This is a genomic window from Tardiphaga sp. 215_C5_N2_1 (genome assembly GCF_052076055.1).
Classification (GTDB): Bacteria; Pseudomonadota; Alphaproteobacteria; order Rhizobiales; family Xanthobacteraceae; genus Tardiphaga; species Tardiphaga robiniae.
The window spans coordinates 3859157-3916827 of record NZ_CP197240.1 but is presented as its reverse complement, the minus strand read 5'-3'; the positions used below and the strand labels follow the sequence as shown (position 1 = coordinate 3916827).

Annotated in this window: 47 protein-coding genes (2 of these 47 running past the window's edge); 20 read left to right on the top strand and 27 right to left on the bottom strand. The window is 61.9% G+C overall.

Annotated elements, in window-relative coordinates; all coding sequences use genetic code 11:
- From AB7828_RS18635 to AB7828_RS18615, 5 genes are all read left to right on the top strand, one after another.
- Positions 1-1595, top strand: partial view of a TadG family pilus assembly protein gene (locus tag AB7828_RS18635; RefSeq protein WP_309942433.1) — the 3' portion only. 64 nt of this gene lie to the left of the window's left edge; the window shows 1595 of its 1659 coding nt (coding positions 65-1659); its start codon lies beyond the left edge, outside the window; it ends in the stop codon at positions 1593-1595.
- 52 nt (positions 1596-1647) lie between these two features.
- Positions 1648-2031, top strand: a complete 384-nt coding sequence (locus AB7828_RS18630; RefSeq protein ID WP_441230850.1) for a ribbon-helix-helix domain-containing protein — start codon at positions 1648-1650, stop codon at positions 2029-2031.
- A gap of 114 nt (positions 2032-2145) precedes the next feature.
- Complete coding sequence (locus AB7828_RS18625; protein WP_439059976.1) at positions 2146-3813, top strand: methyl-accepting chemotaxis protein; 1668 nt, start codon at positions 2146-2148, stop codon at positions 3811-3813.
- Positions 3814-3868: 55 nt separating this feature from the next.
- Complete coding sequence (locus AB7828_RS18620) at positions 3869-4498, top strand: NUDIX hydrolase (protein ID WP_441230849.1); 630 nt, start codon at positions 3869-3871, stop codon at positions 4496-4498.
- A 242-nt stretch (positions 4499-4740) separates the two neighbouring features.
- Complete coding sequence (locus AB7828_RS18615; RefSeq protein ID WP_441232267.1) at positions 4741-5871, top strand: hypothetical protein; 1131 nt, start codon at positions 4741-4743, stop codon at positions 5869-5871.
- A 56-nt stretch (positions 5872-5927) separates the two neighbouring features.
- Here the strand turns inward: AB7828_RS18615 and AB7828_RS18610 are convergent, their stop codons facing one another.
- From AB7828_RS18610 to AB7828_RS18590, 5 genes are all read right to left on the bottom strand, one after another.
- The gene (locus tag AB7828_RS18610) at positions 5928-6719 is read right to left on the bottom strand and encodes a DUF4167 domain-containing protein (RefSeq protein WP_441230848.1); all 792 of its coding nucleotides are present in this window, start codon (positions 6717-6719) and stop codon (positions 5928-5930) included.
- Positions 6720-7197: 478 nt separating this feature from the next.
- Positions 7198-8073, bottom strand: coding sequence for a peptide chain release factor N(5)-glutamine methyltransferase (prmC, locus tag AB7828_RS18605; protein ID WP_441232266.1), 876 nt, complete (start codon positions 8071-8073; stop codon positions 7198-7200).
- An 11-nt stretch (positions 8074-8084) separates the two neighbouring features.
- Positions 8085-9170, bottom strand: coding sequence for a peptide chain release factor 1 (gene prfA / locus AB7828_RS18600; RefSeq protein ID WP_441230847.1), 1086 nt, complete (start codon positions 9168-9170; stop codon positions 8085-8087).
- Between the two features lie 57 nt (positions 9171-9227).
- Entirely contained in the window at positions 9228-11495 is a 2268-nt protein-coding gene (gene ptsP, locus AB7828_RS18595) for a phosphoenolpyruvate--protein phosphotransferase (RefSeq protein WP_120287361.1), read from the bottom strand.
- 266 nt (positions 11496-11761) lie between these two features.
- On the bottom strand, positions 11762-13015 hold the full coding sequence (locus AB7828_RS18590) for an aspartate kinase (RefSeq protein ID WP_089267720.1): 1254 nt from the start codon (positions 13013-13015) through the stop codon (positions 11762-11764).
- 155 nt (positions 13016-13170) lie between these two features.
- Here AB7828_RS18590 and AB7828_RS18585 point away from each other — a divergent pair, with 155 nt between their 5' ends.
- Both AB7828_RS18585 and ubiG read left to right on the top strand, forming a co-directional pair.
- Positions 13171-13638, top strand: a complete 468-nt coding sequence (locus tag AB7828_RS18585; protein WP_175368067.1) for a PH domain-containing protein — start codon at positions 13171-13173, stop codon at positions 13636-13638.
- 15 nt (positions 13639-13653) lie between these two features.
- The gene (gene ubiG, locus AB7828_RS18580; RefSeq protein ID WP_120287358.1) at positions 13654-14412 is read left to right on the top strand and encodes a bifunctional 2-polyprenyl-6-hydroxyphenol methylase/3-demethylubiquinol 3-O-methyltransferase UbiG; all 759 of its coding nucleotides are present in this window, start codon (positions 13654-13656) and stop codon (positions 14410-14412) included.
- Between the two features lie 37 nt (positions 14413-14449).
- Here the strand turns inward: ubiG and AB7828_RS18575 are convergent, their stop codons facing one another.
- The gene (locus AB7828_RS18575; protein ID WP_441230846.1) at positions 14450-15283 is read right to left on the bottom strand and encodes an MBL fold metallo-hydrolase; all 834 of its coding nucleotides are present in this window, start codon (positions 15281-15283) and stop codon (positions 14450-14452) included.
- A gap of 309 nt (positions 15284-15592) precedes the next feature.
- Between AB7828_RS18575 and AB7828_RS18570 the strand changes: the two genes are divergently transcribed.
- From AB7828_RS18570 to AB7828_RS18545, 6 genes are all read left to right on the top strand, one after another.
- Positions 15593-16426, top strand: a complete 834-nt coding sequence (locus AB7828_RS18570; protein WP_309942453.1) for a LytTR family transcriptional regulator DNA-binding domain-containing protein — start codon at positions 15593-15595, stop codon at positions 16424-16426.
- 278 nt (positions 16427-16704) lie between these two features.
- On the top strand, positions 16705-22854 hold the full coding sequence (locus AB7828_RS18565) for an autotransporter-associated beta strand repeat-containing protein (RefSeq protein ID WP_441230845.1): 6150 nt from the start codon (positions 16705-16707) through the stop codon (positions 22852-22854).
- Positions 22855-22965: 111 nt separating this feature from the next.
- The gene (locus tag AB7828_RS18560; RefSeq protein ID WP_441230844.1) at positions 22966-23865 is read left to right on the top strand and encodes an EamA family transporter; all 900 of its coding nucleotides are present in this window, start codon (positions 22966-22968) and stop codon (positions 23863-23865) included.
- 92 nt (positions 23866-23957) lie between these two features.
- A complete protein-coding gene (locus AB7828_RS18555) occupies positions 23958-24719 on the top strand; it encodes a thermonuclease family protein (RefSeq protein ID WP_441230843.1) in 762 nt (253 codons plus the stop codon).
- A gap of 133 nt (positions 24720-24852) precedes the next feature.
- Positions 24853-25800, top strand: a complete 948-nt coding sequence (locus AB7828_RS18550; protein WP_441230842.1) for an AAA family ATPase — start codon at positions 24853-24855, stop codon at positions 25798-25800.
- Between the two features lie 2 nt (positions 25801-25802).
- Positions 25803-27167, top strand: a complete 1365-nt coding sequence (locus AB7828_RS18545) for a VWA domain-containing protein (protein ID WP_441230841.1) — start codon at positions 25803-25805, stop codon at positions 27165-27167.
- A 9-nt stretch (positions 27168-27176) separates the two neighbouring features.
- Here the strand turns inward: AB7828_RS18545 and AB7828_RS18540 are convergent, their stop codons facing one another.
- Together AB7828_RS18540 and AB7828_RS18535 are read right to left on the bottom strand one after the other, a co-directional pair.
- Positions 27177-28919, bottom strand: a complete 1743-nt coding sequence (locus AB7828_RS18540; protein WP_441230840.1) for a cytochrome c biogenesis protein DipZ — start codon at positions 28917-28919, stop codon at positions 27177-27179.
- 95 nt (positions 28920-29014) lie between these two features.
- Positions 29015-29437 (bottom strand): organic hydroperoxide resistance protein, encoded by a 423-nt coding sequence (locus tag AB7828_RS18535; RefSeq protein ID WP_309942469.1) that lies wholly within the window; start codon positions 29435-29437, stop codon positions 29015-29017.
- Positions 29438-29586: 149 nt separating this feature from the next.
- Here AB7828_RS18535 and AB7828_RS18530 point away from each other — a divergent pair, with 149 nt between their 5' ends.
- From AB7828_RS18530 to AB7828_RS18520, 3 genes are all read left to right on the top strand, one after another.
- Positions 29587-30072 carry a MarR family winged helix-turn-helix transcriptional regulator gene (locus AB7828_RS18530; RefSeq protein ID WP_441230839.1) on the top strand — a complete coding sequence of 162 codons (486 nt, stop codon included), beginning with the start codon at positions 29587-29589 and terminating at the stop codon, positions 30070-30072.
- A gap of 93 nt (positions 30073-30165) precedes the next feature.
- Entirely contained in the window at positions 30166-31377 is a 1212-nt protein-coding gene (locus AB7828_RS18525; RefSeq protein WP_441230838.1) for an amidohydrolase family protein, read from the top strand.
- 68 nt (positions 31378-31445) lie between these two features.
- Positions 31446-33035 (top strand): gamma-glutamyltransferase family protein, encoded by a 1590-nt coding sequence (locus AB7828_RS18520; protein ID WP_441230837.1) that lies wholly within the window; start codon positions 31446-31448, stop codon positions 33033-33035.
- Here the strand turns inward: AB7828_RS18520 and AB7828_RS18515 are convergent, their stop codons facing one another.
- The 10 genes from AB7828_RS18515 to AB7828_RS18470 form a co-directional block, all read right to left on the bottom strand.
- The gene (locus AB7828_RS18515; protein ID WP_441230836.1) at positions 33036-34628 is read right to left on the bottom strand and encodes a class I adenylate-forming enzyme family protein; all 1593 of its coding nucleotides are present in this window, start codon (positions 34626-34628) and stop codon (positions 33036-33038) included.
- Positions 34629-34773: 145 nt separating this feature from the next.
- On the bottom strand, positions 34774-35706 hold the full coding sequence (gene dmeF / locus AB7828_RS18510; RefSeq protein WP_441230835.1) for a CDF family Co(II)/Ni(II) efflux transporter DmeF: 933 nt from the start codon (positions 35704-35706) through the stop codon (positions 34774-34776).
- Positions 35707-35717: 11 nt separating this feature from the next.
- Positions 35718-35993, bottom strand: a complete 276-nt coding sequence (locus AB7828_RS18505; protein ID WP_184512171.1) for a metal/formaldehyde-sensitive transcriptional repressor — start codon at positions 35991-35993, stop codon at positions 35718-35720.
- Between the two features lie 97 nt (positions 35994-36090).
- A complete protein-coding gene (locus tag AB7828_RS18500) occupies positions 36091-37626 on the bottom strand; it encodes a SpoVR family protein (protein WP_441230834.1) in 1536 nt (511 codons plus the stop codon).
- Complete coding sequence (locus AB7828_RS18495) at positions 37623-38894, bottom strand: YeaH/YhbH family protein (RefSeq protein ID WP_170849644.1); 1272 nt, start codon at positions 38892-38894, stop codon at positions 37623-37625. The genes AB7828_RS18500 and AB7828_RS18495 overlap by 4 nt, the downstream gene beginning before the upstream one ends.
- A 24-nt stretch (positions 38895-38918) precedes the next feature.
- Positions 38919-40862: a PrkA family serine protein kinase gene (locus tag AB7828_RS18490; protein WP_089267701.1), complete on the bottom strand. Its 1944-nt coding sequence runs from the start codon at positions 40860-40862 to the stop codon at positions 38919-38921.
- Positions 40863-41214: 352 nt separating this feature from the next.
- A complete protein-coding gene (locus AB7828_RS18485; RefSeq protein ID WP_116660084.1) occupies positions 41215-41673 on the bottom strand; it encodes a DUF1178 family protein in 459 nt (152 codons plus the stop codon).
- Positions 41670-42569 carry a carbon-nitrogen hydrolase family protein gene (locus tag AB7828_RS18480; protein WP_175368049.1) on the bottom strand — a complete coding sequence of 300 codons (900 nt, stop codon included), beginning with the start codon at positions 42567-42569 and terminating at the stop codon, positions 41670-41672. The genes AB7828_RS18485 and AB7828_RS18480 overlap by 4 nt, the downstream gene beginning before the upstream one ends.
- Positions 42566-42841: a glutaredoxin 3 gene (gene grxC / locus AB7828_RS18475; protein ID WP_068729362.1), complete on the bottom strand. Its 276-nt coding sequence runs from the start codon at positions 42839-42841 to the stop codon at positions 42566-42568. Before grxC ends, AB7828_RS18480 begins: the two co-directional genes overlap by 4 nt.
- A gap of 30 nt (positions 42842-42871) precedes the next feature.
- Positions 42872-43681: a ComF family protein gene (locus AB7828_RS18470; protein ID WP_441230833.1), complete on the bottom strand. Its 810-nt coding sequence runs from the start codon at positions 43679-43681 to the stop codon at positions 42872-42874.
- Positions 43682-43758: 77 nt separating this feature from the next.
- Here AB7828_RS18470 and AB7828_RS18465 point away from each other — a divergent pair, with 77 nt between their 5' ends.
- Complete coding sequence (locus AB7828_RS18465) at positions 43759-44607, top strand: methyltransferase domain-containing protein (protein WP_441230832.1); 849 nt, start codon at positions 43759-43761, stop codon at positions 44605-44607.
- Here the strand turns inward: AB7828_RS18465 and AB7828_RS18460 are convergent.
- The 4 genes from AB7828_RS18460 to AB7828_RS18445 form a co-directional block, all read right to left on the bottom strand.
- Positions 44604-45002, bottom strand: coding sequence for a (deoxy)nucleoside triphosphate pyrophosphohydrolase (locus tag AB7828_RS18460; RefSeq protein ID WP_441230831.1), 399 nt, complete (start codon positions 45000-45002; stop codon positions 44604-44606). The two genes, AB7828_RS18465 and AB7828_RS18460, sit on opposite strands and share 4 nt — an antisense overlap.
- On the bottom strand, positions 44999-45541 hold the full coding sequence (locus AB7828_RS18455) for a hypothetical protein (RefSeq protein ID WP_439065164.1): 543 nt from the start codon (positions 45539-45541) through the stop codon (positions 44999-45001). Before AB7828_RS18455 ends, AB7828_RS18460 begins: the two co-directional genes overlap by 4 nt.
- Before the next feature lie 44 nt (positions 45542-45585).
- Positions 45586-46833 (bottom strand): bifunctional glutamate N-acetyltransferase/amino-acid acetyltransferase ArgJ, encoded by a 1248-nt coding sequence (gene argJ, locus AB7828_RS18450; RefSeq protein WP_441230830.1) that lies wholly within the window; start codon positions 46831-46833, stop codon positions 45586-45588.
- A gap of 148 nt (positions 46834-46981) precedes the next feature.
- Positions 46982-47284: a hypothetical protein gene (locus tag AB7828_RS18445; protein ID WP_184512165.1), complete on the bottom strand. Its 303-nt coding sequence runs from the start codon at positions 47282-47284 to the stop codon at positions 46982-46984.
- A 200-nt stretch (positions 47285-47484) separates the two neighbouring features.
- Here AB7828_RS18445 and AB7828_RS18440 point away from each other — a divergent pair, with 200 nt between their 5' ends.
- Entirely contained in the window at positions 47485-47961 is a 477-nt protein-coding gene (locus tag AB7828_RS18440; RefSeq protein WP_089267692.1) for a hypothetical protein, read from the top strand.
- Between the two features lie 1152 nt (positions 47962-49113).
- On the opposite strand, the gene AB7828_RS18435 is transcribed toward AB7828_RS18440, so the two are convergent.
- From AB7828_RS18435 to AB7828_RS18415, 5 genes are all read right to left on the bottom strand, one after another.
- Positions 49114-50115, bottom strand: coding sequence for a Bug family tripartite tricarboxylate transporter substrate binding protein (locus tag AB7828_RS18435; RefSeq protein ID WP_441230829.1), 1002 nt, complete (start codon positions 50113-50115; stop codon positions 49114-49116).
- A gap of 280 nt (positions 50116-50395) precedes the next feature.
- Positions 50396-51646: an MFS transporter gene (locus AB7828_RS18430; RefSeq protein WP_441230828.1), complete on the bottom strand. Its 1251-nt coding sequence runs from the start codon at positions 51644-51646 to the stop codon at positions 50396-50398.
- A 197-nt stretch (positions 51647-51843) separates the two neighbouring features.
- Positions 51844-52815 (bottom strand): TAXI family TRAP transporter solute-binding subunit, encoded by a 972-nt coding sequence (locus tag AB7828_RS18425; RefSeq protein WP_068729346.1) that lies wholly within the window; start codon positions 52813-52815, stop codon positions 51844-51846.
- Positions 52816-52854: 39 nt separating this feature from the next.
- Positions 52855-53826, bottom strand: coding sequence for a TAXI family TRAP transporter solute-binding subunit (locus tag AB7828_RS18420; protein WP_441230827.1), 972 nt, complete (start codon positions 53824-53826; stop codon positions 52855-52857).
- An 87-nt stretch (positions 53827-53913) separates the two neighbouring features.
- Positions 53914-55929 carry a TRAP transporter permease gene (locus tag AB7828_RS18415; RefSeq protein ID WP_093757458.1) on the bottom strand — a complete coding sequence of 672 codons (2016 nt, stop codon included), beginning with the start codon at positions 55927-55929 and terminating at the stop codon, positions 53914-53916.
- Between the two features lie 206 nt (positions 55930-56135).
- Between AB7828_RS18415 and AB7828_RS18410 the strand changes: the two genes are divergently transcribed.
- Positions 56136-57077: a TAXI family TRAP transporter solute-binding subunit gene (locus AB7828_RS18410; protein WP_441230826.1), complete on the top strand. Its 942-nt coding sequence runs from the start codon at positions 56136-56138 to the stop codon at positions 57075-57077.
- Between the two features lie 29 nt (positions 57078-57106).
- On the top strand, positions 57107-57671 hold the 5' portion of the coding sequence (locus AB7828_RS18405) for a tetratricopeptide repeat protein (protein ID WP_441230825.1). 437 nt of this gene lie beyond the right edge of the window; only the first 565 of its 1002 coding nucleotides appear in the window; the start codon lies at positions 57107-57109; its stop codon lies off the right edge, out of view.

The window sequence follows — 57671 nt, the reverse complement described above, 5'->3', positions numbered from 1 at the left end:
GCGGCATGATCCTGGCCGTTTGTTGTGCTGCACTGGGTGTCGATATTGGGACCATTGCCGCCGATCGTCGCAAGACGCAAGCTGCCACGGATCTCGCCGCGATCGTTGCGGCCAGCAACTTAAGCAATGCGACAAACGCAGCAAAGGCGGCGGTCACCAGCAATAACTATCCAGCCAGCGCTCTGGTCGGTGTAGAACTCGGAACTTACACAGCCAATTCCGCCGTCGCTACGCAAAGCCGCTTTGTCACGCCAGCGACTGGAACAGCCAATGCGGCGCGGGTCAGTCTTCAGACGGCGACGCCCCTCTACTTCAGCCATTTCTTTACCGGCAGCAACAATTTCACCATCAAGACAACGGCGACCGCAACAACGACGGCTATCGCGTCATTCTCGATCGGTTCGCGATTGGCATCGTTAAATGGCGGCTTGTTGAATAGTGTTCTCGGATCAATGCTGGGCACGACCCTGTCGCTGTCAGTCATGGACTACAATGCGCTTCTTGGCGCGCGCATCGATGCTTTCACCTTCCTCTCGGCGCTGGCGACGCGCGTCGGTCTGACCGGTGTGACTTATGACACGCTGTTGAATTCGAACGTCAAGATCGGCGACGTTCTTGCCGCAGCGCTGAGCGCGCAGCAGGCTACCAATGGCAGCGGCACCGCGACCACCGCACTCTCGACGATATCGCAGGCTTCGGCATCCGTGACGACCAAGATTGCGCCTGGCAAGCTGATCGATGCGGGCCCCTACGCGAACCTGATTGTGGGCGTCAAGCCGAAAAACGGTGTGAGCATCTCGCTTTACGATTTGCTACAGGCAACAGCTGGAATCGCTAACGGCACCAACCAGATCGCCACATCCGTCAATTTAGGTCTGCCTGGCATTGCCAGCGCGTCACTGACGGCGACCATTGGCGCACGGCCACAGGGATCCGGCTGGATTGCCGTGGGCACGCAGGGCGTCAGTGTTCATACAGCTCAGACACGTGTGCTGCTATCCATCCAGTTGATCGGAAGTGGTTCGGCGTCATTGGTCAATCTACCGGTTTATGTAGAGGTCGCGTCGGGCACAGCGACGCTGAACAAGGTCAGTTGCGGCTATCCCAACGTCAATACATCGAGCGTCACGCTTGGCGTTACGCCGGGCATTGTCGATGCATGGATAGGTAACGTCACTGTAGCCGACCTCAACAATGTTGCGACCAAGCCGAATCCAGGGCCGGCACCGCTTGTGAATCTCCTGGGTATTCCAATTGTGACGGCAAAGGCCCATGCGGGCATGGGCAACACCACGCCGGTCAGCGTCAATTTCAGCTATTCGGATATCACGTCGCAGACGAAGAAGACCGTAAACACGACAAACTTCACGTCGTCCCTGACGGGCAGTCTGCTTGGCGACCTCAACATCAGTGTTCTTGGACTGGGTTTGGCGATCCCGGGTCTTGGTGGACTCGTCACCAGCATCATCAGCGGGGCAACCAGTTCAATCGATCAATTGCTGGCGGCAACGTTGGCAAGTCTCGGCGTCGGAATTGGACAGGCCGATGTGTGGGTATCCGGCATTCGCTGTGACGGCGCAGTGTTAGTGAACTGAATCAGTAACGCGTGAACTTCAATGCCAGCTTTAACAGAAGAGGACTGATAAAATGGGATACGAAGCCGCAATGAACCGCCCCAACGTTAATCGCAAGCGCTCGGTTGTCGTCTCGAAAAAACGCACTAGCGTCAGCTTGGAAGACAGCTTCTGGGCCAGCCTGCAAGCGATCGTTCGCATGGAGAATACCACTATCGAGCACTATATCGAGAAGATTGAGCGCAAGCGCGAAACACCAAATCTATCATCCAACCTGCGTATCGCTGTGCTCGAGTATTTTCAGCAGATTGCTGCACGCAGCTTGACAGCCGGTGCGGCCGATCAACCGGCGGCGAGCAGCAATGCCAAGCTCCATGACAACCACAACCAGCTGGCTGAAAAGGTAGCGGCCTATTGGGGGCGTGAGGGATCACAGAATCAGCAGCTGGTCGACTAGGTCAGCTGCTCGAACCTTCCAGTTTATTTGATTTGAGAAAACGACGCGCAGTGCCGCGCGACGTCGTTCGTCGACTATTTTACGACAACGGCCGTTTTGGCCACGGAGCGACAGATGTTTAACCGACAGAGCAAGACCGATTTGCAGAATGCGTTGGCGCAAGCGACCGCCATCAGTCGCTCCCAGGCCATCATAGAATTCAATCTCGATGGCACGATCATCAAAGCGAATGAGAATTTTCTCAAGGCGCTCGGCTACACGCTCGATGAGATCAAGGGCAAGCACCACAGTATATTTGTGGAGCCTGCCGTACACGAGAGTGTCGCCTATCGGGAGTTCTGGGGTAACCTTAACAGGGGTGAATTTCAGGCAGGGCAGTTCAAGCGGGTCGCCAAAGGCGGCAGGGAGATCTGGATCGAGGCCTCCTATAACCCGATCATGGACAAGAGTGGTAAGCCGTTCAAAGTCATCAAATTCGCTACAGATATCACGGCGCAGAAACTCGAAAGCCTCGAAGCCTCCGGAAAAGTGATCGCGATCAGCCGTGCGCAGGCGGTCATCGAATTCAATCTTGACGGAACTATCATTACCGCAAACGAGAATTTTCTGAACACGCTTGGTTACGCGCTGTCCGAAATACAGGGGCGGCATCACAGCATGTTCGTGGAAGCCGGTGAACGCGATGGCGCAGCCTACCGGGACTTCTGGGCGCGGCTCGGCCGGGGTGAATATCAGGCGGCCGAATACAAGCGCGTCGGCAAGGGTGGCAAGGAAATCTGGATTCTCGCGACCTATAATCCGATTCTCAATGATGCCGGCAAGCCGTTCAAGGTTGTGAAATTCGCGACCGACGTGACCCAACAAAAGTTGCTGGCCGCTGATAGCAACGGCCAGATGGCGGCTATTCGCAAGTCGCAGGCGGTCATCGAGTTTCGCATGGATGGCACCATCCTGACGGCAAACCAGAATTTCCTTGATACGGTCGGTTACACGATCGACGAAATCCGGGACCGGCATCACAGCATGTTTGTCGATCCGATAGAGCGATCTGGCGCGGCCTATGTGGAATTCTGGGCGAGCCTTAATCGCGGGACCTATCAGGCCGCGGAATACAGACGCATCGGAAAGGGGGGGCGGGAGATCTGGATCCAGGCATCCTACAATCCGATTTTCGATCTCAACGGCAGGCCGTTCAAAGTGGTCAAATACGCTGCCGATATTACGGCGCAGGCCATGGCACGCTTGAAAGCGGAGCGCGCTCGTTCCTTGATCGAGTCGGTCGCTGCCGGCAGCGAAGAGATGAATGCATCGATCCGCGAAATCTCCGAGACGATGGTGAAGTCCCGGCAGACGGCAGAGTCCGCGGTGCAACAGGTGGAGACGGCGGACATCCAGGCGCAGCGGCTCACCTCGGCTGCACATGCCATGGGAGGCATCGTTGGGCTCATCGGCGACATCACCGGCCAGATCAATCTGCTCGCCCTCAATGCGACCATCGAATCGGCTCGCGCCGGTGAGGCGGGGCGGGGCTTTGCGGTGGTGGCGGCGGAGGTCAAGAATTTGGCCAACCAGGCCAAGCAGGCGACCGACAAGATAAGCAGCGAGATCGAGGCCCTGAACGGTATCTCCGGTGACGTGGTTGGCGCGCTGGTTTCTATCAAGCAGGCAATCGAACATGTTAACGAGTTCGTGACTTCGACGGCAGCGGCCGTCGAAGAGCAGAGCACTGTGACCAGTGATATGTCGGACAACATGCAGCGCGCGGCATCTGAACTGGCCTGATGCGCTGAATTTATCGGCTTTGTTGGATCATCCGTGACTGTGCTATCAATCGCGGATGATCCTGCCGTTCAATGCCGCCACCCGAACAATGATCGAGAATCGCCTGGCCGCATTCACGCGGATCGGCGAGGGCCAGTACGCTTCGGGGCTGAAGCGTGCGGCGGTGGCCCTGGTGATGGTTGAAGCGGCGACCGAATTGGAGACCTCGCTGTTGCTGACGTTACGCGCGTCCGGTCTGCGCGCTCACAGTAATCAATGGGCACCTCCTGGCGGTCGCTGCGATCCCGGCGAGACACCCGTGCAGGCGGCAATCCGCGAGTTGCATGAAGAGCTCGGTCTGCAGCTCACGCGGGACGATGTCATCGGTGTCCTCGATGATTACCCGACCCGCTCCGGCTATCTGATCACGCCTGTCGTCATGTGGGCGCAAGACAGCGTTCAATTGATGCCGAACCCCGATGAGGTCGCCTCGGTTCACCGCATTGCGCTGTCGCAGCTCGCGCGGCCGCAGGCGTTCGGTTTCGTTGCCATTCCCGAGAGCGACCGGCGCCTGATCCGCTACAGCCATTTCGGCCACTTTATTCACGCGCCAACCGCCGCGCTGATCTATCAGTTCAGCGAAGTTCTTGCGGGTCGCATCACCCGTGTGGCCGAGCTGGAGCAGCCGGTCTTCGCCTGGAAGTGATTCTGCTTCCCGGCGCGACGTGTCAGCGCAGGCAGCGTCCGGCCTTGGAAAGACATTGTTCACCAAACTCATCCAACGTCATTTTAAGCGGGGTATGTTTGACCCGCCTGGGACGGGCGCGGGGCGGCGTCCCGCCTCATTCCTCTGCATGGCCGGCTATGCCGGCTGACATCTCGACAGGTCCCATGTCTCATTTGATTCGCACCTTTACTGCCACTGTCCCGCTCGCGGTATTTTTGTTCATGCCGGTCGGTTATGCGCTGGATTCCGCCCAATTACCGGCAGGCGTTGCCAATGCGATGGCGCAGGGCGCCTCGCCGCAGGCCGTCGCAGAATACCGACGCAAGCTTGCGGAATATCAGGAAGCGCGCGCGGCCTTTGATCAGGAGGCCGGTGCCTATTGGGATGCAATCTCTGAGAAGCGAAAAATCCGCAATGCCAAGCGCCGCGACCGCCAGCAGATCACGCTGAATGACTACGTGCTGGAACAGGCGCCGCTTTATGAAGGACCAAAACGTCCGGTGAATCCGGAGCCCGAGGATCCGCGCGTCCGCAAGGATCTTCCGGTGGTGGCGGATTTCCTCGCGGCGGCGAGGGAGCAATTTCAGTTCGTGCCGCAGCGGCCTGCCAATGAGATGGAGTTCAAGCGCGCTTATGCTCGTGCCGCCCTGCAGGCCGGGCTGACACGCGACATTGCGGTACGCGTCTATTCCTTCGAGACCGGTGGCAATGGCGGCCATGACATGCAGTCGGGCCTGAACCCGTCACGTCCGGGGTCTCGCGCGATCTCCACTGCTATCGGCTACAATCAGCTGCTCACAGCCAATACGACGACGCTCGTTGCCGAACAGGGGCCTCAGATTTTGAAAGTTCTGACCGAGAAGGCATCGGTGCTCTCGGGCCCGCAGCGTAAGGCGATGGATCACAAGATTGCGGTCTTCAAGCGCATGCAGGCGACTGTGCGCACTGTTCCGCAAAACTGGAGCGCTCTTGAGAAGCTTGGCACGACCCCGCAGGGCTGGGCCATGCACGCGCTGGTGCTGGACATGGATATCGGCCCGCAATTGCAGGTCCACAAACTACTGACGTCAGTGAATTTTGCCCGCGCCCGCGGGTTTGATCGCCCGCTCAGCGCGGCCGAACTGGAGATGATGAACCTCACTGGCGATGGCAACGGTTTCGATATGGTGACCATGCCGCAGGCGATGCGCGAACAGGTGCCGACGGCGAATTTCTTCCAGCGCGGCGGCTATGAGCGCAATCCGGTGGCGATCCGCCACAATACCGTGGCCAAGCTACTCGCAGTTACCAATGCGCGGATGGACAGCAACAGCAATCTGCCAGGCGCAAAAGAATTGGCCGCAGCTTTTTGAGCCACGGCCAATCTAAGCCTCGTGATGTGCGCTCTCTCGCCGGAGAGCGGCTGGGCTTATGAGTTGCCCGGATTGAAATCGTCGCTTGGTGCTTCTGCCGGCGCGCCAGCTGCAGCAACGTCGGGGCGAGGACCGTGCGGACGGCGGCGACGACGCGGCGGGAAGCGCTCTCCACCAGCATTCTGTTCGAAGCCGCCTGGAGCAGCACCCGGCTGAGGCTGCGCACCACCCGTGATGAAAGAAGGCAGACGATCGACACCATCGCCGACCGGCATCATCGGCTGCGGTTGCGGCTGATATTGCGGCTGGCCCTGCGGCTGATTCTGCTGACGGTGTTCGCGATTATTGTTCTCGCGGGGCTGATAGGGCTGTTCGCCGCGCTGCTGATAGGGCTGACCACCCTCACGCTGCGGAGGCTGCTCGCGCTGCGCAAAGGGCTGCTGTTGTACCGGCACGAAACCGGGCTCGGCACCGAAGTTCGAGTAGCTCTCGCTCTCGTCATCGTTGTCCTCAGGCGGCATCTCGTTTTCGGTGCGCGGTTGCGGCTGATTCTGCCGGAACTGCTCCTGCGCGGCGGCGATCAGGCGGAAATAGTGCTCGGCGTGCTGATAGTAGTTCTCGGCAGCAACGGGATCGCCGGAGCTGCGCGCATCGCGGGCGAGCTGGACGTATTTCTCTGCGACGTGGGAGGCGGTACCGCGGATCTTGATGTCGGGGCCATTCGATTCGAAGACCCGGGTCATCGGGTTCTGGCCGCGCCGATTGTTATTGTTGTTATTATTATTGTTGTTGCGGTTGTTGTTGTTGTTCCGCATCCGCTTGTTGTTGTTGTTCTGACCGTTTCGCATGTGTCGCCTTCAGTTATCGATCCAGAGTGTCACAGAGCTATGTTTCAAAGAGATGATTGCCGCAGCACATTGCGGGATGCGGACGCGTGAAGCGCCCGAATCGTCGTGCAGACCTTTGCTGCATCGATCTTGCCGTCATTCGCGTTCAACAAAGACGCGTTCCCCAACCGCCCGCTGACCATGCCAGCCGGACCAAATCACCCACCTGCCGAAACAAGGTCAGGCTTCTGTGCGTGAAGTTTAAAGCGCAATATCAGGCTTTCGTTCGCTTTGCGGTCGCGAGCAGCGCAGCTCTCTCAGCCATCGCGCTCAACCAAACCTGCCTGTTGGAACCTTTCACCCGGACGGGCTCTCTAGCGAGAATTCTGGCTTCCTGCCGTAAATCTACGGGGCGAGCCAACCCTGAACCGATGTTGTGACAGGAAGGTAGTCGCTCCCCGGGGATATTCCAAGTGGTTTTTTCTGTCGCAAGAAGGCTTTATCGGGGCTTTTTTTGTCCCGATACCGCCCTGCGAATGCCGCCCAGATCGGCTTTGGCCGGCCCCGGCAGGGTTAACCCGGACACCGTCATCAGACCGGCGACATCGTCGCTTTGGTCGTGGCCCACCTCGACCACCAGGAGGCCGCCGGGCACCAGCAACCGGGCGGCTTCGGGGGCGATGGTTCGATAGGCATTTAGTCCGTCTTTTCCACCATCCAAGGCGCGGAGCGGGTCGTGGTCGCGCACCTCGATGTCGAGGTCGGCAATGTCGGCCGAGGGAATATAGGGCGGATTGGAGACGATCAGGTCGAAGCCGCCGGCCAGGGCTGAGGCATAGTCGCAGACAGCGAAATGGGCGCGCTCGATCAAGCCGAGTTGCGCAGCGTTGGAGCGAGCCGTTCGCAGGGCGTCGAGATTGATGTCGGTCGCAATGCCGGTGGCGTTGGTTAACTCCGAAAGCAGCGCCAGCAGGATTGCGCCGGAGCCTGTGCCGAGATCGGCGATCACAAGCGGACGGTCGCGCGGACCAGCCGCATCGAGAAGTTCGAGCGCCGCCTCGACGAGGGTTTCCGTATCGGGACGGGGCACCAGCGTGTCGGGCGATAGCTGCAGCGGCAGGCCCCAGAATTCTTTCGTGCCTAGGACACGGGCCACGGGTTCGCCATCGATGCGGCGCTGTGCGAAGCGGGCAAGTTGGGCCGCTTCATTGGACGTCAAGATGCGATTCGCAGCCGAGATCAACCCGGTCAGATCGAGTCCGAGCGCGTCGCCTGTCAGCAAGCGCGCGTCGAGTTCAGCGGAATCGATGCTGTGGGTGCGGAGCAGATTGGTCAATGAGCGTCGTGCGTCCTCGACGCTCTGTCCGGCGAACATGTCGCCGGCGCTCACGCCGCGTCGCCCTGGGCAGCGAGTTGTGCAGCCTGATGCTCTGTCGTCAGCGCATCGACCAGTTCGCCCAACGCTTCGCCGGCAATCACCTGCGGCAGCTTGTAGAGCGTGAGATTGATGCGGTGGTCGGTGACGCGGCCCTGCGGGAAATTATAGGTGCGGATGCGCTCCGAGCGGTCACCGGAGCCGACCTTCTCCTTGCGCTCGGCCGAGCGGGCGGAATCGATACGCTGCTGCTCGGCGTCATAGATGCGCGAGCGCAGGATGTTCATCGCCGAAGCGCGGTTCTTATGTTGCGAGCGGCTGTCCTGCATCATCACCACGATGCCGGTCGGGATATGCGTGATGCGGATCGCTGATTCGGTCTTGTTGACGTGCTGGCCGCCGGCGCCCTGGGCGCGCATCGTGTCGATGCGCAGGTCGTCCTGCTTGATGTCGATATCCACTTCTTCGACTTCGGGCATGACAGCGACCGTTGCCGCCGACGTGTGAATGCGCCCCTGAGTTTCCGTATCGGGCACGCGCTGCACGCGGTGCACACCGGATTCGAATTTCAACTTGGCGAAAGCACCGCGGCCCTTCACCTCGGCGATGATTTCCTTGTAGCCACCCATGGTGCCCTCGGACGCCGAAATCACCTCGACCTTCCAGCCGGCCAGTGCCGCAAAACGCTCATACATCCGGTACAGGTCGCCGGCGAAGAGTGAAGCCTCGTCGCCGCCGGTGCCAGCACGGATTTCCAGCACCACGTTGCGCTCGTCCATCGCATCCTTCGGCAACAGCGCCACGCGGATTTCCTGCGCCAGCGCCTCGATGCGTTCTTCCAGCGCCGGGCGCTCGGCCTGCGCCATCTCGCGCATCTCCGCATCGGTCGAAGTGTCGGCGATCATCGCATCGATATCTTTGATCTCTGCAAGCGCACCGCGATAGGTCTTCACCGCGTCGATCAGCGGATTGAGCTCGGACAGCTCGCGCGTCATCTTCACATAATTCTCGGCGCTGACCTGACCCATCAGTTGTGCCTCGAGCGAGGCATGATGGGCGAGGAGAACGTCGAGTTTGGCTTCAGGCAGCATGGACATGGGGACGTCTCGGAGATCGCAGAAAGGGAAAGGTGCGTCGTGCGGGCAAGAGCCTCGCTACAACGACAGTCCCTCGGCCTCAGCGAATTCGGTGAGCTTCTGCCGAATCGAAACGCTGCCCGAGGGAGCGTCGAGCAGTTGTGTCATCAGCGCCTCGGCCTTTTTTGCATCGAGGTCGAGAATCATTGCCTTCACGGGACCGTGTGCGGTAGCCGACAGCGACAGCGAGCGATAGCCCATGCCAATCAGCGCCAGCGCGCCGATCGGCTGCGAGGCCATCTCGCCGCACAGCGAGACGTGACGTTTGGCGGCGTCGCCCTTTTGCACGATCTCACGCAGTACGCGCAGGATCGGCGCCGACAGCGTATCGAAGCGTTCCGACACCTTGGCATTGCCGCGGTCGACAGCGAACAGGAACTGGAACAGGTCGTTGGAGCCGACCGAGACGAAGTCGACCTTCTTCAGGAGTTCGTCGAGCTGATAGACTAGCGCAGGCACCTCGATCATGGTGCCAACATCGATCCGCTCTGGCAGCGCATGGCCATGCTGGCGCAGATAGGTCAGTTCACGCTCGATGATCGCCTTGGCTTGATCGAATTCGGCTACTTCAGAAATCATCGGGAACATGATGCGCAGCGCCCGCCCGCCGCCGGCGCGCAGCAATGCGCGGATCTGGCCGCGCAGCAGGCCCGGCCGATCGAGGCCAAGACGGATCGCGCGCCAGCCCAGCGCCGGGTTCTCCTCGACAATGGTCTCCATGTAAGGGAGCGCCTTGTCGCCGCCGATGTCGAGGGTGCGGAACGTCACCGGCTTGGAGCCAGCAGCATCGAGCACCGCACGATACAGCGCCAGCTGATCGCTGGAGCGGGGCAGGCTTTCGCCGACCATGAATTGCAGTTCGGTACGGAACAGGCCGATGCCCGCCGAGCCGGTATCGTCGATATGCGGCAGGTCAATGATCAGACCGGCATTGATCAGCAGGTCAACCTTCTGGCCGTCCTTGGTTACGCAGGGAAGGTCGCGCAGCGCTGAATACTGCGCCTGTCTCCGCGCGCGGAAACGCACGCGTTCGGCATAAGCGGATTCGATCTCGGCGGAGGGCCGAATATAAATCGAGCCCGAGGTGCCATCGACGATGACGGCGTCGCCTGGATCAGCAATGCCCGGCGCATTTGCGACTTCGCCGATCGCGGGAATGCCGAGCGCGCGCGCCACGATCGAGACATGCGAATTAGCCGTACCTTCCTCCAGCACCAGGCCACGCAGCTTCTTGCGATCGTAGTCGAGGAGGGCGGCTGGGCCCATCGCGCGTGCGATCAGGATCGCATTGTCCGGCATCTGTTCGCGCGACGGCGCGTGATCCTGGCCGACCAGCTGCCGCATCAGGCGGTGGCCGAGATCTTCAAGATCGTGCAGGCGGTCGCGCAGATAGGGATCGGTGGAACGCAGCATGCGCGCACGGGTATCCGACTGCACGCGTTCGACGGCGGCTTCCGCAGTGAGGCCGGTGGCGACCGCTTCGTGCAGCTTGTGCGACCAGCCGTGGTCATTGGCGAACATGCGATAGGCTTCAAGCACATCGCGGTGCTCGCCGCCGTCGGCGACGTCGCCGCGTTCCAGCATGCGGTCGAGGTCCGAGCGCAGCTTGGTCAGCGCGGTGTCCAGCCGTTTGATTTCCTTCGGCAGGTCTTCGGCGATGTAATTGGTGATGACGACGCGCGGCTCGTGCAGCACTACATGTCCGAGCGCGATACCATCGGAAAGGATGGCGCCGGTCTTGTGCAGGGAATGCCGCGCAGCGGGCTCGGCGCCCGGCTGCGCCAGCGCCGAAAGCTCGCCGGAGGCGATCATCTCGGCCAGCACCATCGCCGTTGTCTGCAGTGCCTCGACTTCTTCCTCGACGTAAGTGCGCTTGGCGCGGTTCTGCACCACCAGCACGCCGAGCGTATTGCCGGCGCGCAGGATCGGCACGCCGAGGAACGAGTGATAGATTTCTTCGCCGGTCTCCGGGCGGAACGAGAACGCCGGATGGCTCTGCGCGTCGTTGAGATTGAGCGGTGTGGCTTCGGAGGCGACCAGGCCGACCAGGCCCTCATGGGAGCTCAGCACGGTCTGGTGGACGGCGTCGCGGTTGAGGCCTTCGGTGGCGTAGAGCTCGAGTGTATTGTCGACGCGCAGCACGTATGTCGAGCAGACTTCCGCCACCATATTGGCGGCGATCAGCACCACGATCTTGTCGAGGCGTTCCTGAGCGCTGACCTGCTCCGCCATCACTTCGCGGAGCCGTCTCAGCAAGACTCGGGGGCCACCCGACGCGCTCCGCATGTGCCGACACCCTCCCCACGAGGCCGACACCTGACAAAAGCCGTGCGCCGACGCTAAGCCTCAGAAAACAATAGAATTTGCACCGCCGCGCAACAAGAGGCGCAGTGACAGAACCGTATCAGATTGTCCGAAACGGCGCCCTCAGCCGCAACGGCTGCCCATGCAGGCCGTATAGCGAATTGAGGCTTGTTTTGCCAAGCAAAACACCTGCCAGACAAGAAACACACCGTTCACATCAAAATAACGGATGTTTCAGGAAAAATTTTCTACGCTTTGTCGAGACCATACAGCGTGTGCAGGGTGCGAACCGCCAGTTCCGTATAGGCTGTATCGATCAGGACCGAGAACTTGATCTCGGACGTGGTGATTGCCCGAATATTGATCTGGCGCTCGGAAAGGGCGGCAAAGGCTTGTGCGGCGACGCCGGCATGGCTGCGCATGCCCGATCCAATCACTGAGACCTTGGCGACGTCGGTCGCGCTGTCGATGCGGGCATAGCCGATCTTGGCCTTGGCCGCGGTGATGGTCTCTTTGGCGCGGGCATAGTCGGTGGCCGGGACGGTGAAGGTCAGGTCCGTGGTCTTACCGTCTTCGGAGACGTTCTGGACGATCATGTCCACATTGATGTTGGCTTCGGCCAGCGGCACGAAGATCGAGGCGGCGACGCCCGGCTTGTCCTCGATCTGGCGGACGGAAATCTGGGCCTCGTCCTTGGAAAAGGCGATTCCGGTAACGACGTGGCTTTCCATGATTTCCTCCTCGCTGCAGATCAGCGTGCCCGGCGGGGTGCCGTGCGGGTCGATGTCTTCGGGTTTGTCGAAACTTGAGCGCACGAAAATCGGCATATTGTGGGTCATGCCGAGTTCCACGGAGCGGACCTGCAGGACCTTGGCGCCCTGCGACGCCAGTTCCAGCATTTCCTCAAACGCCACCTTGTTCATGCGTTGTGCCTTCGGTACGACCCGCGGATCGGTGGTGTAGACGCCGTCCACGTCGGTATAGATGTCGCAGCGGTCGGCCTTGACGGCGGCGGCAATTGCCACTGCCGAGGTATCGGACCCACCGCGGCCGAGCGTGGTGACGCGGCCGGTCTCGGCATGGATGCCCTGGAATCCGGCGATGACGGCCACTTCCTTGCGCTCCTTGAAGCGCTTGATGAGCTTGTCACCGTCGATCTCGTCGATTCGGGCCGAGGCATGGGCGTCCGACGTCTTGATCGGGATTTGCCAGCCCTGCCAGGAGCGCGCCTGGATGCCGATGGTCTGCAGCGCGATCGCCAGCAGGCCGGCGGTCACGAGCTCACCGGACGCGACGATGGCGTCGTATTCCCGGGCGTCATGCATCGGTGACACTTCGGTGCACCAGGCGACCAGTTCATTGGTTTTGCCCGACATCGCCGACACCACGACCGCGACCTCATGACCGGCATCGACCTCGCGTTTGACGTGCTGCGCGACGTTGCGGATGCGGTCGATGTTGGCGACGGACGTACCGCCGAATTTCATTACGAGCCGGCCCATGACGAGTGGTGCATTCCCTGACGACAGTGGGTAAAGATACCGCGCACTACGCACGCGGGCGAAAACGCGCGTATACATAGCGGCGAGGGTGGGGGCAAGCAACCCGGGTTCCTGTTCCCTTAGAACGCACCGAGACAGGGCATTTTGGACGGTTTATGGGGCGCTATATCGACGATATCCTGCAGCCGGGCGAGAAGGTGCTGTATTCCAGCAACTTGCACTGGGTGGTCTATGCCCCGGCCATCGCAGCCTGGATTGTCTCCGCGGCTTTGCTGGTCCTGACGCGTTACGCGATCAACGAAACCCTTGTTCTGCTCTGCCTGGCATCTTCGGCCGTAGTGGCCTTCGCGGCGCTGTACTGGTCGATGAAGGGCTGGTTCCAGCGCTGGACGACCGAGACGGATGTCACCACGCTGCGGGTCGTGCACAAGGAAGGCTTCATCACGCGCAAGACTTTCGAGATCAGTATCGACAAGGTCGCGAGCGTCAGCGTCAATCAGAGCATTCTGGGACGCATCTTGAATTATGGTGACATCGCCATCGAGAACATGGGTGATGATGAAGAAGTCATCAAGATGATCGCGTCGCCACTCGCATTTCGCAGCCACATCACAGCGCGATAGGACAACGGCTTCACAATGGCCATGCAAGCAAACTACTCGGACGCTTCCGCATCCTCTGTCGATGCCAGCGAAGTCGCGAAATTCTCGAAGCTGTCGGAGGAATGGTGGGATCCGCGCGGCAAGATGGCGCCGCTGCACAAGATCAACCCGCTGCGCCTGACTTATATTCGCGACGCCGCCTGCCGCAAGTTCGATCGCAATGTTCGCAGTCTCAATTGCCTGAGTGGCTTGCGCATGCTCGATATCGGATGCGGGGCTGGTCTGCTGTGTGAGCCATTCACGCGGCTCGGCGCACAGGTGATCGGCATCGATCCCTCTGCCACCAATATCGCCGCGGCCAAGTTGCACGCCGACAAAGGGCATCTGTCGATCGATTATCGTTGCACCACCGTCGAGGAGATGGACGTGCGTGAGCGCTTCGACATCGTGCTGGCGATGGAAGTGATCGAGCATGTCGTCGATGTTGGTGCTTTCCTCGATCGCTGCGCGTCGATGCTAAAGCCCGGTGGCCTGATGGTGGTCTCGACGCTAAATCGAAACTGGAAGAGCTTTGCGCTCGGCATCGTCGCCGCCGAATACGTGCTGCGCTGGCTGCCCCGTGGCACCCATCAGTGGGACAAGTTCGTCACCCCGGACGAACTCGCGCATCACCTGTCGCGCAACAAGCTGGAAATCACCGAACAGTCAGGCGTGGTCTACAACCCACTCGGTGACCGCTGGACGCTGTCGTCCGATATGGACGTGAACTATATGGTGGTCGCGGAAGAGGTGTAGCGTTTCAGCTTCTGCCTGCTTCAGCCTCGCCGGCGCGTCAAACCCCGTTGAGAATAATCACCGTCGGTGCCTTGGGCAGCGCATTGAGTGATATTGTCAGCGTTTGGGCGCTGCGCTGGTCGATTTCGAAATCCTTTCCGATCTTTGTCATGAAGTCGCTGAGCGGTGTCATGAAGCGATGCATGGGCAGCACCACCGAGGCGCGCAGCCGCTTGGTGATCTCGGATACGCCGTCGAGGGACATTGTGTAGCTGCCATCGATCGGCACCATCACGATGTCGAGCCGGCCGATCGCGGCGAAGTGGCTCTCGTCGAGCTTGTGATGCAGATGGCCGAGATGGCCGATGCACAGGCCGGCAACCTCGAAGATGAAGATCGAATTGCCGTCCTTCACCATCTCGCCGCCCGCGTCATCGCCATAGTAACGGCGGATGTCCGTCGTGACGTTGCGGATCAGCACGTCGCCGATGCGCTCATGGATCTGCGCCGGCTGCCCACTCTCGCCCCACCCATGCAATACCGTCTTGATGCGCGGGTCGGGATACAGCGTGTAATGGGTGCTGTGGGCCCGGTTCATCGTCACCACGTCCGGGATGCGATCGAGCTTATAGATGCCGTTATAGTCGGTGGCGATGGTCACGCCGCCGGGTGTGTCGATGTAATAGGTGGAGTGCCCGGCATAGGTGATGGAGACTTCATCGGCCTTCGCAGCAGTCCGACGCAAACTGACCGGAACCGCGAGTGGTGGCCGTGTGGCCATTGCCAGACACTCACTGCCGCGCGGGGCATTTTGCGCGAGTGCTGGGGTAACAACCCAACTCATTGCCCAACAAGTCAGGGTGCCGAGGACGACAGGCAGAAATCGCAGCATGATCCGGCAGTCTCCGAATGCGCTTTGCTTCAATGTATCGCCAAAAGCGGACGCTGCAATGCCGGTTGTGGCGCCGGAGACTGCCCAAGATCGCGGCGCATCGCACGATGTGGATGCCCGGGTGCCGCGATGGAATAGTCGCCACGCTGCAGGGATTGACACGTTGTCTAAGGTAATATGGTTGGGTAGATCTTGTGATCACTACCGTGAGCATTGCAGTTGTCATCCAATTCAGCCCAGCCCTGGGAATTCGTCAGCCGCGATGATCGTGTTGCGGCGTCGCAATCGGGCTGGGTGTTTGACACTGCGATGCTGCTGCTGACGCGGCCACTTGATGCGGCGATTGCCGAGATACTCCAAGTCATAGGCGTGGAGGCCGAAGCAGATCGCGCATGGATGTTCGAATACGATGCCGACCATCTGCGCTTTCGCAACACCCATGAGTGGAGTCGCGGCGGAGTCGGATCCTTTGTGCAGGATCTGCAGCATGTGCCGGTCACCATGATCGGCTGGCTGCATCAACGGCTGGTTCTGGGGCAGGCTGTGATGGTCAATGACATCGAGGCACTGCCGCGCAGTGCCGGTGCGTTGCGCGCTGAGTTTATTCGGCAGAACAACAAGAGTGTACTCAGTGTGCCGGTGTTTCATGACGGCAGGCTCGCCGCCTGTATCGGTTTCGATGCGGTCGCAGCGTCGCGCCGGTGGTCGGATGAAATCGCTGATCTGTTTCGTTGTGCCGACCTCATCGCGGCGGCACGCTATGGCCGGTCGCCGGTCACCTCTGGTGGGGAAGATTCGCAGGCTGCGTATCCCGCACTGATCTACCTACGTCGCGCGCATGGCATTCTCGGCACGCCATTGACCGAAATCGTCGGCCTGCGCTCGTCGAAAGACTATACCGAGGTGTGGCTGGTGGATGGCGCGATGGTCCTTGATCCAAGGCCGCTGACACAGTGGCTGGGCCTGATCCCGCCGGGCTGGTTCGTTCGTATTCATCGCACGGCCGTCGTCAATCATCAGTTCGTGCGCGAGGTCGTGCGCCGGTCGAGCGGGGCATGGCAATTGCGCTTGCATGATTATGAAGACCATTGGCCGGTGTCGCGCGCCGGCCGAGCTGAGCTACGTGCGCACCTTGGCGTTTGAACGACACCAAGCGAGACGAATGCGAGCACGTTAGCGACTCACATTCCACGTGCCGATTGCTATCAATCGCATGCTGATCACGACTTAACAAACCGTTAGCGACGTCAGTGTGTTGAGTATTTTTCGCGTTGTGTGTTGCTACGTTTCAACACGCGAAAAACCTGCAGGGCGTTCGTCGAACCTATAGGTCGATTCGTCGATCTTTGATTGCGACTCGTCATGCGATCGCGTGTCTCATGGAACTTCGCTCGCGTGGATCTGCGAGCTGGAGTTGGATCGTGAAGCTCCCGGTATTTTCAGTCGTCAGCGCAGCGTGCCGCAGCGGCTCGAGTACGAGCAGCGGCACCGGCGCGCGCCGTGCTAACACATTGATGTCGTCGACAGCGATGACGCTGTCGTTGCTGTCGCTTGCGGGTCCGGTGCTGATGGTCGCGGCGATTGCCTCGTCGCAAGCGGTTCATGCGCAGGCTTCGGGCGTCGGCGGAAATGGCGGAGCGCATGCATCTAGCAATCCGAAAGCGGGCGGAATAGGCGGTGTGATCGACCCCGCCAATGGAGGCGGCGGCGGCGGTGGCGGCGGCAGGAATGCCAAGAACGAGTCGCTGAAGAACGCTTATATCGGCAATGGCGGTAAGGGGGGCAGTGGTGCACATGCCAGTGGAGGAGGAGACGGCGGCCAGGGTGGAAACCTGGGCTTCAACGGTTCGCAACTCCCGGGCGGCCAAATCCAGGGAGGCGCGGGATCGCCCGGGAAGCGTCCCCAGCGGCTCAAGGGTGGAGATGGCAGCAACTGGTTTCATGGAATGGGCCATGACGGCGGCAGTGGCGGCGGTGGCGGCGGTGGCGGCACCGGCGGGATATTCAGCGGGTCGTTCGTTCCCGGCAACCAGTTCATTGCGGGCGGCGCAGGTGGCAGTGGCGCCGCCGCCGCCGATGGTGGCGATGGTGTTGTGGCGTATTACGGAACCTTCATGGCCCCCGGCTACGGCGGCGGTGGCGGAGGAGGAGGAGGTGGTGGTGGCGGCGGAATAGGCCTCTACGCATCCGGACAAACCCTGGAAACGCTCGCGCCCGTTATCAGAGGTGGTTCGGGCGGTTGGGGTGGTGCCGGCGGCAATGGAGGCACGGGCGCGCCGGATAGTATCGGTAACTATTGCCCGGGCGGACAGCCGCCCTGCATCACCACCGCGACCGATGGCGGCGTCGGCGGCGATGGCGGCAGTGGGGGCAATGGTGGCAATGGCGGTGCCGGCATTGTCGTCGAGAAGGCGCGCATGATCGTCATTGGAAGTGGCGCCTCGGTGTTCGGCGGGACCGGCGGGAACGGCGGGGCGGGTGGATCGGGCGGCCAAGGCGTTTCCGGCGGCAATGGTGGCAATGGCGGCAACGGCGGTGCCGGCGGCACCGGCGTCGTGGTGGTGAGCCCCGGCATTGTGCGCGTCGAGAATGGCGGACTGGTGCAGGGCGGCGATGCTGGAGCGGGCGGGACAGCCGGCCCGGGCGGCGGCGGCTGGGAGCTCGGCAATGGAAGCAACGGTCACGCCGGTGCGAATGGAGTGGCGGGAGTCGCCATCCTTGGGCAGAGCGCCGGCATAACAGTCGTTGCGGCCGGGGCGATCGAAGGCGGCCGAAACGTCGACGGATCGCGCGCTGCGGCGATTCTGTTCTCCGGCGGCGGCAACAGGCTGGAGTTATGGTCCGGCGCGAACATTACAGGCGATGTCGTCGTCGGCTCGGATGCGAGCAATCCCAATATCTTTGCGTTGGGTGGCAATCAGGACGCGACGTTCGATCTCTCCGGATTGGGCACGAAGTATCGGGGCTTTTCGGTGCTGGAAAAAAATGGCGACGCCGTCTGGACGCTTTCGGGGATATCGGCATCCTTCGCCGGCGATTTGCGCGCCAATGCCGGCAGCCTGGCCTTTGCTGGTGGCGCCAGACTGACGACGGTCAATGGCTATGTCGGCTATGACAGCGGCACCGATGCCAATGTCACCGTCTCTGGCCCAGGCGCATCGTGGCTCAATGCCAATCTGTTCGTCGGCTATCGCGGCACCGGCTCGTTGCTGATTGCTGATGGCATGCATGTGACTGCAGCCACCGCTTCAATTGGCAACGATGCGTCTTATGTCGCGCATGGCACGGTGAAGGTCGATGGCATCGGGTCGACGCTCGATGCCCAGACCCTGAAGATCGGCGCAGCGTCCGTTGGCGCGTTGACGGTGAGCAATGGGGGGGCTGCGAAGGCGCGTACGATTCGGGTAGGCGCCTCTGGTGTGAGTGGTGCGTTGAATATCGGATCCGAGCCCGGGGCAGCGCCTCTGGCGCCTGGTGTTGTGACAGGCCCGGTTGAGCTCGCACAAAGCGGCGCGCTCAATTTCAACCATACGAGCGCCGACTATCTCTTCAACAACCTCATCACCGGCAATGGTGCGATCAATGTGCTGTCAGGCACCACGATCCTGTCTGGTCGCAGTGCTGCTTTCACGGGCACCACGGAAATCCTGAGCGCAACGCTTGGCGTGACCGGACAACTGGGTGGCACGGTCAATGTCGATGCGGGCGGACGTCTCACCGGCAACGGCATCGTCGGTGCCACCACGGTGCTCAATGGCGGCACGCTGGCGCCGGGTGGCACGGGTCGTCTGACGGTGAACGGCAACCTGTCGATGCTCGCCGGCAGCGCCTTTGATTTCAATCTCGGCCATTTTTCGAACGGCGCAGCCTCGACGACGTCAGCGAGCGTCTTTGCAAATGGCGATGTTTCGCTCCACGACGTGACGTTCAATATCAGTGGTACGGGCGAGCCTGCGGTCGGTTACTATCGTATGATCAACTACACCGGCGGTTCGTCAATCTCCGGACTGACCATCGGCACGATGCCCCCGATCTCGGGGCTGTTTCCCGTCACCTATTCGATCGACAGCTCGCGGCTCCATGTGGTCGATCTCATTGCTTCGCCCAATGGCACCGACATCCTCCAACGTTGGGATGATGCGTCGAGCGGTACTGCGGGTGGCAGCGGAACCTGGAATGCGCTTAATAGCAACTGGTTTGATTTGGGCGGTGTTGCCAATACCCAGTGGGGATCCATTTATGGCGTCTTCAACGGCCCGGGCGGCACGGTCACGATCGATGGATCGCAGAAATTCTATGGACTGCAATTCGTCGGCGGTCTCTACAACCTTGTTCAAGGCACTGGCGAACTGCGGCCAACCGCGTTGTCCGGCTCGGACGGCATTGGTGAGCTGCGTGTTCTGTCGGGCGAGACGGCGACGATTTCGGCTCCGATTGTAGGCGCCGGTGGTGTGAACAAGGCGGGTGGCGGCACGCTCGTGCTCGCCGGTACCAGCACCTATGCTGGCGGCACGACCATCAGTGGCGGTACGCTGCAGATTTCGTCGAATGCAAATCTCGGCGCTGCAGCCGGCGGTCTCACCTTCGACAATGGCATCTTGCATACGACTGCAAACATCGCGTCGGCGCGGAACGTCTCGCTGCTCGGGATCGGCGAGATCGATGCCGACGCTGCAACGGCGCTGGTGCTCACCGGCACGGTGTCCGGCACCGGTAGCTTGATCAAGGCCGGCGACGGCACTCTGATGTTGGCCAATACCAACAGCTGGACTGGCGGCATGCTGCTCGAAGCCGGTACGCTGCAGCTTGGCGCTTCCGGTGCACTGCCCAACGGCATTGACGTGATTGTCTATGGCGGCAAGTTCGATCTCAACGGCTACAACACCTCGACGCATTCGCTGATCGGCTTCGGCGGCGAGATCGCGCTCGCCAGTGCGCAACTGACGCTCAATCAGGCAAGTGACACGGTCATCGCAAGCACCATCACCGGTGTCGGCGGCAGCCTCGTGAAATCCGGCAACGGCACGTTGCTGCTATCCGGCACCAATACATATACGGGCGGCACGACAGTTTCCGGCGGCGCCGTTGCAGTTCTCGCGGACGCCAATCTCGGCACGGGCACGCTGACGCTCTCGGGTGGCACGCTGCTGACGCTCGCCGATATCACGTCCGCGCGAAGTATCGTGCTTTCCGGCAACGGCACAATCGAGACGCTGTTCGGAACGACATTCTCGACTATGGGAGATGTCTCGGGCGCCGGCGTATTGACCAAGGATGGCTGGGGCACGTTGGTTCTGGCAGGCGCCAACTCTTTTAGCGGCGGCACGACGATCAAGGCTGGTACGCTGCAGATAGGCAATGGCGGCACCACCGGCACACTGTCCGGCAACGTCACGAACAATGGCATCCTGGCATTCAACCGATCCGATAATTTTGTCTATAATGACGTCATCTCCGGTCCCGGCGCTTTCATCCAGGTCGGGACGGGCCTTACGGTGTTTAGCAACGACAACACCTACAACGGCGGCACGTTGATCTCTGCCGGTACGCTGCAGCTCGGCATTGGCGGCGCTGCGGGCTCTATCATTGGCGATGTCATCAACAACGGCCAGTTCCAGATTTTCCGCTCCGACGTCTATACGTTCGGCGGCACGATCTCCGGCAGTGGCATGTTCCGGCATGTCGGCACCGGCACGATGGTCCTGACGGCAGACAATACTTACAGCGGTGGTACGGAGATCACGCAGGGCATTCTGCAGATCGGTGATGGTGGTTTCACAGGATCGATCCTCGGCAATGTCATCAACAATGGCGAACTTGTCGCGAAGCGCGAGGGTCTGCTGACATTGGCGGGTGCCATCTCCGGCAGCGGTTCATTCACGCAGAGCGGCTTGGGCATTACGCGCCTCGACGGACTCAACAGCTATACGGGCGCCACCGACGTCAAGGCCGGAACGCTGAGCGTCAACGGCTCGATCGCCGCGTCGTCGCTGGTGAGTGTCGAACGCGGCGCGACGCTCGGCGGCAACGGCATCGTCAGCACCACGCAAATCCAGGATGGCGGCATGCTGTCGCCCGGCAATTCGGTCGGGCTGCTGTCCGTACAAGGCAATCTGACGTTTGCCGCTGCTTCGAGCTACATGGTCGAGGTATCTGGCTTGGCGGCGGACCGGACCAATGTCACAGGCACCGCGTCGCTCAACAATGCAGGCGTTCGCGTCAGCTTCGATCCCGCGGCCTATGTACGTGAACGCTACACCATTTTGAACGCCGCAGGCGGCATGACGGGCACGTTCAGCCCGAATATCGTCAGCGATGAACCACCTTCGTTCATCACGACGCTGAGCTACGATGCTCAAAACGTCTATCTCAATGTCGATCTGAAGCTGACTGGTCTCAACATCAATCAGAACAACATCGCCTCGTCGCTGAATGCCTATTTTGGCAGCCATGGCGGCATCCCCTATGCGCTCGGCGCGATGGCGCCGGAGGATCTGACGCAATCGTCGGGTGAACTCTCGACCGGCGTGCAACAGAACACCGTGCAGGCCATGACGCAGTTCATGGGCGTGCTGACCGATCCCATCGCAGCCAATCGCGGCCTTGCAGCGGCGGGCACAGCGTCAAATGCCTTCGCATCGGCCGATCGTTCAGCGACGTCGTGGCGCGACGCCTACGGCGCGATCACCAAGGCGCCCCCTGCGGCGGCGAGTTTCGAGTCGCGCTGGAACGTCTGGGCTGCGGGCTTCGGTGGTGGTCAGGCGACCGACGGCAATACGGTCGTTGGTTCGCACAATAGCGGTAGCCGGATCGGCGGCATTGCCGTCGGTGCCGATACCTGGCTGTCGCCGCAGACGCTTGCCGGCTTCGCCGTGGCTGGCGGCGGCACCAGCTTCGGCTTGTCGGATAATCTCGGTTCAGGTCATTCGGACCTGTTCCAGATCGGTGGCTTCATCCGCCATCACCAAGGCTCCGCTTATATCACAACTGCGCTCGCCTGCGGATGGCAGAACATCACTACGGAACGGCTGGTGACCATCGTCGATGCCGACCGGCTGCGCGCGAACTTCACCGCGTACGCTTTCTCGGCGCGCGCCGAAGCTGGCCGTCGGAGCGTGCTGCCGTGGCTTGGCGGCGTGGGTTTGACGCCTTATGCCGCGGGCCAGGTTACGAATATCGACCTGCCAGCCTATGCAGAGACGCTTGTCTCCGGCGGCAATGATTTTGCGCTCAGTTACACCGGACGCAACGTCACTGCCATGCGTAGCGAACTTGGCCTCCGTACCGACAAATCCTTCACTTTAGATCAGGCGTTGCTCACGCTGCGTGGGCGCGCCGCATGGACGCATGACTTCAATCGCGATCGCGTCGCGCAGGCCTCGTTCCAGTCGCTGCCTGGTGCGAGCTTCGTCGTCAACGGCGCGGCGATGGCGCCCGATGCGGCACTGACCAGCGCGAGTGCGGAGGTCATGCTCGGCAGCGGGCTGTCGGTCGCAGCGACGTATGAGGGCGAGTTCTCCAACCTCACCCGCAGCCATGCAGGCAAGGGCGTCGTGCGCTTCGTCTGGTAAGCCACGTCCGAGGCGGTCGCGATCGCATCGCAGGCATGGGCGCAGGCCGCTTGACCCTGCGGCGTGACGCAGTCAGGTTCCGCGCCATCGCTCGCGGACCCGTCCTGCCTCATGTTCACCATCGCCTCGCTCTGGATCCCCTTCACTATCATCGCCTCGCTGGGGCAGGTGGCGCGCAATGCCATGCAGCGCTCGCTCACCGGCCCGCTCGGGACCTGGGGCGCCACCAACATCCGTTTTCTGTTCGGCTTCCCGTTTTCGATCGTCTTTTTCGTGGTGATCATCCTGGCGACGGGCGACAAGGTGCCGTGGCCATCAGCCGAATTCTGGCCGTGGCTGCTACTCGGTGCGCTGAGCCAGATCTTTGCCACAGGGCTCATGCTGGCAGCGATGAATGATCGCTCCTTTGTGGTCACCACGGCCTATCTCAAGACCGAGGCGATCCAGACCGCGATTTTCGGTTTCGTCTTTCTCGGCGATCATCTGACGGTGCTGAAGGTCGCGGCGATCCTGATTGCCACCATCGGAGTCGTCGTCACGGCGCTGCGGCCCGGTGCTACGCGCAACATCGCCAGCATCCGGCCGACCGTCCTCGGGCTGGTCGCGGCGGCGGCTTTTGCGCTGTCGGCCGTCGGCTTTCGCGGCGCCATCATCACGGTGCCCGGTGTCAGTTTCGTCACGGCGGCGTCCTATGCGCTGGTCTGGGCACTATTCGTGCAGACCTTGATCCTGACCATCTATCTGCTGGCCCGTGCCCCCAAGGTGTTGAGCGACATCCTCGGCCTATGGAAGCCATCGATGCTGGCCGGCTTCATGGGCGCAGCCGCCTCGCAATTCTGGTTCCTGGCCTTTGCACTTACGGCCGCCGCCAATGTGCGGACACTGGCGCTGGTCGAGGTGTTGTTCGCGCAGGCCGTCGCCTATTATTCGTTCAAACAGCCGTTGTCTGCTCGCGAATTGTCGGGGATCGCGCTGATTGTCGTCGGCGTGGCGATGCTGGTTGCGGTGTGACGGCGCAGTGCGCGTGATGTCTCTTTCGTGGGCGCGTCTGCTGCGATAGGACTGATCGCAGCCTTCCCCGTGCCGATCCCGAGACCAGATTGATGCGCATCCTGTCCCTGCTCTTCCTGCTGCTTGTCGCCAACCCGGCCTCGGCGGTTGAAGCCATCGTCAAGGACGGCGACACGATCCAGATCGGCAATGTCGCCTACAAGCTTGCCGGCCTGGACGCGCCGGAGGTGGATCAGCCCTGTGTCGATGAACATGCCGACAACTGGGCCTGCGGCATCGAGGCAAGGGACCAGCTGGTGAAACTGATCGGCAAGCGCGAGGTTCGCTGCGAGGACCTTGGCGAGGACAAGATCTACAAGAACCGTCGCGCCGGTCTCTGCAGTGTCGTTGGCGAGACGAGTAGCCTCAATCAGGCGGTGATCCAATCGGGCTATGCGGTGAGCATCGAACCGTCGGACAAGGCAAGCGCCAAGACCAGCTTCAAGTCCGATGAGACGGCGGCCAAGGACAAGCGCCAGGGGCTGTGGCGCGGGTGCTTCGTGACGCCCGCGGAGTTCCGCGGCAAGGCGAGCGACAGCCCATTGCTCGGCTCGGCTTGTCGGAGCGACAAGGACAAGGAGCTGCGCGCGGCGCTATTTCCCACCGATCTCGCGATGCCGTCGGGCTGCAATATCCGGGCGAAACAGGTCCGCCGCGCCAAGTTTACCGGCCATGTTGGCGTCTATCTCATTCCCCAATGCCAGAATTACGCGACCCAGCCGAAGCCGGATCGCTGGTTCTGCAGCGAGGACGACGCCCGCGCCGCGGGTTACCGCAAGGCGCTCAACTGTCAGGCCCCCAGTCGCCGCAACTGAGCGATGAGCCGGTGGCGCTGGACGCCGCGGGCTGAACCACGTAGCAAATCAGGACGCCGAAATGAGCCGGGCGCGTGCGCCCAAAACCTGTTTAAGGGGCTTATTCCAGTATGCGAAATCCGGAGTGAAGCGCGTGGCCGAGAACACCAGTTCAGCATCGATCGAAGCCGTTGAGCGCAGCCTGGCCTCTGCCGGCTATATTGCCAGCCGGCAGATCGCCACCGCTGTCTATCTCGCCCAGAAAATCGAGAAACCGATCCTCGTCGAAGGCCCGGCCGGCGTCGGCAAGACCGAACTCGCCAAGGCGATCGCTGCGTCGCGCGGCCTCGAGATGATCCGCATGCAGTGCTACGAGGGCCTCGACGAGGCCAAGGCGCTGTACGAGTGGAAATATGCCAAACAGCTACTCTACACCCAGATCCTGAAGGACAAGCTCGGCGAAGTGCTGGGCGGGGCCGATACGCTCGCCAAGGCGCTCGACCAGTTGCACGATTTCGGCGACGTGTTCTTCTCCAAGGAGTTCGTCGAGCCGCGTCCGTTACTGCGCGCTCTGGAACAGCCGATGGGCTGCGTGCTTCTGATCGACGAGATCGACAAGTCCGACGCCGAATTCGAATCGCTGCTGCTCGAAATCCTGTCCGACTTCCAGGTCACGATCCCCGAGCTCGGCACCGTCGTAGCCATCGTACCGCCGACCGTGATCCTGACCTCGAACGGCGAACGTGATCTTGGCGACGCGTTGAAGCGCCGCTGTCTGCATCTGCATATTGGTTTCCCCGAACCGAAGCTCGAGGAGCGCATCGTCGAAACCCGCGTGCCCGGCGTTTCCGCGACACTGCGCAAGCAGCTTGTCGGTTTCGTCAATCAGGTCCGCACGCTGGACCTGAAGAAGCTCCCATCGGTCAGCGAGACGATCGACTGGGCCAAGGTGCTGGTGTTGCTCGGCGCGTCCGAACTCGGCCACGAGATGGTCAAGGATACGTTGAACGTGCTGCTGAAATACGAAGGCGATATCGAAGCGACACTGCCGCAGGTCTCGGGCTTCGTTGCCAAGGCCGACCGGCAGGGCGTGTTCGGTTAGCCATGCGCGACACGCTGCATCGCTTCTTTCGGGCGGCGCGCGGCGCCGGTGTCAGGATTTCGCCTGCCGAAAGTATCGATGCGATGCGTGCCGCCGCTGAAGTGGGCCCCGCCGATCGCGCCATCCTGCGCGATGCGCTGCTGCTGACCATGGCGAAGTCCGGCGAGGAGAAGGCGGCGCTCGCTGCCTGTTTCGATACGTTCTTCACCCATCCTGATTTCGAAGCGCCGTCCGGGGCAAATGACGACGAGACTGGCGAGGGGGGAAGCGAGACCGAAGCCGCGGCAGGCACCGCGTCGGCACAGGATTCGACCGAACTCGGTTCGCTGGCGCAGATGCTGCTGGCGCAGGATCGCGCCGCCATTGCCGCTGCGCTTTCAAACGCATCGAATGCCGCCGGCCTGACCGACATCCGTGTTTTCACCCAGCGGGGCTTGTTTGCCAGCCGGGTGCTCGAGCAGCTCGGGATCGCGCAACTGCGCGACGATATCGACGCGCTCACGACCCGCAATCCAGCAGATGCAGAACGGCTTGCAACGGCGCTCGGCAGCCTGCGCGAGACCGTCAGCGAGATGGTCGCGCAGGCGCTGCTGCTCTATGGCCGCGAGGAGAAGGAAGCGTTGCGCAACGAGATCCTGCGCAACGCGCCGATGGCGCGGTTGGAACAGCGCCAGATCGAGCAGATGCGAACACTGATTCGCAACATCGCACGGCGGCTGCGCGAGCGTTTCAGCAAGCCGCGCAAACGGCAGCGCCGCGGCCATCTCGACGTCCGCCGCACTATCCGCCGCAATGCTGCATGGGGCGGCGTGCCGTTCATGACGGCATGGAAGCGTCGCCATCGCGACAAGCCGAAGATCGTCGCCATTTGCGACGTCTCGGGCTCCGTTGCGCAGGTCTCCGACTTCTTTCTGCTGCTGATCCACAGCCTGCATGAAGTGGTGTCCGACGTGCGCTCCTTCGCTTTTTCCGGTAACCTGATCGAAGTCAGTGAAGTCCTGGAGAAGAATAAACCCGAAGAGGCGATGAAGCAGATCATGTCGTCGGTTGGCTACGGCTCGTCCGACTATGGTCGCTCCTTCGTTGATTTCGAGAAGGGTTTCATGAGCGCGATCACGGCGCAGACCACGGTCATTGTGCTCGGCGATGCCCGCAGCAACAATCTCGATCCGCGCGCCGACATCCTGCGCCGAATCGGCGAGCGCTCGAAGCGGCTGGTCTGGCTCAATCCTGAGGGCCGTATGGGCTGGGGCTTCGGCGATTCCGAAATGCCGCGCTATGCGACCTTCTGCAATGTCGTGCGCCAATGCGCGACGGCGCAGCAACTCGAGCGCGCGGTCGCGGATATCGTGGCGACCTATCAATAGCCGTCGTCATCAGCCGAAGGTGAAGGCATAGGCCCGCACGCCCGGATCGAGGAATTCGATTCCGAATGTACGGTCGGTGACGTCGCCAGCCTGCCGCACCAGCTGATACAGCTTCGCATCCGTCACGGTGCCATATCCCTCGGCATCGGTATCGGTGCCATGGCTGGCGCCGGGTGCTGCGCCATTGATGGTGACGCGGAAGCGCACCGACTTGCCGTCCGGCGATGGCCCAAGAACCAGATGCAGGTCGCGGGCGTGGAAACGATAGGCGATACGGCCGGACGCCTCATCGAGCTGCGCATATTCGCGGCCGATGGTCCATGTGCCGCCCAGCGTCCAGCGGTTCAGCGGTAGCATGTCGATGCCGCGATAGACGCTCGGCACATCCTCACGCGCGCCGCCCGGTGAGGTGAAGCCGGTAGCCTGTCCATAGCCGAGATAGGTTTCCGACGACCGGAGTTGGACTTCGTCCGCCGCAACCTGCGTGCCTTCGGCTGTCACCGTTGCTGCGTCGTCGGTTGGGTTGTGGCCGGCCTCGGCGAGCAATTGCTGGATCACCTTTTCCGACGTCGCATAGTTGCCCTCGCCGATTGCCTGATGACGGATGCGACCATCGGCACCGACGAAGTAGAGGGCAGGCCAAGCATTGTTGCTGAAAGCGCGCCAGACCCGGAAGTCGTTGTCGATCGCGACCGGATAGCCAACGCCGAGCTTCGCTGTTGCGGTGCTGACATTGCCGACGTTCTTCTCGAAGGCGAATTCCGGCGTGTGTACGCCGATCACGACGAGGCCCTGATCGCGATACTTGTCGGCCCAGGCACGGATATGCGGCAGCACACGCAGGCAGTTGATGCAGGAATAGGTCCAGAAATTCACCAGCACGACCTTGCCCTGCAGGTCCTCAGCCTTCAGCGGCGACGTGTTGAGCCATTGCCTGCTGCCCACGATCGATGCGAGCGGGCCCGACAGTGACGCGTGGGGTGTGGCATTGCCGATGGACGTCCCGGCCTGCGCGGATGCTGCGGGCTGCAGCGTGTCGATCAGCTTGCTTTCAAACGCCGTCGTCGACGGCAGAGATAGTTGCGTCAGCAGGCGCGTATCCAGCCCGGCCCAGATCGCGATGGCGCCGAGCACCACTGCGCCACCCAGCGCGCGACGCACGCCGTCGCTCCATGGCATCAGCTCGCGCGCTTTGGCGAGCAAACGTCCGCCCAACAGCATGCCGGCGGCGAGTGACGTTGCCGCACCAAGACCATAGGCGAGCAACAGCAACACGGTATCGATTCCCGGCCCGTGCAGTGCCGCGCCGGTGAGGATCAGGCCCAGCACCGGTCCGGCACAGGGTGCCCAGACGAGGCCCGTCGCGATGCCGAGCAGCAGCGATGCGACCGGCGTGCGGTTGGCCTTTGCATCATTCTGGCCGGCCCAGTTGGACAACTTCACACCGAGTAGCACCAGCGGCGCCATCAGCCGCGTGGCGAGAGTCGGCAACAGCAGTGCCAGGCCGAATAGCGTCATTGCGATGAGGGCGATGGTTCTGCCATAGCGATTTGCCTCGATCGCCCAGTTGCCGGCGACAGAGGCGAGACTGGCGGCCACCGCGAAAGTCAGTGTGAGGCCGATCAGCAAGGGCAATCCGCTGCGGCGAAACGGTTCGTCCGCGCGGGCGAGAATGATCGGCAGGATCGGGAAGATGCAGGGCGATGCGATGGTGAGCAGGCCGGCCGCATAAGCGAGGATGAAGAGCGTCACGGTGATCTCCAAAAATTCACGAGTGAAGCCGGCGACCGTTCGGGGGAGCGCCGCGATCCGCGGACCGGTTGACGGTCCGCGAAAGAAGGTGAGGGTCAGATCAGGTTGATCGCGACATTGATGTTGCCGCGCGTTGCCTTCGAGTAAGGGCAGATCTGATGCGCGGCATCGACCACCTGGCGCGCGACGTCCGGTGCCATGTCAGGTAGGCTGACATTGAGGCGGGCCTGCAGGAAGAAATCACCACCGGTGGTGCCGAGATCGACTTCGGTGTCGACGGCGACGTCGGCCGGCAGCTTGACCTTCAGATTGCTGGCGGCGCGCCCCATGGCGCCGATGAAACAGGCCGACCAGCCGGCCGCGAACATCTGCTCGGGATTGGTGCCGGCGCCAGCCGAGCCCGGAGGCGACAGCTTGACGTCCAGCCGGCCGTCGGAGCTTCGCGAGGCGCCATCGCGGCCACCGGTGGTGTGGGTCTGGGCGGTGTAGAGAACCTTTTCGATGGTGGTCGAGGTCACGATCGTCTCTCCTTTTATATCGTATACGATGTAATCGAGTACGATATAAATAGCGACGTAGACGCCCTTGCCAACTCTTCCGATTTAATCGCATCCGATATATATGGATCCGACAGGTCACGTTCTCGTGTCCCTGACGGAGTGCAAGCATGCCATCCACCAAGCCCAAATCGATTGAACAAGCCTCCGCCGATTCCGCGCAGGCCGGCCCGAAACTGTCTGATTTCCTCTGTTTTTCGATCTATTCAGCCAATCTGGCCCATGGCCGGGCCTACAAGCCGATCCTCGAAAAGCTCGGTCTGACTTACACCCAGTACATCGCCATCGTGGCGCTGTGGGAGGAGGACGGGCAGACCGTGGGCAGTCTCGGCGAAAAGCTGTTTCTGGAGTCGAACACGCTGACGCCGATCCTGAAGAAGCTGGAGGTCATGGGCTATCTGCGCCGGCAGCGCGATCCCGGGGATGAACGGCAGGTGGTGATCAGCCTGACCGACGAAGGCCGGCGGTTGCGCGAGAAGGGCCTGACCATGAATCTCGTCAAAGCGTCGGGGCTCAAGCCGGACGAGTTCAAGAAAATGCAGCAGGGCGTCGCCACGCTGCGCGATAACCTGATCAAAGCTGCGCGCGAAAGCTGATCCGCACATCGGCCATGCAATGGCCGGCATGCGGGTGCATGCTGTGTCGTCCTCCTGTAACGTCGCGGCAGCAGATCAGTCCGAGAGGTTGGCGTGAGCGACATCGACAAAATTTTTACGCGGGCGAAATTCGCCGACGGCAGCCTAAACACGATTGCCGTCAGTGGCGGTCTGATCATCGGGATCACATCCGGCAGCGATCCAGCACCGACAGTCGCAGAGACCATCGATCTCGGCGGCACGCTTGTGATCCCGTCCTTCGTCGAAGGTCACATCCATCTCGACACCAGTTTCTACGGAGACGTCTGGCGGCCGCATGTGCCCTATTCGAACGGCTTCAACGTGCAGGAACGTGTCGCCATCCAGGCAGACAACATGGCCAAGGCCGCGCCGATGGCTGAGCGAGCGCGGAGCCAGCTTGAGCTTTGCCTCGGTCACGGCAGCACGCAGATGCGTAGCCATGTGATGGTGGACGGTTCGGGCGGTCTCAAATCGTTGGAGACCATCCTCGCCGTGCGCGAGGCGCATCGCGACCTCATCGACATCCAGCTCGTCGCCTTCCCGCAAAGCGGCATCCTGCGCAGTCCGGGCACGCCGGATCTGCTCGATGCTGCTTTCGATCTCGGCGCGAACGTGATCGGCGGTCTCGATCCCGGTGGCTTCGATCGCGATGTCGAGAAGCATCTCGACGTGGTGTTCGGCATCGCCGAGCGCCGCGGGGTCGATGTCGACGTCCATCTGCACGATCCCTCGATGCTCGGCATTTTCGAGATAGAACAGATTTGCTCGCGCACGCAGGCGCTGGGCATGCGGGGCCACGTCGCCGTCAGCCACGCTTATTCGCTCGGTGATGTTGCTCCCGATGTCGTGCAGCGAACAGCCGAGTTGCTGGCAGCGAGCGGCGTCGCCATCATGACCAATGCGCCGGGGGTGCGGCCGTTTCCGCCGGTGAAGCTGTTGCGCGCTGCCGGCGTCACGGTGTTCGGCGGCTGCGACAACATCCGCGACTCGTGGTGGCCCTATGGCGACGGCGACATGCTCGGCCGGGCCATGATGATCGGCTATCGCTCCGGCTTCAACACCGACGAAGATCTGATGCTGGCCTTCGACGTCGTCACGGCCGGTGGTGCGAAAGCGCTGCGGCTGGAAGATCACGGCCTCCGCGTCGGCGCCAAGGCCGACTTCGTCGCCATCGATGCACCGCACGTGCCGCAGGCCGTGGTCGATCTGCCAAGGCGCCGCGCGGTCTACAAGAACGGCCGGCTGGTTGCGCGGGACGGCGAGATTGTCGCCCGAAAAGCTTGAATCATCGGCTGGACGCGTTACGACTGCGCCAAACAAAGCTGGCACGCCACGAGTTCTGGAGACGACGAATGCTTGAAACACCGCGCGCGCGACGGGGCATGGTTACCTCGCCGCATCACTTGGCGTCGCAGGCCGGTCTCGATGTGCTCAAGGACGGCGGGACCGCTGTGGAAGCGGCGATCGCCGTAGCGGCGGCGCTCGCAGTGGTCTATCCGCACATGACCGGCATCGGCGGCGACGGCTTCTGGCTGATCGCCGAGCCCGGTAAGGCGCCGATCACGGTGGATGCCTGCGGCCGCGCCGGCGCAGCGGTGGACCTTGCTTACTATGCGTCGAAGGGCGCTTCGGCGATTCCGTTCCGCGGACCGCTCGCTGCCAACACCGTCGCCGGCACGGTGTCCGGCTGGCAGAAGGCGCTGGATGTTTCGAAGCATTGGCAGAAGCCGCTGTCGCGCGAACGCCTGCTCGACAGCGCAATCTATTATGCCGAGAGCGGCATCGTCGTCACGCGCAGCCAATCCGAACTGACGTCTGAGAAATTCGCGGAGCTGAAGGACCAGCCGAATTTCGCCGGGACTTTCATGCCGAATGGGCAGGCGCCGGCCGAAGGCGATATCATGAAACTGCCGGCGCTCGGCGCGACGCTGAAGCGTCTGGCCGTCGAGGGCTTCGAGAGTTTCTACAACGGCAAGCTGGCCGACACGATCGCCGCTGACCTCGCCAGGGTCGCATCGCCCGTCACCGCGGCCGATCTGCAGAACCATCAAGCCACCGAGCGCCCGCCGCTATCGACCACCGTGCGCGGCGCGCAGCTGTTCAACATGGCGCCGCCGACGCAGGGCCTGTCGTCGCTGATGATCCTCGCGATGTTCGATCGCCTTGGTGTCACCCAGGCCGAAGGTTTCGATCACATTCACGGCTTGATCGAGGCCACCAAACAGGCGTTCATCGTGCGCGACGAGCATGTCGGCGATCCCGATCACATGACGGTGGATCCTGCGGCTTTCCTCGACGACGCCAAGCTGGACGAGTTGGCGCGCCATATCGATCGCAAGATTGCGCTGCCGTGGCCGCATGTGCGCAAGCCCGGCGATACCATCTGGCTCGGCGTCATCGACGAACAGGGCCGTTCGGTGTCGTTCATTCAGTCGGTCTATTTCGAGTTCGGCTCCGGCGTCGTGCTGCCGGAAACCGGCATCTGCTGGCAAAACCGCGGCGCCTCGTTCCGGCTTGCCGAGAGTGGCTGGAATGCGCTGAAGCCGGGCCGCAAGCCCTTCCACACGCTCAATCCGGCGATGGCGATCTTCGATGACGGTCGCCGCATGGTTTATGGCAATATGGGCGGCGAAGGTCAGCCGCAGACACAGTCTGCGGTGTTCTCGCGCTACGGCATGTTCGGCATGCCGCTGCAGCAGGCGGTGACCGCGCCGCGCTGGCTGCTCGGCAAGACCTGGGGCGACGAGAGCGTCACGCTGAAGGTCGAGGATCGCTTCGATCCCGCATTGATCCAGCAGCTTCGGGATGCCGGTCACGTGGTGGAGGTGCTCGGCAGCTATACCGGCACCATGGGCCATGCCGGCGCCATCGTGCTGCACGCCAATGGCGTGCTCGAAGGCGCGACGGACCCGCGCTCGGATGGTGCTGTCGCCGCTTGGTGATCAGCTCGCCATCATCTTGCGTAGTTCGGTCTTGAGGATCTTGCCATTGGCGTTGCGCGGCAGCGGCTCCTTCAGGAAGGTGATGGTGTCCGGCACCTTGTAGTCGGACAGTCGCTCCGCGCAGTATTTGCGGATGTCGGCCTCGTTGCCGCCATCGGGGCCGTAGACGAAGGCGTGTACGCGTTCGCCGAGCACCGGATCCGGTTTGCCCACCACTGCGCTTTCGACGATGGCGGGATGATGTGACATCACGTTTTCGACCTCGGTACAGTAGATCTTGAAGCCGGCGCGATTGATCATGTCCTTCTTGCGATCGACCACATAGACATAGCCGTCCGCGTCCATGCGGCCGATATCGCCGGAGCGCCAGTAGCCACCGACGAAGCCGGTGCGAGTCGCATCCGGATTGTCCCAATAGCCCGGTACGACCATTGCGCCGGCAATCAGCAATTCGCCGTCCTGGCCGGCCGGCACCTCGTGGCCATCGTCATCAGCGATGATGATATGTGCGCCGGTTACCGGGCGTCCGACCGAATTGATCTTGCTGACGGGCGCGCCGGGCGGAAACATCGTCGCGGGTGAGGTGGTTTCGGTCGCGCCATAGGCATTGCAGAGATTGAGCTTCGGCAGCACCTCGGCGAGGCGCTTGATCGTGGCTTCCGGCATCGGCGCGCCGCCGAAGCCGGCGATGCGCCACGAGGACAGATCGTGACGCTCGAAATCCGGCTGCAGCAGGCAGAGATTATACATTGCCGGGACCATCAGCGTGTAGGTCATGCGCTCGCGCGCGGCGACGGCCAGAAATTCCGGCGCCTTGAATGCTGGCAGGATCACGGTGGTGCCGGCGACATTGATGGTCGCGAGGATCAGTGCCACGAGGCCGGTGACATGCGATGCGGGCACCGCCAGCATGGTGACGTCACCGTCATGCAGGCCATAGCCGTGCTGGAAGTTCAGCAGCGAATGGATGATGCTGGCATGGGTAAGCATCGCGCCTTTCGGGTTGCCAGTGGTGCCTGACGTATAGAGCAGAAAAGCGGTATCCTCCTGAGTCAGCTCAGGCAGAGCAGTGGCAGGCGCATCTTTCGTCAGCTCCGCAAAGGATGGCGCACGGCCGCTGCCGACCACCCACTGATTGCGCAAGTCCGCACGTGGTGCGGGCAGGTTGGCCTCGCAGTCGGCGTCATAGACGAGCGCTGAAGCCCCACACTGCTGCAACACATAGTCGATCTCGGGTGCGCGTTGCCGCGTATTGAGCGGGACGATAATCATGCCGGCGCGGACGGCGCCGAGCGCGCAGAAGATGAATTCCAGGCAGTTGCCGAGCAGCATCGCGATGCGTTCGCCCCTTTTGAAGCTGGAGGCGATCAGATTGCGAGCGATATTCTCCGCGACGCGGTCGAGCTCCGCATAGGTGACGCGTTTTTCGCCGAGCACCAGCGCAACGCCATCGGGCTTCCGGGCCGCAGCAGCACGGAGCATCGCATCGAGGTTCGGCGAACGATCGGAGAAACAGGCGACAACGCGTTCGCCGTAGAGAACTTCATGGCGGGTGGTCGGCGTTGAGGTGTCCGGCGCGATCTGTCCTTGCATGTCCGTCCCAGACGTTTTTTTGCGCGCCGCAATCGGCACGTCCCGCCATTTGGCTGGCGATGATGACGTCAGGTTAATCAGCCAAGCCGTGAATGCCAACCCGCTTCGCTGCATGGCTCGTAACGCGGGAGATGTGCGTCCGACGCTAGCGCGCTTCCACAGTCACGTGCTGCAATTCATGCACGGCCGTGAGGCGCTGCCGCACCGTCTCTGTGCTCGCTCCGCCGGCAAAGCCGACGATCGCAGCATGCGCACCAGGGCCGACGCGCCAGACGTGGAGGTCGAAGATGCGGGCGTCGCCGGGGCGCTCGACTTCTTCGCGGATTTCCTGTTCGAGATGCGGATCTGACGTGTCGAGCAACACGGCCGCTGTGTCGTGCAGCAGATTCCACGCCCAGACGGCGATGACGATGCCGCCGACAATGCCCATCACAGGATCGAGCCAGACCCAGTCAAGATAGCGGCCGGCTAGCAGCGCGGCGATGGCGAGCACCGAGGTCAGCGCATCGGCCAGCACATGCATGAAGGCGGAGCGCATATTGTTGTCGCGATGATGCGCGCCATGGTGATGGTCGTGGTCATGGCCGTGAGCATGTTGATCGTGGCCGTGGTGATGATGGCCGCCGCTCAGCAGAAACGCACTGGCGATATTCACGATCAAGCCGATGACGGCGATCACCGTGGCTTCGCCGAAGGCGACTGTGGACGGATTGAATAGCCGCTGCACGGATTCGACGGCGATGCCGATGGCGATGATCGCCAGCACCAACGCGGAGGCAAAGCCGGCGAGATCGCCGACCTTGCCCGTGCCGAAAGTAAAGCGGCGGTTATGCGCGTTGCGGCGCGCATAGGCATAGGCGCCCGCAGCAATGGCGAGCGCCACGGCATGGGTCGCCATGTGGAAGCCGTCAGCTAGCAGCGCCATCGAGTTGAAGACAGTGCCGGCAACGATCTCGCCGACCATCATCAGCGCCGTAAGGACGACCACCCACAGCGTGCGGCGGGTGTTCTCGTCATGATTGTCGCCAAGAAACATGTGCTCGTGGGACAGGTGGTCGATGTCGGAGTGGGTGCGCATACTGCCGGTCCTTATTTCGCGTAACGCCGGATAGCGGCGACGAGTTCTTCGGCGCCGGCCGCCCGGTCGTCGGCGCTGAGACCGGGATGGGCGACATGCTCGCGGACATGGTCCTCGATCAGTTCATCCATCAGCCCGCTCACGGCGCCGCGCACGCCTGCGACCTGATGCAGAATCGTGGCGCAGCCGGCGTCTTCGGTGATGGCCTTCTCGATGGCGGCCATTTGGCCGGCGAGCCGACGGACCCGGGCGAGCAGCTTGGTCTTGTTAGCGGTGAGATGCGACATAGGGTAGTCCCCTACCCCATATTTCGTCCGAGCGAAAGTCCCCGCCCGGCGACAAGCCGGGCAGGGGAGTTTGCGGGAGGAGACGGAGAGGGATCGATCAGGCGGCCGCGGCCATCACGCGGGGATGGGCGACGTGTTCCTTGAGCACCAGGCCGGAAGCATCGACCTCGGCAAGCGAGACGTCGTAGCTCCAGAGATCGGCGAGATGCTGCAGCACCCGCTTGGCGTCGGCCTCATTCAGCAGAGCGCCATTGAGCACCGAATGCTTCAGCATCAGCCGGCGATCGCCGGCGAGGTCGACGTCCACCACTTCGATATTCGCATCAATCAGGCCGACGTCGTACTGACGCGCCAGCACACGTCGGACGCGGCGATAGCCACGCTCGTCATGGATGGCGTCGACGCGGATGCCTTCCGACACGGCCGGATCGTCATGCAGGTGGAACATCCGCATGTGGCGCATCAGTCGTGGGCTCAGGAACTGGCTGACGAAGCTCTCGTCGCGGTAGTTCGCCCAGATATCGCGCAGGACCGCCATTGCATCGCCTTTGCCGGCGATATCGGGAAACCACGCGCGGTCCTCGTCGGTCGGATCGGTGACGATTTTTTCGATGTCCTGCATCATGGCGAAGCCGAGCGCATAGGGGTTGAAGCCCGAGAAGCGCCGGTCGTCGTAATTCGGCTGGAACACGACATTGGTGTGCGATTGCAGGAATTCCAGGAAGTTGCCATCCGAGATCTGTCCGGTCTGATGCAGCCGGCTCATGATGCGATAGTGCACGTAAGTGGCCGTGCCTTCGTTCATCACCTTGGTCTGACCTTGCGGGTAGAAATATTGCGAGATGTGCCGGACGATGCGGATGAGTTCGCGCTGCCAGGTCTTCAGGCGCGGTGCGGATTTCTCCAGAAAATATAGCAGGTTTTCCTGCGGCAGGCCGAGCAGGGCGCGTCGTCGCTCCGCGCTGAGCAGTGAGGCACTCTTTGTACGCCCCGTCGGCACCGTGCGCCACAGATCGTTGAACGAAGTTTCTTCGTGATTGCGGCGCTCTTTGGCGCGTTTTTCCTCGGCCCGCAAATCCAGCGATTTTTTGCCGGGATAGCGATCGACGCCGTGCGACATCAGCGCGTGCGCGGCGTCGAGCGTCTGCTCCACCGCTGCGCGGCCATGCTTTTCCTCGCACTGCGCCACATAGCCCTTGGCAAAATCGAGATAGTCGAGAATGCCGTCGGCGTCGGTCCACTGCTTGAACAAATAATTGTTCTTGAAGAAGTGATTATGGCCGAAAGCGGCGTGGGCAATTACCAGCGTCTGCATCGTCGCCGTGTTTTCCTCCATCAGGTAGGAAATGCATGGCGACGAGTTAATAACGATCTCATAGGCCAAACCCATCAGGCCCTTGCGATAGGACGCTTCCTGATGGGCGAATTGTTTGCCGAACGACCAGTGCTTGTAATACAGCGGCATGCCTACGGACGAGTAAGCGTCCAGCATCTGTTCGGCGGTGATGACCTCGATCTGGTTCGGGTAGACGTTGAGGCCGAGCTCCTTTTCGGCAATCTCCTCGCAGGCATCGTGGATGCGCTGCAATGTGGTGAAGTCCCAGTCCGCGCCTTCGTAGAGACGGTCTGTCATGGAGCCACCCTCTCCTTGGCCTGGCGACGTTGAAACAGGTCGTGGAACACCGGAAAGATCTCGCTGCGGTCGTTGACCTTGCGCATCGACAGCGGTGCACCTTCCGCGCGCAGCCGCTGATACAGCGTCCACAGTGAGGATTCCGACATTTCGAACGGATGGCTGCCGGATTCGCCCACTTCCAGATAGGCGAAGAACTGCGTCACCGGCAGGATCATGTCCTTGAGCAGGCGGCCGGAGAGATCGCCATCGGCATAGGAGTTGTCGCCGTCCGAGGCCTGTGCGGCATAGATATTCCAGTCGGCGGGGCGATAGCGTGACTGCACGATCTCATGCATGGCCTGCAGTGCGCTGGAAACCAGCGTGCCGCCCGACGCGGGGCCGTGGAAGAAGGTCTGCTCGTCGACTTCCTCGGCACGGTCGGTGTGACGGATGAAGACGATCTCGACCTTGCGATAGCGACGCGTCAGGAAGACGTAGAGCAGCATGTAGAACCGCTTGGCGAGATCCTTCATGTGCTCGGACATCGAGCCGGAGACGTCCATCAGGCAGAACATCACCGCCTGCGCCACCGGCTTCGGCACGTTCTCGAAGCGGCGATAGCGGATGTCGATGGGATCGATGAACGGAATCCGCCGCATCTTGGATTTCAGCCGCGTGATCTCTGCCAGCAATTCGGGGCGGCGCTCGTCACTGCAATGCTCCAGTTCAGCTTCCAACTGTGCAATGGCCTCGGGTCGCGGTCGCTGCAGTGCAACCCGTCGTGCCATGGCCAAGCGTACGGTGCGGCTGACCGAGATATTGGCAGGCGAACCGGACGTCGTATATCCGGCGCGGCGCAGGCCTTCGTTTTCGACTTCGGCCAGCTTGCGCTTGGAAAGATCCGGCAGTTCCAGGTCGTCGAGGAAAATGTCGACGAACTCCTCCCGGCTGAGCACAAACCGGAATGCATCCTCGCCGTCGCCTTCACCGGCATCGTTCGATCTGCCGCTCTTCGATTGCGGCCGCTGAAGGTAATCACCTTCCACGAATTTCACGTTGCCGGGCAACACCCGGTCGCGAATGCCGCCTTCGCGATAAAAGCGGGGCTCGTTCATCCCGTCGAGCGGGATGGACACTTCGCCGCCTTCCAGGACGTCTTTGATGTCGCGGTCCTGGGAGGCTTTCTTGACGGCTCCCTGAACCAGAGCTTTCGCGCGTCGCAAGAACCGCTGGCGGTTCTCCAGACTCTTGCTGCTCGGGTTCAGGCGTCTATCGACGATATGCATGGCCACGTATGTTGGCTCCTTGCGTCAGCCGGCCTGTTTCACGCGCATATACCATTCGACGAGACGGCGAACCTGGCGCTCGGTGTAGCCGCGAACGATCATCCGCGCGACGAAGTCGTCATGCTTTTTCTCGGTCTCGCCGTCCTTCTTCGATCCGAAGGAGATCACCGGAAGCAGATCTTCAACTTGAGAGAAGATGCGCTTTTCGATGACTTCCCTGATCTTCTCATAACTCGTCCAGGTCGGATTCTTTCCACCGTTCTGTGCCCGCGAGCGAAGCGAGAACTTCACGACTTCGTTGCGGAAGTCCTTGGGGTTGGCGATTCCGGCCGGTTTTTCGATCTTGCTCAGTTCCTGATTGAGCAATTCGCGATCAAGCAATTGTCCGGTGTCAGGATCCTTGAAGTCCTGATCCTCGATCCAGGCATCGGCATAGTCGACGTAGCGATCGAACAGGTTCTGGCCGTAGTCCGAATAGGATTCCAGATAGGCTTTCTGGATTTCGTGACCGATGAACTCCGCATAACGCGGTACTAGCTCGGCCTTGATGAATTCGAGATAACGTTTTTCGACTTCATCAGGCATCTGCTCCCTGCGGATCGCTTGCTCCAGCGTATACATCAGGTGTACGGGATCCGCCCCAATCTCCGACGTGTCGTGATTGTAGGTTGCGGCCAGAACTTTGAACGCGAAGCGCGTCGAGGCACCGTCCATGCCTTCATCAACACCGGCGGCGTCCTTGTATTCCTGAACGCTGCGGGCCTTTGGATCCGACTCTTTCAGGCTTTCGCCGTCATAGACCCGCATCTTGGCGAAGGTGGTCGAGTTTTCGTGCTTGCGCAGCCGCGACATCACGGAGAAGCGTGCCAGGGTTTCCAACGTCGCCGGTGCGCAAGGTGCGGTGGCGAGTTCGGAACCCTGAATGAGCTTCTCATAGATCTTCTGTTCTTCGGTGACGCGCAGGCAGTACGGCACCTTGATGACGCAGATACGATCGATGAAGGCTTCATTATTCTTGTTGGCCTTGAAACTCTGCCACTCGGACTCGTTGGAGTGGGCGAGAATCACGCCAGTGAACGGGATGGCGCCGATGTTTTCGGTGCCGATATAGTTGCCTTCCTGCGTCGCCGTCAGAAGCGGATGCAGCATCTTGATTGGCGCCTTGAACATTTCGACGAATTCAAGCACGCCCTGATTGGCGCGGTTGAGGCCACCGGAATAGCTGTAAGCGTCGGGATCGTTTTGGGCGAAGATTTCGAGCTTGCGGATATCCACCTTGCCGACCAGCGAGGAGATGTCCTGGTTGTTCTCGTCACCGGGTTCGGTCTTGGCGATGGCGATCTGGCGCAATCGCGACGGCTGGATGCGGGCGACACGGAATTGCGAGATGTCGCCGCCGAAAGCTTCGAGCCGCTTGTAGCACCACGGACTCATGAGACCCGTAAGCCGCCGGCGCGGAATGCCATATTTCTCTTCGATCATCGGGCCGAGCGTGTCGGGATCGAACAGGCTGAGCGGGCTTTCATAAACCGGAGAGAGTTCGTCGCCAGCTTTCAGCACATAGATGGGATGGACTTCCATCAAGGCCTTGAGGCGCTCGGCAAGCGATGATTTGCCGCCGCCGACCGGGCCGAGCAGATAGAGAATCTGCTTGCGCTCTTCGAGGCCCTGCGCCGCATGGCGGAAGAAGGCGACGATGCGTTCGATCGTATCTTCCATGCCGTGAAAGCCGGCAAAGGCTGGATAGCTACGGATGGTACGATTCAAAAAAATACGGCCAAGGCGTGGATCCTTGGCCGTGTCTATCATTTGAGGCTCGCCGATCGCCGCCAGTAGGCGTTCCGCCGCGTTCGCATATCGCATCGGGTCCCCTCTGCAGGATTCCAGATACTCGGACATCGACATGTCCGTCTCACTTCGGGCTTCGTAACTTCTAGCGAACGCATTGAACAGAGAATCGTTGTACATGATCCCTCTCTCCTTGCTGGTCGGCCGTCCTGTTGGTCGCGATGCTCCTAAGGTGGTAACGGAACGCGTCTTTCCGATCGCGACTCAACATCAGCACTATAGCCTTCAGGACACATCCAGGTCCGAAATCGCGCAATGCGATCTGAGTGCATCGCGCGACTCATATTCAGGCACTTGCTTATAAGTTAGGCGAGTTTTGCCATGTCTCAAGGGCTAACAAAGCGATTGTGCACGCCTGTGACTCGAACGCCACAAAGTTGCCGTATGTGGGAAGCTTTCGGAATCATGTACCGACGGCGCAGTTTGGATGAGTCGAAACGCGCACAAGAATGCTGGTGAGCGGAGGTTGCGCTCAGTTCCGATCGCCGGGCAGGACAGGCAGCGGAGTCACCTCGATACCTTCATCGATGAGCGACCGTGCTTCATCCGGCGTCGCTTCGCCGTAGATCGGACGATGTTCGATGTCGCCATAATGCATCTTGCGAGCTTCGGTCGGGAAGCTTTCACCGACATTGTCCGCGTTTTTAGTAACGTGATCGCGCAGTTCTTTCAGCTTGGCGCGCAGTTCGGCTTCCTGCGGCGCCATCATCAGCGGGGCTGTGGTCTCGGAACCGGCGTCAGGGGCGGGTGCCGGGCGATTCTTGCTCTTGCCCACGATACGCGGGGCCATAATGGCCTTTTCGACCTTCACCGATCCGCAATTCGGGCAATTCACCAGCTTGCGCTTCACTTGGGAGTCATAGGCGCCGGAACTCTGGAACCAGCTTTCGAAAGCATGGCCCTTCTCGCAGCGTAGGTCGTAACGGATCATGTCGCTTGCCGGACAAGGTGCAGATAGTCTGGGCCCGATTTGGGATCGCTGACGCTGAAACGGCGGCCGTGCTGCAGGGACGGTACGGTCTTGCGCGCTTCCGTCACCTTCGCAGGATCGATTTTGGCCAGAATGAAGCCCGGCTCGACGCCCGTCGCTTCGGCCAGAACCACGCCCCACGGGTCGATAATCAGCGAGTGTCCATATGTCGCACGCTTGTTCTCATGCACGCCGCCCTGGGCTGCCGCAAAGACGAAGCAGCCAGTCTCGATGGCGCGGGCGCGCAGCAGCGTGTGCCAATGAGCTTCGCCGGTCTTCTGGGTGAATGCCGAGGGCACGGTGAGGAAAGACGCGCCGCTTTCGGCCAATGCGCGGTACAGCGCCGGGAAGCGGACGTCGTAGCAGATGGTCAGACCGATGCGGCCCCAGGGGAGATCCGAGATGACGGCGGTCTCGCCCGGCTGATAATTCGCGGATTCGCGATAGCTCTCGCCGTTCGGCAGGTCGATGTCGAACATGTGGATCTTGTCGTAGCTCGCCAGGACATTGCCGTCCGGTCCGATCAGGAACGAGCGATTGGCGGCGCGTTCGGGGTTGGCCAGCACGGCCAGCGATCCGATATGCAGGTAGATCTTCAGCTCCGCGGCGAGCGCGCGATAGGCCTTCAGCGAGAGGTCGTCTTCTTCCGGGCGCAGATGTTCGAACAGCGCTGTGCGGTTGAGCTGCATCATGTTGCTCACTTCCGGCGTGAGCACATAGTCAGCGCCGGCGAGAACGGCTTCGCGGATCAGATGGCGGCCCTGTTCGAGGCTCGGCTCCGGCAGCAGGCCGGTGCGCATCTGCACCATTGCGGCGGTGAAGGTCTGGGGCTCGGACGTCGGAGATGTCTGGCTCATGAGGTGGCCTTCTCGCCTGCGATCATGGCGTCAAATTTGCCTTCGCGGTCCAATGCATAGAGATCGTCACAGCCGCCGATAAGGGTGCCATCGATGAAGATCTGCGGGAAGGTGGCGCCGGGGTAGGTACGGTCGAACATTTCCTGGCGCAGCTTCGGATCGGTCGCGGTGTCGAAATGGGTGAATGCAGCTTTCTTGCGCTGGAGCAGCGAGATCGCGGCGCTGCAATAGCCGCAGCCGGGGCGGGTGTAGATTTCAATCGCGGCGGCCATCGGGTGCTCCAGTTGCAGGGAAGTGCCTGATTATATGGGGACCTTGTGGGCCTCCACAACCCGCGCAAAGACCAGCACATCGACCTGGGCCGCCTTGGCGCGCAGCAGCGCCCGTGCGCAGGCGTCCGTCGTGGCACCCGAGGTCAGCACGTCGTCGACCAGAATGATGCGGCGGCCCTGGATTTCAGCCCGGTGTTCGGGCGGGACCTTGAAGGCGCCCTGGACATTGCTGGCGCGCTCGCTGCGCGACAGGCCGATCTGGTGTTCGGTCGGGCGTATTCGCCGTAAGGCGTCGCGGGATATTGCAACGCCGCTCTGCCGGCCGATTTCCCGCGCCAGCGCGCCGGACTGGTTGAAGCGCCGGCTGAAGCCGCGCCGCCAATGCAGCGGCACCGGCACCAGAAGATCGGCGTCTGCGAGCAATTCCTTCCCCGCCCGCGCCATCCAGCGGCCCATAGTCGGCGCCAGATCGGTCCGGTCATGATATTTCAACTGATGCACCAGCGTGCGGGCGACATCGTCATAGCGCACGGCGGCGCGGGCGCGCTGATAGGCCGGCGGATCGGCGATCGCCTGCATCGACAGGATGCCCGGGCCGGGATCATAGACAAACGGAATGCCGAGCCGGCTGCAGAACGGCGGCGCGATGAAGGAGAGCTTGCCCCAGCAGGCCGCGCAGACGCCTTCGCCGGCGACGGGGTCCCGGCAGGCGACGCAGAGCGTCGGCAGCGCGATGTCGAGCGCAAGACGGGCGGTTTGCGTCCATGCAGACCGGCAAAGCTTCAGCGCGCCGCGCAATTGCGCGGGGAGGGACCATGACACTGTCGCCTCTGCGTCCATAGGTTGAAGGCTAGAACTCTCTTGCGCCTACCTCAAGCGCGATTGCCAGATCCCCAGTCTTCGGCGTACCAAGCCGCATGGCTCAGACCTCCAATACTGCACCGATCCTGTTCGACCGCGCTCTGCTGCGGGCGCGGCAGGGGCGTGCATCGCGGCTGGGCGCCGAGAATTTCCTGCTGGATCGTGTCATCGCCGACATGGATGAGCGATTGCAGGCAGTGCTGCGCCAGTTCGACAGTGCCGCTGACGTCGCGACGCCGGGCGACCGCCTGCGCGATGTTGTGGCCGGGCGTGTTGGCCATCTCACACATGCGGACGTGCCCAATGTCGAAAGCGATGGTCTCAATCTCGCGCCGGCGTCGCTCGATCTCGTCATCTCCGCGCTTGGGCTGCACTTCGTTAACGATCTGCCCGGCGTGATGGCGCAGATCCGCCGCGCGCTGAAGCCTGACGGCTTGCTGCTGGCCGCAATGCTTGGCGGCGACACGCTGACCGAGCTGCGGCAGAGCTTCGCCGCGGCGGAAGCCGAACGCGACGGCGGCATCTCGCCGCGCGTCGCACCAATGGCCGATCTGCGCGATGTCGGCGCCTTGCTGCAGCGCGCGGGATTTGCGCTGCCGGTGACCGATGTCGATCGCGTCGTGGTGCGCTACGACAGTGCCTTCGGTCTGATGCAGGATCTGCGCAGGATGGGCGCCACCAATGTGCTGGTCGAGCGCCGCCGGGCGCCGCTGCGCCGCGCGACGTTGCTGCGCATGGCGCAGATCTATAGCGAGCGTTTCTCCGACCCCGACGGCCGCATCCGCGCGACCTTCGACATCATCTGGCTCTCCGGCTGGGCGCCGCATGAGAGCCAGCAGAAGCCATTGAAGCCTGGCTCGGCGAAAGCGAGTCTCGCGGATGCTGTGAGGGGGCTGAAGCCCTAGAGCAGATCGATCAGATGCGGGATCAGCGGGATATCCGCAGCCGGCATCGGATAGTCGCGCAGCTTGTTCGGCCGCACCCAGGTGAGGTTCTGGCCCTCTTTCGAGATCGCGAGGCCTTCCCAGCGCCGGCAGATATAGAGCGGCATCAACAGATGGAAGTCCTCATAGGCATGGCTGGCGAAGGTCAGCGGCGCGAGGCAGGCTTCCTTCACGGTGATCCCGAGTTCTTCATCGAGCTCGCGGATCAGCGCGGCTTCGGGCCGTTCGCCGGGCTCCAGCTTGCCGCCGGGAAATTCCCACAGGCCGGCCAGCGCCTTGCCTTCCGGCCGCTGTGCGATTAGCACGCGGCCGTCGGGGTCGATCAGTGCGCAGGCGACGACGAGGACAAGTTTCATAGGGTTATTACGCGGTTGTTGGTTGTCTGGGACATGTGTGGGGCACAGGGAACGATCGCATCGCCAGCTTTTCCGGGCGCGGTCTCATTGTTTGGTATGAGAGTTTTGGTTGCAGCATCGTTCGGGATTACCTGAATGTCGACATGGGTCGTGAGCTGCACGCGCGGCAGTTCGATGATGTAGTCGACCGTGTCCGCTCCGGAATAGTCGCTGCTGGGCATGTAAACCAGTTGCAGTGCGCGCATGCGTTTCCCGACACAGGTCTGGTCGTCCCCGGTCACATTCTTTTGTGGGGTGACCATGATCGTCCGTCCGCACAGACTGCCATGCGACGGAGGTTTGGCGATAGTGAGCTTGGGCAGCACCGGCTCACATTTCGCGTTCCATCGCACCGCGAAGCCAAGGCCGACCTCCTGACCGGCCTTGACGCTGCGGGTGAGCGTGCGTGTCCTGCTCGATGGCTGATCCTGCGCTTCGGCGGTGCCGAGGGGCATTGCGACGGCACAGGCAAGGATCAGGCCCCCTGTCATGCCGGCCATCGCACATATCCTCATCGACATTCGTCCGCAGGCGCAGCAGCAAGCTACGACCGATAATCGCCGTTGATCGCGATATATTCCTTGGTGAGGTCGCAGGTCAGCACGCGGTCGCGCGCTTTGCCGAGGCCGAGCGCCACCTTGATCTGGATTTTCTGCTCTTTCATCGTCTTCGAGACCTCGGCCTCGTTATAGGACGGGTCGCGCGCGCCGGACTTGGCGACGCGGATGCCGTTGAACGAGATCGACAGCTTGTCGCGATTGGCCGGCTGGCCGGCCTTGCCGACGGCCATCACCACGCGTCCCCAATTGGCGTCTTCACCGGCAACGGCAGTCTTCACCAGCGGCGAATTGGCGATCGACATGGCGATCTTGCGGGCCGAGGCCTTGGTGGTTGCGCCTTCAACGATGATCTCGATCAGCTTGCGGGCGCCTTCGCCGTCACGGGCGACCTGTTCGGCGAGGTCGGCGAGCAGCGTCTGCAGCGCCTTCACGAATGGCTTTAGCCTGACGTCGCTGGCCTTGGTGATCTTCGGTGCGCCCTGGGCCGCCGCGGCGCCGGTGGCGAACATCATAAGGGTGTCGGAGGTCGAAGTGTCGCCATCGACCGTCACGGCATTGAACGTGTCATCGACGCCCGCCTTGAGCAGCGCCTGCAAGGCCGGCGCGCTGATCGGCGCGTCGGTGAAGACGAAGGACAGCATGGTCGCCATGTCTGGTGCGATCATGCCCGAGCCCTTGGCGATGCCGTTGATGGTGACGTTGGCCTTGCCAAGTTTCACGGTGGCCGTCGCGACCTTCGGGAAGGTGTCGGTGGTCATGATCGCCTTGGCGGCGTCCATCCAGCCCTCGGGCGTCGCGCTATCGGCCAGCGTGGCGAGAACACCGTCGAACTTGGTGGCGTCGAGCGGCTCGCCGATCACGCCGGTCGAGGCGAGGAAGATCTCGTTCGGCTTGCAGCCGACGGCCTTGGACGCGATGTCGCCGGTGAGTTTGGTCGAGGCCTTGCCGGTCTTGCCGGTGAAGGCATTGGCATTGCCGGAGTTGACCACCAGCGCCTGGGCTTTGCCGCCCTTCAGCACGGCGCGGCACCATTCCACCGGAGCGGACGGACACTTCGACGTGGTGAAGACGCCGGCGGCCGTCGTGCCCTTGTCCATCACCGCGAGCAGCACATCGGTGCGGCCGGTATAGCGGATGCCGGCAGCGGCCGTGGCGAGGCGCACGCCTGCAATGGCGGGCAGTTCGGGAACAGCGGTCGGGGCGAGGGGGGAGACGGGCAGCGACTTGGCCATGAGTGCTTTCAGCTTTCGTAAAAAGATGAAGCGCTCTGTATCACCTCTGCCACCATGGTGGGAGAGGGCTTCATGGCGAAGGGAGCAATGTCATGTCTCCGTCATGCGGCACCCGTCCGGTTGCGCATGATCCTGTCCGAAACCGGGACTAGCCCGGGCCGAATTTGAACTTGCCGTCGTCTTCGAGGAACGGGCCGCTGCGCATATAGAGCTGGCCGTTCTCGCCGATAAAGAAGAGTGTGTTCTTCGGCACTTTCTTGGCGCCCTTCAGCAGGAACTTGGCATTGTTGGTGCCCATCTTGTACGCGAAGGTCTTGCCTGACGCGTCGTAGCCATAGCCCATGTCGGGCGAGAGCACCCAGGGCGTCGGCGCCTGAGCCAGAGCAGGGCCGGCAAGGGCCGATGTCATCAGTGCGGCGGCGCACAGCATCGTAAAGGCTCGAGCGGTCATCCCAAATTCTCCGAAACGTGTTTTTGAAAGTACATCGCGGCTGCGCGGTTGTCTTGAACAAATCACGAACGGTGACAGCCCGTCAATACGACATGCGGTCGCGACAGAGTTTGTTATTTCGCGAGCGCGGTCTGGCGACTATCTTTCGCTTTCGGGCTAAGCCGGTCCACGATGAATGCGGCGATGGGGATGATTCGACAATGCGAGCGATCGTGAAAAGTCTTTTGGTTGTTGGCGCGGTGGTATTGGCGCCCGGTCTTGCTGCGGCAGATGATTTCAAGCTCAGCAACAACCAGCGCATCTCCTGCGGGCGTGGGCTTGCCGCAGGCAAGCTGAGTACGGCGACCTGCCGCTCTTATGCCTATCTGTTCAATGCGAAGACCTCGGAATATTTCCGTTGCTCGGTGTCGCTATCGATGACGCGTGATGCCAAGGAAGTCATCAACGTCCAGAGCGACGGCGCCTGCGTGAAGAAGCCGCGCGTGTTCGACACCGACTCCAGCTATTCCTTCGATGCCACCGAGACCGAGCCGCCGAACACCAATTCGTTCTTCGGCAATGGTGGTTTTGCCATGTGGGTCAGCGACAACACCCAGCAGAAAATTCGTGGCTGTGTCACGATTCCCTCGGGGCTGGGCTCGGACGTGTCGCGCTGCATCGATATGAAGTTCGAGTAGCTGGCTTTCTTATCCCTCCCCGCGCTTGCGTGGGGTCTGGCGGACGGTTCGTCCGCCATGGGTGGCCGGCCGCTTGGCCGGTCGGGTGGGGGTGGTGCCGCACGCGTTGAGTTCGCGGAGAGACCCCACCCCGGCCTCCGCTTCGCTCGGCCGACCCTCCCCACTGCGCATTGCTGCGCAATGCTTGAGGGAGGGATTCCTCCGGCGCCTGGGCGTCATCGCTGATGTGAATGTCAAACAGCCACTGCGCTTCAGACATGCGTCATCGCCCCCATTGTTTGCGGCGCGGGGGCGCCGTCGTTGCTTGCATTCCCTGCCCCTGTGAGAGGGCGTGCGGAACGCCAGGTGCCCGTTGCACCCTTGGGCCTGATGCGATGCGGTCTTCCGCAATTTAGAGTGCATCAGGACTTTCGGAGGCGCCGAGCAAGTGCCCGACGTTCCGCCTGCGGTGTTTTTTCGGTTGCTTGCACTTTGCCTCGACGAACGCTCCGATCGCGAATTAAAGTCCCAAGGCGATGGGAAGGGAGCCTCAAGCGAGTAAGCCGAACGCGTTTCGAGTTGGTCGTCCGTCACACTGTCCAGGGAGTCTTTCCATCCCAGGGCCGGCCGTCGCCATGCCAGTGGCAGTGCTGGCGCAGATCCGTCCTGCCCGAAGACAGACGCTTCCCCATGAACCGCGTGACGCCGCATCTCCGGCGTCCACCGCATCCAGCCCCGCGAACGTGACGATCGCGATCGCCCCTCTCGGTGGGGCAGGACATTGCGGAATATAGTCCATGAAGGGATATTGTCAACGATGAATAGGAAAAAATGTTTGGGTGCGTTCCCTCCACTGTCATTCCGGGGCGCGCCCTTGCGCGAGCCCGAAATCCATAGCCACGATCGAGCTTATGGATTCCGGGCCTGCGCCCCAGCCGGCTGCGCCGGCCGGGCGCATCCCGGAATGACAATTGAGGACTCAGCGCGTCCGGGCTTACACACGCCCTCAGGCAAACCAATTGGTTTGCCGGGGAATGACGAGTGTGGAATAGGCGCCAACCGCACTCCCAAAACAAAAGGGCACACGCGGATGCGCATGCCCTTCGATCTATTCACACTTAACGAAGCAAGACAGGCAGGCGCGTCTAACGTCCTGCCAACCCTGCGCTGCCTTTACTCCGGCTTGATGCCGGCGAACTGGGCGACCTTGCCCCACTTCTCGATTTCGGACTGCACATAGGCATCCATGTCGGCCGGCGAACCGCCGGTCGGATCGGCGCCGAGCTTGATCAGGCGGGCAGTGCCGTCGGCCGACTTGATGAACTTGTCGGTCGAGGCATTGAGCTTGGCGATGATCTCCTTCGGCGTCTTCGCCGGGGCTGCGATGGTGAACCAGGAGGCGGCGTCGTAGCCGTCCACGCCGGATTCCGCGATGGTCGGAATGTCCTTCATCGGCTCCCAGCGCTTGCTGGTGGAGACGGCGAGTGCGCGGATCTGGTTGCTCTCCGCGAAAGGCTGCGCCGCCGGCAGGTTGTCGATCATCACATGGACGCGGCCGCCGATCAGGTCGGTGAGCGCGGGGGCGCTGCCCTTGTAAGGCACGTGGGTCAGCTTCACGCCGGTCATCGACTTGAACAGTTCGGTCGACAGATGCGCGGTCGAACCGAGGCCCGGCGTGCCGTAGAAATATTCATCCGGCTTGGCCTTGGCGAGTTCGATGAACTCCTTGACGCTCTTGGCCGGCAGCGAATTGGTCACCGAGAACAGGTTCGGCACCTTGGCGATCACGATCACCGACGCCAGATCCTTCACCGGATCATAGGTCATGTTCTTGAACACGAACTTGTTGATCGCGTGGGTGCCGGGCGTGCCGACCAGGAAGGTGTAGCCGTCGCCTTCGGCCTTGGCGACGAAGTCAGCGGCGATGTTGCCGCCGGCGCCGGCCTTGTTCTCGACGATGAACTGCTGGCCCATCTCTTCGGACATCTTCTGCGCGACGACGCGCGCCAGAATGTCGGTGGTGCCGCCGGCCGCGAACGGGACGATGAACTTCACCGGCTTGGTGGGCCACTCGGCGGCGCTGGCGCGGCGCGACAGGATCGGCAGGGTGCCGAGGGCAGCCGCGCCGCCGAGGATCACGGAGCGGCGGGACGGGAAGCGGGTCGATGATGACATCTCGAAGAGTCCTTTTGCATGTCGGACAGGCCGCGCGGCTGCGACGCGCGATCTGATTATGGGTGTTTAAGACAATGACGGGAGGCCGGGATCAAGTGGGAACCGGCACGGCTGGTACAACGAACCCGAAGACGGTCCGCTCCTGCGACTCATCTGCGCAACCGGCAGGTCCTTTCAGCTTCTCCCGATCAGGCGTTTCCATGGACAACATGCATGGGAACGTACTGGGGGGATGGTACTATGCTGCACTGCGAGTTACTACCGCAATGCAATACCATCCTTAAGCATTTGGTAATAACGGCTGATGACGTGCGTCGGAAGGTCGCGTTTCCGGCATGGCGACGATGAACAGGATGAGGCCGATCCCCGCCAAAGCGGCCAGCGCCAGGAATGCCGCGCTGTAGCCGGCCTTCACAACGATCACGCCGGCAATGGCCGTGCTGAGAGCGCCGCCCAATCCCGCGGCGGTTGCGATTGCGCCCTGGCTGATATTGAAGTGGCCGGTGCCGTAAGTGAGGTCCGCGACCACGAGCGGAAAGATCGCACCGAAGATTCCGGCGCCGATGCCATCGAGGGTCTGCACGCCGACCAGCCAATAGGGATTATCGGAGAGCGGATACAGGGCGCCGCGCAGCGCCAGCACGGCAAGCGCGCAGGCGAAGATCGGCTTGCGGCCCCAGACATCGGCCTTGCGGCCGACCAGCATGGCGACCGGCACCATCACCAATTGTGCCGCGACGATGCAGACCGACATCAGCGTGGTGCCGAGCTCGTTGTTCACCAGTGCGAGTTTCTGGCCGACCAGCGGCAGCATCGCCGCATTGGAGAAATGAAACAGCACGGTGGCGGCGGCAAATATCAGGAGCGGCTTGCAGGTCAGCAGCACCTGAAAGCCGGAAGGCCGGTCGGCGGCATCGTGATCGTGCGTTTCGTCGAGATCGCCGAGGCCGCGGGCCATCTGATGATCGATGGCATCAGCGGGGATCGCCAGCGTCGCGAGGATGCTCGCCACAGCCATCGCGGCCATCAGCCAGAACACGACGATCGGCCCGAAGGCATAGGCGAAGATGCCGGCCAGCGTGGCTGCCGTCGCGTTGCCGGCATGGTTGAACGCCTCGTTGCGGCCGATCCGGCGGGCAAAGGCTTTGGGGCCGACAATGCCAAGTGTGATCGCCGCCAGTGCCGGCGCGAAGACGGCCGCGGCGACGCCGGTCAGTGCCTGTGTCGTGGCGACGAAGACGAAGCCCGGATACAGCGGCAGCACGATGGAGCCGAGTGTGACGATGACGGCGGCAAGAATGACGATAGCGCGCTTGGCCGCGGTCTTGTCAATCAGGGCGCCGGCAGGGGTCTGCGCGACGATACCAGCGAGGGCGGCGACCGACATCACGATGCCGATGGAGGCTTCATCCCATTTCTGGACCGTCAGCAGATAGATCGCCAGATAAGGCCCGAGCCCATCTCGGACATCGGCGAGAAAGAAGTTCAGCGCGTCGAGCGGATGCTTGATCCTGTTGGCGTCGTCGTGCACGCGCGGCCCTCACGGCACGGCAGTGCCCGGCAGGCAACGGCGCGAAGGCACGCCGGTTCCGCGGTATTCGGCGTGGCCGCCGTCGTCTCCGCCTAGGCGGGGATGACAAAGGGGAGGTCCGCGATCAACCACTTAAAAACAAAGGCCGCGAGGCTTTCGCATCGCGGCCTTAAGTCTGGTCTTGTGGCGGGCTGGTCTTACTTCCCGATGCCCTTTTCCTTGAAGTACTTCAACGCGCCGGGATGGAACGGCACCGGGGAGCGCTCCTGCACCTGGTTGTCGAGCGAGAAGCTCTCGGCCTCCTTGTGCACGGCGACGATGTCGGCCTTCTTCTCCACCAGCGTCTTGACGATGTTGTAAGCGTCGTCATCGCTCATCTTGTTGCCGGTAACGATGATGTTCCAGACTTCGGTATTGGCATTGTCCTTGTCCATGCCGGGATAGATGCTCTTGCTGATGGTCGAGGGCGAGTACAGCTTGCCGTATTTCTCGTTCATCTTGGCGGCAAGGTCGGCGTGGTCGACGAACTTGATCTTCATGCCGGGTGTGGCGGCGAGATCGGTGACGGCGGCGGTAGGGACGCCGCCGACCCAGAAGAAGGCGTCGATCTTGCGGTCCTTGATGGCGTTGACGGACTCAGCCACGCCGAGACGCTCGCGCTTCATGTCCTTGTCCTTGTCGAGACCGGCGGCCTCGATGACGCGGAACGCCATCACTTCGGTGGCGCCGCCCGGCGAGCCCGTGGAGACGCGCTTGCCCTTGAGATCCGACATCTTCTCGATACCGGCGCCTTCGATGGTCACGATATGCATGCGGTTCGGATAGACCACGAGCAAGGTCTGCAGCGGGACCTTGCCGCTCTTGAACTTGTCCTGGCCATTCAGCGCGTCAAGCGCGGCGTCGGCCATGCTGAAGCCGAGTTCGCTCTGGCCCGAGGCGATCAGCTTGAGGTTATCGACCGACCCACCGGTGACTTCCGCTGTGGCCTGCGTGTTCGGCAGCGCCTTCGACAGCACGTTGGCGATGGCGCCGCCGAGCGGATAATAGACGCCGCCGGTGCCGCCGGTGCCGATCGCCATGGTCTTCTGCTGCGCGATGGCCGCGCCTGCAAGGCCGGCAGTGGCGACCAGCGCCACGGCAATCGATGTCTTTCTGAAACGCTTGAACATGGTTGTCCTCTCCTCCAGTTTTGATTGATGTCGCGGTGACTATTTCACCGCGCCGACTTCTCTGAGATATTTCAGCGTGCCGGGATGATAGGGCGCAGGTGACTCCGCCGATGTCTGCGTGGCGAGATTGATGTTCTCGGCCTCTTTATGGACGGCGACGAGATCGGCCTTGTTCTCGAAGATTGTCTTCGTGATCGCGTAGGCCGTCTCGTCCGACATCTTGTCGGTGGCCATGATCTGGTTCCAGGCGGCGAAGCCACGGCTGTCGGTGGTCTGGCCCGGATAGCTGCCGGCCTTGATCACGCTGGGTGCGAAGATCTGGCCGTATTTTTTCACGATCGGCTCTAACAGGTAGTCGATGTCGATCAGCTTGATGGTGACGCCGGGCGTTGCGGCAAGGTCGACCACCGCGGCGGTCGGCACACCGCCGCCCCAGAAGAAGGCATCGATCTTGCGGTCCTTGAGCGCGGACGCAGATTCCGCCACCGACAGACGTTCGCGCTTGACATCCTTGTCCTTGTCGAGGCCCGCGGCTTCGAGCAGGCGGAAGGTCTGCGCCTCAGTGGCGCTGCCCGGTGCACCGCCGGAAATGCGCTTGCCTTTAAGATCGGCGAATTTCTCGATGCCGGTGCCGGCGATGGTGACCACATGCACCGGGCTGGAATAGACGGCGACGATGGTGCGCAGCGGAACGGGCTTCTTGAATTTGTTCTCGCCCTTCACAGCATCGGACGCGACGTCGCCGGTCATGAAACCGAGATCGGCCTGGCCGGTCTCCAGGAGCTTGATATTGTCGACGCTGCCGCCGGTGACTTCGCCGGTGGCCTGGGTATGCGGCAGTTTCTTCGACAACAGGTTCGCGAGCCCGCCGCCGAGCGGATAGAAGATGCCGCCGGTCCCGCCGGTCGCAATGGCGATGGTCTTGTCTTCCGCAGAAGCGCCGGTCGCCGCGCAGGCGATGCCGAGCAGTGCAAGGCTGAACGCCCTGTGTCTGAAAGCTGTCCATCTCATCGCGTCACTCCCTGAAGTCGGCGGCGCCGCTTATCTGCGGCGTCCGCTGTCATGCGATAACTTGACGTTATTCGTTTCTGTCGTTGGTCATGCCGGCGCCGGTTGCGTCCTCGTTCTTGCCTGCCAGAGCAGCACGCCGAGGCCGATGATGAGGCCGGGCACGAATGTGTAGCTGATGTCGCGACCGATGATCGACTCGATGATCGCCTCGATCAGGCTCGGGAACACCAGCAGTAACCCCGATAGCAGAAGCAGGCCGCGCTCGATCGGTGTATTTTGTCGCAGTGCCCAGTTCTGCGCGACGGCGGCGAGTGCCAGCAGTCCCAGCGTCGTCTTGAAGGTGATCTCGACGATGTCCACCCACGAGCCGCCCTTCGGAATGTTCAGCAGCAGGCCGACGCCTTGCGGATCGCAGACGAAGACGAATGGCACCAGGAAGGCCGGCAGTGTGTATTTCCACGACTGCAGCGTGGTCTTGTAGGGATCGCCGCCGGTGATTGCCGCCGCCGCAAAGGGCGACAGCGCGGTCGGCGGGGAGACTTCCGAGAGCACCGCGTAATAGAAGATGAACATGTGTGCGGCATAATCAGGCACGCCGAGCTTGATCAGCGCAGGTGCTGCGATCACCGCGCAGATGATGTAGGACGCGGTGACCGGCACCGCGAGGCCGATGATCCAGACGATCAGCGCCGTATAGATCGCCGTCAACAAGAGGCTGCCGCCCGCATAGGAAATCACGATCGACGAGAATTTCAGGCCGAGGCCGGTGAGCGTGACGACGCCGACCACGATGCCGGCGCAGGCGCAGGTGGTGGCGGCATTGAGCGCGCCGATCGAGCCATCGGCCAGCGCCTTCACCAGCTTCTTCGGTACCAGCGCGGTATCCTTGCGCAGGAAACTGAGCACGAAGGTCACGAGCGTGGCGTAGAACACCGACAGTGACGGCGAGTAGCCGATGATCATGAAGACGACGACGGCGAGCAGAGAGATGAAGTGGAACCCGTAACGCTTCATCATCACGCCGAGGCTGAGCTCAGGCCTGACATTGACATTGTGGGCGCCGAACCGCTTCGCGTCGATCTCCACCATGATCAGCAGCGACAGGTAGTAGAGACAGGTCGGGATGGTCGCCATCCAGATCACGTCGAGATAGCTGATCTTGAGGAATTCGGCGATCAGGAACGCGGCGGCGCCGAGCACCGGCGGCGACAGGATCGCGCCGAGCCCACCCGCGGCCAGCAAGCCGCCGGCAGCGTTCTTCTCGAAACCGGCCTTGGCCAGCATCGGGGCGGCGACGGTGCCGATCATCACCGTGGTAGCGACGCCGGAGCCGGAAGGCCCGCCGAGCAGGAACGAGGACAGCACCACGGTGCGGCCAGCGGCGTTCGACTTGTTCCCCATCAATGATAGCGAGAAATCGATGAAGAATTTGCCGGCGCCGGACATCGACAGGAAGGCGCCATAGATCGTGAACAATATGATCAGCGTGGCTGACACGTCCACCGCGACGCCGAAGATGCCCTCCAGGGTGATGAAGAGATGGCCGACGAGACGTGGCAGGTCATAGCCGCGATGGGTCCATGGCGCCGGCAGATGCGGACCGAGCATCGCATAGGCAATGAAGAAAACGGACACGACCGGCATGATCAGGCCCGTGGTACGGCGCGTCGCTTCCAGCAGCAGCACGATGAAGACGATACCGACGATGACGTCCATATGATCCGGCAGTGTGGCGCGGTCGGTGAAATCGTCGCCGCCCCACAGTGCATAGGCAATGGTGCCGATGGCGACGATGCCCGGCACGATGTCCCACCAGCGCACGCGATTGCGGAAGCGCGCTGCGACGGGGAATAGCAGGAAGCTGAGGATCAGCGTGAAGGCGACGTGGACATAGCGCAACTCCTGCGTCGGCACGATCGCGTAGGCGGCATAGAGATGAAACAGGCTCATCACCACGGCGATGCCGGTGGAGATCGTTCCGGCCCAGCCCAACAGGCGATTTGTTGCGCCTTCATCGGCTTCGATGAAGGCTTCAGCCTTTGCCAAAGCCTCGTCGGAGATGGCAACGGTGTCATCGCTCGTGTTTGATTTCTGGTCAGCCATGTTTCATCCCCCGGGATATTTCCCGCAGCCGGCTTCGCCGGCCTTATTATTCTGAGTGCGGCGCATTCATGCCGTTTTACCCGGCTGGCGCAAGGGCTTACCGGTGAAACTTTCGTCGCGGCAACGGCGTTCGCTATTGCGACGCCGTTGACCGCATGAGGGCTGCGGTTCACCTTCGCGGCCTGAACGACAGGAATAAAAAGAGCATGAGGAAGCGTCTGATAGCGGCCATGACGACTGTGGTCGTCATGTGCAGCGCAGCGGCACGCGCCGAGCAGTCGATCACGCTGCTGACCGGCAATACATCCGGGATCTATTTGCCGCTCGGCGTCTCGATCGCGATGATCTATGCGGATATTCCCGGCGCGAAAGTTCAGGTGCAGACAACCGACGGTTCGGTCGAGAATCTCTCGCGGCTGCAGCAAGGCACCGGGCAGGTGGGTTTTGCGCTTGGCGATGCCCTGAAGGACGCCTGGGCCGGCAATGCCACGGCTGGCTTCGACGGCAAGCAGGACCGGCTGCGGGTGATCGGCGCGCTCTATCCGAATTACATCCAGATCGTTGCCACCAAGGAGAGCGGCATCAGGACGCTGAGCGATCTCAAGGGTAGAAGCCTCTCGGTCGGCGAGCGGAGATCGGGCACCGAGTTGAACGCCCGCGCCATTCTGGGTGCTGCGGGGCTGCGCTACGAGAATCTTGGCGAGATCAGGTATTTCTCCTTTGCCGAATCCACCACGATGATGATCGAGAAAAAGCTGGACGCGACGCTGCAGTCCGCCGGTCTCGGCGTCACGTCGATCAAGGAACTCAGCGAGGCCACGGATATCGTCATCGTGCCGGTGCCGCCGCCCCTGGTGAAAAAGATCGGCGCGCCGTTCAAGTCGGACAGGATTCCAGCTCGGACCTATGTCAGTCAGGATAAATCCGTGCCGACGGCATCGGTGATGAACTATCTGGTGACGAGCAGCGCGGTGTCCGACGACCTCGTCTATCAGATGACGAAGCGCCTGTTTGACGGTCTCGACGAACTCGCCATCGCGCACCGCGCTGGCCACGAGATCAGGTTGGCCAGCGCCGTGAGCAAAAGTCCCGTGCCGCTGCATCCCGGCGCGTTGCGCTACTATCGGGAGCGGGGCCTGATCAGGTAGAGTGGTCCGGCTGGCTGGCTGGGGCTTTCATGGGTCATTCGTTCCGGACATTGGTTCTGTGCGCCGCTCTTGCGGCGCCATCGCTGCCCCATGCGGCCGTCCGGGCGCAGGGTGCGGCTGAGGCCGCTGCCACCTGCACGAATGATGATACCTTGCCGCCCGAGCAGATGCTCGGCATCTGCGGCCTGGTGATCAACTCGACGGCGGCATTGCCGGACCGCGTTCATGCCCTGATCGTGCGTGCCGGGCTGCAACTCAGGCTGGAACAGGTCGACCTCGCCGTTGCGGATGGCGATCTGGCGGTTCAGCTCGATCCCCTCTCGGCTGCAGCGCTCGAAGCCCGCGGCAAGGCGCTAGCGGCCGGCAAGAAGTTCGACCGTGCGCTTGATGACTTCGACCGCGCGATCAGACTCGATCCGCATGATGCCCGGCTGTTCGCAGGGCGCGCTGCGACCTTTGCTGCCATGCATGAAAATCGCCTCGCGGTTCGCGATTACACCGAGGCAGTCCGTCTTGATCCCAATCGGGTGCAGGGTCTCATCGATCGCGCCGCCGCCTATGCCAAGGTCAAGCGCTTCGATCTGGTGATCGACG

What these genes read in the sequence shown, in the direction of transcription:
- AB7828_RS18435 (WP_441230829.1), bottom strand. Translation starts at nt 50,115, where the DNA reads ATGTCATCATCGACCCGCTTCCCGTCCCGCCGCTCCGTGATCCTCGGC.
- AB7828_RS18515 (WP_441230836.1), bottom strand. Translation starts at nt 34,628, where the DNA reads ATGCAAGGACAGATCGCGCCGGACACCTCAACGCCGACCACCCGCCAT.
- AB7828_RS18520 (WP_441230837.1), top strand. Translation starts at nt 31,446, where the DNA reads ATGCTTGAAACACCGCGCGCGCGACGGGGCATGGTTACCTCGCCGCAT.
- AB7828_RS18440 (WP_089267692.1), top strand. Translation starts at nt 47,485, where the DNA reads ATGCGAGCGATCGTGAAAAGTCTTTTGGTTGTTGGCGCGGTGGTATTG.
- AB7828_RS18620 (WP_441230849.1), top strand. Translation starts at nt 3,869, where the DNA reads ATGATCCTGCCGTTCAATGCCGCCACCCGAACAATGATCGAGAATCGC.
- ptsP (WP_120287361.1), bottom strand. Translation starts at nt 11,495, where the DNA reads ATGCGGAGCGCGTCGGGTGGCCCCCGAGTCTTGCTGAGACGGCTCCGC.
- AB7828_RS18615 (WP_441232267.1), top strand. Translation starts at nt 4,741, where the DNA reads ATGCCGGTCGGTTATGCGCTGGATTCCGCCCAATTACCGGCAGGCGTT.
- grxC (WP_068729362.1), bottom strand. Translation starts at nt 42,841, where the DNA reads ATGGCCGCCGCGATTGAAATCTACACCCGCCCCGGCTGCGGCTATTGC.
- AB7828_RS18415 (WP_093757458.1), bottom strand. Translation starts at nt 55,929, where the DNA reads ATGGCTGACCAGAAATCAAACACGAGCGATGACACCGTTGCCATCTCC.
- argJ (WP_441230830.1), bottom strand. Translation starts at nt 46,833, where the DNA reads ATGGCCAAGTCGCTGCCCGTCTCCCCCCTCGCCCCGACCGCTGTTCCC.
- AB7828_RS18410 (WP_441230826.1), top strand. Translation starts at nt 56,136, where the DNA reads ATGAGGAAGCGTCTGATAGCGGCCATGACGACTGTGGTCGTCATGTGC.
- AB7828_RS18500 (WP_441230834.1), bottom strand. Translation starts at nt 37,626, where the DNA reads ATGACAGACCGTCTCTACGAAGGCGCGGACTGGGACTTCACCACATTG.
- AB7828_RS18455 (WP_439065164.1), bottom strand. Translation starts at nt 45,541, where the DNA reads ATGGCCGGCATGACAGGGGGCCTGATCCTTGCCTGTGCCGTCGCAATG.
- AB7828_RS18555 (WP_441230843.1), top strand. Translation starts at nt 23,958, where the DNA reads ATGCGCATCCTGTCCCTGCTCTTCCTGCTGCTTGTCGCCAACCCGGCC.
- AB7828_RS18495 (WP_170849644.1), bottom strand. Translation starts at nt 38,894, where the DNA reads ATGCATATCGTCGATAGACGCCTGAACCCGAGCAGCAAGAGTCTGGAG.
- AB7828_RS18560 (WP_441230844.1), top strand. Translation starts at nt 22,966, where the DNA reads ATGTTCACCATCGCCTCGCTCTGGATCCCCTTCACTATCATCGCCTCG.
- AB7828_RS18545 (WP_441230841.1), top strand. Translation starts at nt 25,803, where the DNA reads ATGCGCGACACGCTGCATCGCTTCTTTCGGGCGGCGCGCGGCGCCGGT.
- AB7828_RS18570 (WP_309942453.1), top strand. Translation starts at nt 15,593, where the DNA reads ATGCTGCTGCTGACGCGGCCACTTGATGCGGCGATTGCCGAGATACTC.
- prfA (WP_441230847.1), bottom strand. Translation starts at nt 9,170, where the DNA reads ATGTCCATGCTGCCTGAAGCCAAACTCGACGTTCTCCTCGCCCATCAT.
- AB7828_RS18610 (WP_441230848.1), bottom strand. Translation starts at nt 6,719, where the DNA reads ATGCGAAACGGTCAGAACAACAACAACAAGCGGATGCGGAACAACAAC.
- AB7828_RS18480 (WP_175368049.1), bottom strand. Translation starts at nt 42,569, where the DNA reads ATGAGCCAGACATCTCCGACGTCCGAGCCCCAGACCTTCACCGCCGCA.
- AB7828_RS18425 (WP_068729346.1), bottom strand. Translation starts at nt 52,815, where the DNA reads ATGTTCAAGCGTTTCAGAAAGACATCGATTGCCGTGGCGCTGGTCGCC.
- dmeF (WP_441230835.1), bottom strand. Translation starts at nt 35,706, where the DNA reads ATGCGCACCCACTCCGACATCGACCACCTGTCCCACGAGCACATGTTT.
- AB7828_RS18625 (WP_439059976.1), top strand. Translation starts at nt 2,146, where the DNA reads ATGTTTAACCGACAGAGCAAGACCGATTTGCAGAATGCGTTGGCGCAA.
- AB7828_RS18470 (WP_441230833.1), bottom strand. Translation starts at nt 43,681, where the DNA reads ATGGACGCAGAGGCGACAGTGTCATGGTCCCTCCCCGCGCAATTGCGC.
- AB7828_RS18630 (WP_441230850.1), top strand. Translation starts at nt 1,648, where the DNA reads ATGGGATACGAAGCCGCAATGAACCGCCCCAACGTTAATCGCAAGCGC.
- AB7828_RS18490 (WP_089267701.1), bottom strand. Translation starts at nt 40,862, where the DNA reads ATGTACAACGATTCTCTGTTCAATGCGTTCGCTAGAAGTTACGAAGCC.
- AB7828_RS18420 (WP_441230827.1), bottom strand. Translation starts at nt 53,826, where the DNA reads ATGAGATGGACAGCTTTCAGACACAGGGCGTTCAGCCTTGCACTGCTC.
- AB7828_RS18485 (WP_116660084.1), bottom strand. Translation starts at nt 41,673, where the DNA reads ATGATCCGTTACGACCTACGCTGCGAGAAGGGCCATGCTTTCGAAAGC.
- AB7828_RS18590 (WP_089267720.1), bottom strand. Translation starts at nt 13,015, where the DNA reads ATGGGCCGGCTCGTAATGAAATTCGGCGGTACGTCCGTCGCCAACATC.
- AB7828_RS18575 (WP_441230846.1), bottom strand. Translation starts at nt 15,283, where the DNA reads ATGCTGCGATTTCTGCCTGTCGTCCTCGGCACCCTGACTTGTTGGGCA.
- AB7828_RS18465 (WP_441230832.1), top strand. Translation starts at nt 43,759, where the DNA reads ATGGCTCAGACCTCCAATACTGCACCGATCCTGTTCGACCGCGCTCTG.
- ubiG (WP_120287358.1), top strand. Translation starts at nt 13,654, where the DNA reads ATGGCCATGCAAGCAAACTACTCGGACGCTTCCGCATCCTCTGTCGAT.
- AB7828_RS18585 (WP_175368067.1), top strand. Translation starts at nt 13,171, where the DNA reads ATGGGGCGCTATATCGACGATATCCTGCAGCCGGGCGAGAAGGTGCTG.
- AB7828_RS18445 (WP_184512165.1), bottom strand. Translation starts at nt 47,284, where the DNA reads ATGACCGCTCGAGCCTTTACGATGCTGTGCGCCGCCGCACTGATGACA.
- AB7828_RS18505 (WP_184512171.1), bottom strand. Translation starts at nt 35,993, where the DNA reads ATGTCGCATCTCACCGCTAACAAGACCAAGCTGCTCGCCCGGGTCCGT.
- AB7828_RS18460 (WP_441230831.1), bottom strand. Translation starts at nt 45,002, where the DNA reads ATGAAACTTGTCCTCGTCGTCGCCTGCGCACTGATCGACCCCGACGGC.
- prmC (WP_441232266.1), bottom strand. Translation starts at nt 8,073, where the DNA reads ATGTTCGCCGGACAGAGCGTCGAGGACGCACGACGCTCATTGACCAAT.
- AB7828_RS18530 (WP_441230839.1), top strand. Translation starts at nt 29,587, where the DNA reads ATGCCATCCACCAAGCCCAAATCGATTGAACAAGCCTCCGCCGATTCC.